This is a genomic window from Undibacterium sp. GW821-FHT11B02, assembly GCF_058808955.1.
The window spans coordinates 1-57,671 of sequence record NZ_JBXASD010000005.1; the positions used below are offsets into that span (position 1 = coordinate 1).

Below are 57,671 nucleotides of genomic sequence, written 5' to 3' on the forward strand. Positions count from 1 at the left end.
CTGGTGTATGACGTGACTTCTTCTTCGAATGCGACTGGCGGTGGTGTGAACAACATCACTACTTCCAATGCGATTGTTGTTTCGGGTGGCGCGGTGGTGACGGCAGGTACAGTAGGTACTTCTCCAACTAACGGTGGTGGCCAGGCATTGGCTCCTATCGCTCTGACAGCAGGCGGTGTATTCAACAGTGTCGCAGGTGTGAACGACAACTTCACAGGTGCAGCAGCAGCTTTTGTTGGTACTACCATCAACGGTAATAACGGTGATACAGACACCATTACCTTCACAGGCGGTGGCAGTATCGTTATCGGCGGCGGCAACACCATCACTAACATCAAGACACTGGCAACAGACAATACGTCGACTGATGTGTACTTTAACGTTGCGACATCAGGTGTCACTACTGTCAACGGTGGCACAGGTAACGACCGCGTCTTCCTGGCCAATTCCGGCAGTTCCATGCTGGCCGGCAATGTGAATCTGGGTACTGGTAATAATACCCTGACTATGGAAGGTAAAACTTACAGTGGTACATTTACAGCAGGTGCTGGCACTTCAGACATCTTGAGTCTGGTTGACTTGTCAAATATTGCTGCTGCGAATATCACTGGCTTCGAAAGCCTGGTCGTTGCAAGCAATGCGGGCATCACGCTGACTACCGCACAATATGCTGCTTTCACATCGATTACTGCAACAGGCACCAATAATTTCACTTTCTCAACTGCAGGTACTATCGCAGGTAACGCTACTGTAGAAAACTATACTCTGGCGAATGGTGCGAATACCTTCACAGCAGCGGCTGGTTTGATCTCTGTTACTGGTGGTACTGGTGCAGACACATTCAATGTTGGTGATGCCATCATCACAGCAACCGTTGCTGCCAATGGTATCAATGGCGGTGCTGGTGCTGACATCCTGAACGTTGGTGCTGTGACTGCCGCGCTGGATATGTCTGCCAAAGTAACTGGCGTTGAAACCGTGAACGTGACTGGTGGTACCAATGCTGCCTGGACTGTGACTAATGAAAACGGTGCTGGCGTGACCTTGAACTTCACCAAGTCTGCTGCAACTGCAATCAATAATGTCACCCTGGGTACTGGTGGTCAGACTCTGAATATCTTGGGTACAGGTACAGGCGCAGCTACTATCACAGGCGGTTCTGGCGCGGATACAATCAACCTGTCCACAACACAAACAGGTGCTGATACGATTGCAGTCGGTTCTGTGATTGGCTCCATGGACACCATCGGCAACTTCAAAGCTGCTGGCGCTGACGTGTTCAAAACAGGCACTGCAGCAACAACATTGAACGCGCTGAACATCGCTACAGCAGACGTATCTACTCTGGCAGCCGCCATCGCTACAGCAGCAACAGCAGCTGGCGCGACGCTGGCAGCTAATACCCAGGCTTACATCATCACTGTAGCCGCAGGTACAGCAGCTGGTACATACGCCTTCCAAAACATCGGTGGCACTGTTGGTACAGTTGATGCAACTGACTTTATCGTGAAATTGACTGGTACAACGGGTTCCATCGTTGCTGGCGACTTCATCGCTTAATGTTGGTTTAGTTCGTCATCATGGCAAGGGAGCGATCCCTTGCTACAAGAGCAAGCCCATCACTGCAAAGTGTTGGGCTTGTTTGTTTGTGGGGCCAGGTATTTGTGGCTCAGTATCCAGAATTCGAGAAAAAGTCAGGGAAAAGGTAAAATGCCGGTATTCTGTCAATACGAGCTAACATGACTGCCTCTACTTCTGCCAATACCCTCGAACAACTCACGATCACCCGTCCAGATGACTGGCATTTGCATGTACGCGATGGCGCTGCCCTGGCAAGCGTCTTGCCACATACTGCAGCGCAATTTGCCCGCGCCATCATCATGCCGAATCTGAAACCGCCAGTCACGACCACTGCGCAGGCCGCAGCCTATCGTGAGCGCATTTTGGCGGCGCTGCCTTCCGGCATGTCATTTGAGCCACTGATGACGCTGTATCTGACAAATAACACACCACCAGATGAAATACGGCGTGCCAAAGACAGTGGCCTTGTCCATGCAGTGAAGTTGTATCCGGCAGGTGCGACCACCAATTCTGATGCCGGTGTGACCGACCTGAAAAATTGCTACAAGACGCTGGAAACCATGCAGGAAGTCGGCATGCCCTTTCTGGTGCATGGCGAAGTCACTGATCCGGATATCGATTTGTTTGACCGTGAAGCCGTATTCATAGAGCGTGTCATGCAGCCACTGCGCAAAGACATGCCTGAACTGAAAGTGGTATTTGAACATATTACTACCAGTGATGCAGCTGCCTATGTGGCAGAAGCCAGTGGTCCGATTGCAGCGACCATTACTGCACATCACTTGTTATATAACCGCAATGAAATTTTCAAAGGCGGTATACGTCCGCATTATTATTGTTTGCCGGTGCTGAAGCGTGAAACCCACAGGCAAGCGTTGGTAAAAGCCGCTGTCTCTGGCAGCAAACGCTTCTTCCTGGGTACCGATTCTGCCCCACATGCCAAAGGCTTGAAAGAACATGCTTGCGGCTGTGCCGGTTGTTATACCGCGCTGCATGCAATGGAATTGTATGCCCAGGCTTTTGAACAGGCTGGCGCACTTGATCAATTGGAGGCTTTTGCCAGTTTTAATGGCCCTGATTTTTATCGGTTGCCGCGCAACAAAACGACAGTCACTTTGATACGTGAAGATTGGCAAATGCCAACTGAACTTCCATTTGCGGATACCAGTATTGTTCCTCTGAACAGTGGCGAAACCCTGCACTGGAAAATGCGTGCAGTCTGAGTAATGAATGCAATGAGTGCACGTTTTTTTGATGACATAGATTGGTCGCAAAGCTGGTACGCAGCAGTGTTACCTGCAGCACAAAAAGTGTTTGCTAACCCTGCTGACTGGCGTACACAGCTCAATCAATTGAGTGCCCAGTCCGGCTTACTCAATCACCGCGATCTGCCAATACAATTCATTGCGCAGGAAGAATTACCCGAGGGTGTTGCCTATGAAGCTTATATCAGCGCCAGTGGACAGGTCCCTACCAGGGAGAATTTGCATGACTTTTTCAACGCATTGGTGTGGCTGAGTTTTCCGCACATTAAGCGGCAACTGAATGCTTTGCAGGCTGCCCAGATTGCCGCCATGGGCATAGGCAAGTCACGCGGACCGGCGCGAGACGCTGCCACTATTTTCGATGAAAATGCTGCACTGCTGGTGGTGGAAGATAATGAGCCAGGTGCTGCATTGATTGCATCCTTGCGTGCGCATGCCTGGCAGGATGCGTTTGTAGAACAGGCACACAAATTCGAGGCACGCAAATTCGGCCAAATTGCCGAAGTCTGGTGTTTTGGCCATGCCTTGATGGAAAAATTAGTTAAGCCCTATAAAGCCATTACTGCGCATACCTGGGTGTTAATGGTTGATAAGACCTACTTTGAGCGGGATACACTTGCCAGATGTGCTTACGTGGATCAACTGGTGGCTGCGCAGCTGGCCAGCCACCCCTTGAGTACGGCAGATTACACCCCCTTGCCCGTACTGGGACTGCCTGGCTGGTGGCCACAGCAGGACCAGGCTTTTTACGCTGATCAGCAAGTGTTCAGGGCAAAACGCCTTAAATCTGACCAGACCGCAGGCTAGTCCCAATAAGCTTAAGCAGCCGCCTTGTTCTGCAGCATTTGGAATAACTGATCTTTCAAACTGATACGCAGTTTTTTCAAGTCTTCTAAGGTAGCGTCGCCCAGATGTTCTTTGCCGTTTTCTGCGCGATTGACGGCTTTATCGGTAGCGTCGTATTCGTCAAATAGTTTTGCGAAATGGGCATTACCAAGTTTCAGTTCATGAATGATTTCCTTAAATTGAGGAAATTCAGTAGACAGCGCGTGATGATCGACTTGCATGGAGACTCCTGAGTTTTGAATAAGGAACATTTTCCTTGTCACCATACTAAGCAATTTACGGTTGCCGCTAATGATCTGGATCAAGCCAGTAACAAATGCGTCAATAAGATCAAGTTGTTTCGTGAATGAAAAACGGGAGCCATGGGCCCCCGTTGATTTTCTTGCTACACACTGAGATAACTTATTGTTCACGTAACCAGGTCTGGGTACGGCCAAATATTGGCGCACCGATATAACCACGCACATTCAGTTTCTTGTTGTTTTCAATCACGCTAAGTTTGCTGCTGTAAAGCTTGCCATTACCTGGGTCAAGTATTTTGCCGCCCGTGTATTCATCGCCGTCTTTTTTCAAGCCGGTCAATATAGTCATGCCGACTATGGGCTGGTCTTTGTTCGCACCTTCACATTTGCCGCATTTGGGATTTTTTTCCGGCGCATCAGCCTCCAAAAACAGTTTCTCTATCTTGCCCTGTAATTCGCCACCGGTTTCTGTGATACGTATCAATGCCTTGGGCTTGCCAGATTTATCATCAATGCTCTTCCAAAGACCGACCGGGCTTTCTTCAGCCTGTCCCAGCATTGGCAAACCAGCTAAAGCAATGAATGCGGATAATACGAATGGAACTGTTTTTTTCATGCTGTCTCCAAAAGAAAAAACGTAGATCTCTGATTTATATGATTTTATTGTACGTGGCAAAGTTTTAACCACGTACAATATTTTTAGAGTCTCTACTTTAACTAAAGGTATTACACAGGTGGCAATTTGCCAAGTTGTTCACGCAGTTTTTGCAGTGTGGCAGAGAAATTCGCTACCCGTTCTTTCTCTTGTGCTATCACTTGTGCAGGCGCTCTGGCAACAAAACCTTCATTACCCAGTTTGGCTTCGGCCTTGGCGATTTCGCCTTCCAGACGGGCGACTTCCTTACTGATACGGGCACGTTCTGCTGCAACATCGATTTCTACCTTCAGCATCAGCTTCGATTCGCCGACGATGGATACCGGTGCCGGTGAATCTGGCAGCGCATCCACAACGGCTACTTCAGACAGTTTCGCCAGCGCTTGCAGGTAGGGGGCAAAAGATTGCAGGCGCGCTTTGTCATCGGCATTGGCAGCTTGCAACAGCAGTGGCACGCGCAGGGCAGGGGACAATTGCATTTCACCACGTAAATTGCGGCAAGCGTCAGTCATGGCTTTTAGTGCCTGCATCCAGGCTTCGGCTGCGGTGTCGACATTCTCTGCCACAAACAATGGATAAGGCTGAACCATGATGCTGTCGCCAGCCGGGTTCAAGATCTTGCCAGCCAGTGGTGCAACGGTTTGCCACAGGGCTTCGGTGACGAAAGGAATAATGGGATGAGCCAGACGCAAGATTGCTTCAAGTACGCGCAGCAAAGTGCGACGGGTGGCACGTTGTTGTGCTTCATTGCCCTGTTGCACCTGTACCTTGGCAACTTCCAGATACCAGTCGCAATATTCATCCCAGACAAATTTGTAGATGGCCGAAGCAATATTGTCGAAGCGGTAGTCGGCAAAGCCCTTTTCTATCTCTGCTTCTGCGCGTTGCAAGCTTGAGATGATCCATTTGTCAGCCTGTGAATAGTCGAGGTCTGCTGCACCAACATCTGCACCAAAGCCGCAATCCTTGCCTTCGGTATTCATCAGTACAAAGCGGGTTGCGTTCCACAATTTATTGCAGAAGTTGCGATAGCCTTCACAACGGCCCAGATCGAAATTGATATTACGGCCCAGCGATGCGTAGCTGGCCATGGTGAAGCGCAGTGCATCAGTACCATAGGCGGGGATGCCATCGGAAAATTCCTTGCGTGTGGCTTTTTCTATGCTGGCCGCTTGCTTGGGATTCATCAAGCCAACAGTGCGTTTGGCGACCAGGTCATCAACACTGATCCCATCAATCAGGTCAATCGGGTCCAGGGTATTGCCCTTGGATTTGGACATTTTCTGTCCGCTGGAATCACGTACCAGACCATGTACATACACGGTATTGAACGGGACCTTGCCAGTGAAGTGCGTAGTCATCATGACCATGCGCGCTACCCAGAAGAAAATGATGTCAAAACCAGTGACCAGTACCGAGGATGGCAGGAACTGTTTGATATCTGGTGTTTCTTCTGGCCAGCCCATGGTAGAGAATGGTACCAGCGCAGATGAGAACCAGGTATCGAGCACGTCATCATCACGCTTCAATGCGCCAGTGTAACCAGCGGCAGCAGCCTTGGCTTTGGCGCCAGCTTCGTCATGGGCAACGAAGATTTCGCCATTGTCACCATACCATGCCGGGATTTGATGCCCCCACCACAATTGGCGTGAAATGCACCAGTCCTGGATGTTGTTCAGCCACTGGTTGTAGGTTGTGGTCCAGTTTTCAGGGATGAATTTGATTTCACCATCAGCGACTTTTTCCAACGCCACTTCAGCAATGGATTTTCCAGGGAAATGTGTGCCTTCTGGTGCCGGCTTGCTCATGGCCATGAACCATTGATCTGTCAGCATGGGTTCGATGACTACATTGGTACGGTCGCCACGTGGCACCATCAGTTTGTGTGGTTTTACCGATTCCAGCAGACCTTGCGCATCCAGGTCAGCAACGATTTGTTTGCGGGCGACGAAACGGTCCATGCCCTGATACACAGCAGGGGCGTTTTCATTGATCTTTGCATCCAATGTCAAGACGCTGATTTGCGCCAGATGATGACGTTGACCGACGGCATAATCGTTGAAGTCATGGGCAGGCGTGATCTTCACGCAGCCGGTACCAAATTCTTTGTCAACATAGCTATCTGCAATTACCGGGATTTCGCGGTCTGTCAGTGGCAACTTGAGCATTTTGCCAACCAGATGGACATAGCGTTCGTCCGTAGGGTCAACCGCAACAGCAACGTCACCCAACAGAGTTTCAGGACGGGTAGTTGCTACCGTCAATTGGCCGGAGCCGTCAGCAAACGGATAATGGATATGCCACATTGAGCCATCTTCTTCTTCCGACACGACTTCCAGATCAGACACTGCCGTACCCAATACCGGGTCCCAGTTGACCAGGCGTTTGCCACGATAGATCAGGCCTTGTTCTACCAGTTTGACAAATACATCGGTCACAACTTTGGAACGCTCGGCATCCATGGTGAAATATTCACGATCCCAATCGGCTGATGCACCCATGCGACGCATCTGGCCGGTGATGGTGGAGCCGGATTTTTCTTTCCATTCCCAGACTTTTTCCAGGAATTTTTCGCGGCCCAGATCGTGGCGCGAAATTTTTTGCGCATCAAGTTGTCGTTCTACTACGATTTGTGTGGCTATACCGGCATGGTCCGTGCCTGGTACCCAGGCTGTATTGTGACCACGCATGCGGTAATAACGGGTCAGGCCATCCATGATGGTCTGGTTGAAGGCATGGCCCATGTGCAGGGTGCCTGTGACATTCGGTGGGGGCAATTGTATGCAGAACGAAGGTTTGCCTTCATCCATGGTGGCGGCAAAATATCCACGTTTTTCCCACTCGCCACGCCAGGATTGTTCGATTTCTGCGGGCTCAAAAGACTTGGCTAATTCCATAATATGATCTGCGGTGATTGCTAAACCTTTGATTATAAATGAGCCGGGTGCAGAAGTCGGGTTTTACTGCAAGTAAAATTATTTAAATAATAATTTTTTCGTGTCATACAAATGAAGCGACAGGCTTGTGTCACGCATAGTGAAATCTGTTGCTATCTTTCTTTTGTGTAATAGATTGTGTCATTGACTTTAAACTGCATATCAAAAACAGCTGGAAAGACGTATCCTTGTTGCCTGCTTCAGGTCTGTTTGACTGTTTTGTCAATTTTTCTTGTTTAAGTTACATACTTCATATCCATGAGGGCATGCATGTTCCAGCTCCGACACCAAAATCAGTGCTTGAAATGGTGCGTATGCTTAGCGAGTTTGCTGCTGGTTTTTCTGACCTGTCCCCACTTGGTCAGAGCCGACAACACTTCCGATTTTGCAGCGATCGAAGCAATGCATGATCTGGCAGACAAAGACAATACCGCTGCACTCAGACAGCTGCAGGCATATAATGCAAAAATTGGTGCCAATGCTGATTACGGTTTGCGTGCTGAATTGTTGAAAACCCTGATTACCATTCTGTACGACGCTGGCAAGAATAAAGAAGCAAACGCCACCAATGCCGAGTTGATGCAGTTGGCACGTGCGCATAATGATAGCGACATGATTGCCCTGGCCTTGATCGGGGAAGCGCTTCAATTGCTGGATCAGGGTAAATTTGCACTTGCCCTGGTCAAGCTGGGTGATACGCAGCAGTCCTTACGTGACAGTACCAATGCAGAAGTACTGATGCGTCTGAATATCGCATTTGGCACGGTGCATCTGGCAATAGGTAATTTTGACAAGTCGCTGGCTTATTGCCTGGAAGCCTTGCGGTTGACTGACCAGATACCACGGCGTCGTGCCCAAGCCAGGCTATACCGCATGGAAGCCATTTCCCGCCTTTATCTGAACATGCATAATGCAGAAAAAGCATTGGAAACGACGACCGAAGCATTGGCGATAACACCGAAAATTGATTCCCCTAAAACTATTTCATCCCTGATGATGGCGCGTGGCCTGGCATTAACAGATCTTGGCAGGCACGCCGAAGCGCTGGATGCTTACAACACTGTCTTGCAGATTGCCACAGACGACGGCATGCCCGTTGTTGCGGCGACTGCTCTGGGTAATATTTCAGACTATTATTTACGCGTCCACCAATACGATCAGGCTGAGCAAGCAGCCAGAACAGCGCTGAAAAAAGCCCAGGAGATTGATGATCCCTTTGCCGTGGCGATGGCCAAGGCCAATATAGGATTTGGACTGGCCGGTCAAAGAAAATTTGCGCAAGGCATCACGTATATCAATGAATCCAAAAAGTTTTTCATGGAGACCGGTTCCAAGTCGGATATGGAAAGCTTGTTGAGTGAAATAGGAACGATGTACGAAACCGCAGGCATGCATAAAGAGGCATTGGCAACAGTGCGTGAGCAACAAAAACTCAGTGATGAATTGTTTCGTTCAGACCGCGCGCGTGCAGTGGCGACATTGCAGGAACAGTTCAATGCACAACAGAGACAAAAACAGATTGAATTATTGGGCCGTGAAAATCAGCTTAAAGATGCGGACATTAAAAATCGCCAGTTGCAGCAAATAATTTTATTGCTGGCTGCGGTAGTGACAGTCATGATAGGCGTAGTGATTTTTTTCCTCTATCAACGGGTACGTAAAACTAATGAAAAATTAATAGAAGTTAATCAGCAACTGGAATTTCACGCAGTGCGTGATCCTCTGACGGGTTTGTACAATCGCCGTTCTTTCGTTGATCTGATGAAGGCCAGGGTAGTCTTGCCGGAAGGGGAGCGCCGTGAGGATAGTCTGGAAAATCCAGACTGTCTGATCTTGATGGATATCGATCATTTTAAAAACATCAATGACAATTATGGTCATGCGGCTGGCGACGCAGTGCTGATGGAAGTAGCGCAACGTTTGCGCAATACTGTACGTGATACAGATATGGTGTTGCGCTGGGGTGGTGAAGAGTTTTTAATTTATTCACCGCGTTCCAATCCGGCGCAACTGAAGAGCCTGGTAGACCGCATCCTGCGCGGTATAGGTGAACATAGAGTGGAAGTGGGTGGCGTCAAGATTGCCGTTACCCTGACGGCCGGTTTTATCAGTCTGCCGTTTTCAGGCATTCCAGAAACAGTGTGCAATTGGGAAAAAGCCTTGCAAATTGCCGACATGGCCCTGTATCTGGGCAAGGTAAATGGACGTAATCGCGCCTATGGCGTCAGCAAATTATTGATTGCCTATGAAGAAGCATTGCCAGTGCTGGATCATGATTTATCGGCAGCAATCAAGGCAGGCATGGTGGAATTGACCGAGGTACATGGACCAGTGCAAGTGCTCGCCGGCAATGTTGTCGGATATGTAGCGGAAACGGAGGCTACACTAGCCGATGAAGATAAATAAGCACTTCGTATAGAAAAAAGTCGTATAATCTGACGTCGTCGCGGCTTTGTTTTTAAGGCCCGAAGAAAAAATGCTAGGGGTCCTGCCATCACACTATGAATAGTGATGTCGGGTGAGAAATACCCTCGAACCTGATCTGGATAATGCCAGCGAAGGGAAGCTGCCGAAGACTTCTTGCCACCCTCAGCGTGTGCATCCCGACTTTGGAAACTCCTTTGCTGGCTCCATGCCAACAAAGCAAAGGAGCCAAAATGAACGCCAACCCGCAATTCCTGTCCGCTACTGCCACGGTAGACGAGGCAGCCATACAGCCACTGCCAAATTCCCGCAAAACCTATATACAGGGCAGCCGCCCTGATATCCGTGTACCGATGCGTGAAATCAGCCAGTCAGATACCCCAGCCATGTTCGGCTCGGAAAAAAATCCGCCTATCTATGTGTATGACACTTCCGGCCCGTACACCGATCCCGCAGTAAAAATCGATATTCGCTCTGGCCTGGCATCCGTACGCGGTGCATGGATAGCCGAGCGTAATGACACCGAAGAACTGGCTGGTCCGACATCCGAATATGGCATCGCCCGCCTGCATGACCCAAAGCTGGCCGAATTGCGTTTCAACCTCAAACGCTTGCCGCGTCGTGCGCTGACGGGCAAAAATGTCTCACAAATGCATTACGCGCGTCAGGGCATCATCACGCCAGAAATGGAATTTGTCGCCATCCGCGAAAACCTGCGCAGGAAAGAGTATCTGGAAAACCTGAAAGCCTCCGGTCCCATGGGCAACAAGCTGGCAGAAGTCATGGGACGCCAGCATCCGGGTCAATCTTTTGGTGCGGCGATACCGGAAGAAATCACGTCAGAATTCGTGCGTTCAGAAATCGCCCGTGGTCGCGCCATTATCCCTGCCAATATCAATCACCCGGAAATCGAGCCGATGATCATAGGCCGTAATTTCCTGGTCAAGATCAATGCCAATATTGGTAACTCTGCCGTGACTTCTTCCATTGGCGAAGAAGTCGAGAAAATGACCTGGGCGATACGCTGGGGTGGCGACAATGTGATGGATTTGTCGACCGGCAAACACATACACGAAACCCGCGAATGGATCATCCGCAATTCACCGGTACCTATCGGTACTGTGCCTATCTATCAGGCGCTGGAAAAAGTGAATGGCAAGGCAGAAGACCTGACCTGGGAAATCTTCCGCGACACACTCATTGAACAAGCAGAGCAAGGTGTCGATTATTTCACCATCCACGCCGGGGTACGTCTGCAATATGTACCGATGACAGCCAAGCGCCTCACAGGTATCGTGTCACGCGGCGGTTCCATCATGGCGAAATGGTGCCTGGCACATCATAAGGAAAGCTTCCTGTACGAGCATTTCGAAGATATCTGCGAAATCATGAAGGCATATGACGTGTCCTTCAGTCTGGGCGATGGCTTGCGCCCGGGTTCTATCTATGACGCCAATGATGAAGCGCAGTTAGGTGAATTGAAAACCCTGGGTGAGTTGACCCAGATCGCCTGGAAGCACGATGTACAAGTCATGATAGAAGGCCCCGGTCACGTGCCCATGCATTTGATCAAAGAAAACATGGACCTGCAACTTGAGCAATGCCATGAAGCACCTTTCTATACGCTGGGCCCATTGACTACCGACATCGCCCCTGGTTATGACCACATTACGTCCGGCATAGGTGCCGCACAAATCGGCTGGTATGGCACTGCCATGCTGTGCTATGTAACACCAAAAGAACATCTGGGTTTACCTAACAAGGTGGATGTCAAGGATGGCATCATTACCTACAAGATCGCTGCCCATGCAGCCGACTTGGCAAAAGGCCATCCGGGCGCGCAGATACGTGACAATGCCTTGTCCAAGGCACGCTTTGAATTCCGCTGGGAAGACCAGTTCAACATCGGCCTTGACCCTGACAAAGCGCGCGAATTCCATGATGAAACCCTGCCCAAGGATTCTGCCAAAGTTGCCCATTTCTGTTCCATGTGTGGCCCGCATTTCTGCTCGATGAAGATCACGCAGGAAGTGCGCGACTATGCCAATGCACAAGGTATCAGTGAGATCCAGGCGCTGAAGCAGGGTATGGAAGTCAAGGCTGTTGAATTCATCAAATCCGGCGCGGAAATCTACAAGAAGCAATAGCCATGATGGATATACAGCTCAATGGAGAAAAACGCCAACTGGTGAGCGCGCTGCTGGCAGATTTGATTGCAGAATTAAATCTGTCGCAGCAGGCGATTGCGGTCGCGGTTAACCGGCAGATTATTCCGAAGTCGCAGTGGGCACAATATCGGTTGCAAGTGGACGACAAGGTTGACGTTGTGCGCGCTATTGGTGGCGGTTGATTGTAGGTTGGGCTTCGTTTTTTGTAGGTTGGGCTACGCATTATCAGCCCAACGCTGTGCATGAAATATTGTATTTGTTCATTATGCGCCGAGCGTTGGGCTGGTAAACCGCAGCCCAACCTACAAGGCTGACGAAGCGTAGCCTGACGAGGCCCAACCCAACCTACGATGTATTGCTTGCATCTCACAAATTTGAAAGAATTTTATGAACGCAGAAAACAAGCCAGGCTTAACCATAGCTGGCAAAACCTACCGCTCGCGCCTGCTGGTTGGCAGCGGTAAATACAAAGATCTTGAACAAACCCGGCTGGCAACAGAAGCCAGCGGTGCTGAGATCATCACGGTGGCGATACGTCGTGTCAACATAGGACAAGACCCGAACGCACCTAGCTTGCTGGATGTGGTACCGCCCAGCAAATACACCATACTGCCCAACTCTGCCGGTTGCTATAACGCAGAAGATGCGGTCTATACCTTGCAATTGGGACGTGAATTGTTAGGCGGGCACAAGCTGTGCAAGCTGGAAGTGTTAGGCGATGAGAAAACCCTGTTTCCGAATATGCCGGAAACCCTGAAGGCCGCCAGGACATTGGTACAAGATGGTTTTGATGTCATGGTGTATTGCAGCGATGACCCGATACAGGCGCGCATGCTGGAAGACATAGGTTGCGTTGCCGTCATGCCGCTGGCGTCATTGATAGGTTCAGGCATGGGTATATTGAATCCCTGGAATCTGTCGCTGATCATCGATCAGGCCAAGGTGCCGGTGCTGGTCGATGCAGGTGTCGGTACCGCATCTGATGCTGCCATAGCGATGGAACTGGGTTGCGATGGGGTGTTGATGAATACGGCGATTGCCGGTGCCAAAGACCCGGTACGCATGGCACGTGCCATGGGGCTAGCGGTGGAAGCAGGGCGCGAGGCTTTTCTGGCTGGGCGTATGCCACGCAAGTTTGCGGCTTCACCATCATCCCCTATGGCTGGCCGTATTGTTTGATGGTCGTTTGATGAAAATCTCAACACGTCCCTGTGTGCTGGTGTTTGCCGGGCATGACCCCAGCGGTGGTGCTGGTATTCAGGCTGATATTGAGGCGATAGCCGCGCAGGGCGCACATGCCTTGCCGGTGATTACCGCATTGACGGTGCAAGACAATGACCACGCCTATGCCGTACATGCCGTTGACGTACAGATCATCTTGCAGCAGGCTATGACTCTGGCAGCCAAAATACCGTTTAAGGTAATCAAGCTGGGCATCGTCGCACACAAAAAAAATGCGACGGCGATTGCGAGTTTCATTCAAAAGATGAAGCAGCAATATCCGGATCTGCAAGTTATCGTCGACCCTGTCTTGGGTAGCGGTCACGGTGACAGTTTGTCACTGGATGATGCGGTAGAAGCGATTGAGCCACTATTGAAAGTCGCGACATTAATCACCCCAAATCTGCCCGAGCTAAAGCGTTTGTCACCTCAGGCAGGTGATCTTCAGGCACAGGTGCAAAACCTGATGGAATACGCGCATGCCGATGTCTTGCTGAAAGGTGGTCATGCGACAGAAGCACAGGTGAAAAATATCTGGTTCCAGCATGGGCAATGGCAGACTGCACAAGAATGGCAATGGCCGCGCCTGCCAGGTGAATTCCACGGTAGCGGCTGCACACTGGCGTCGGCAGTAGCCGGGCAACTGGCGAATGGAGCAACATTGGCAGATGCTTTGCAACGAGCACAAAGCTATACCCAATATAGCCTGCAACATGCTTATGCCATCGCTGCTGGCCAGCTTATTCCAGCGCGGCAGACAGCTTTCAAAATAGGGAAGAAATCATGAATCAGCGTAGTACTTATCAAATGCGTGGTTTGTACGTCGTCACACCTGATTGGGACGATACAGAAAAGTTAATCAGCATCACGCAGCAGGCGCTCGCAGGCGGCGCGAACATCGTACAATATCGCCACAAAACCGCCAGCCCGGAACTGCGAAAAACTCAGGCGCGGGCCTTACTGGAATTGTGCCGCAGCTTTAACAAACCCTTCATCATCAACGATCATCTGGAACTCTGCCTCGAAATTGATGCTGACGGCTTGCATGTAGGGGGCACTGATATGTCGGTCGCTGATGCCAGGGCAAAGTTGGGTGCAGATAAAATTCTGGGCGCATCCTGCTATGGTGATCTGGAACTGGCACGCACTGCAGTTGAAGGTGGTGCCAGTTATATCGCCTTTGGTGGCTTCTATCCTTCACGTATCAAGAAATATGCAGTGACCACCGCTGCCAGCATAGTGGCCGAGGCAGTAAAAAAATTTGATGTGCCGAATGTCGTCATCGGCGGCATGACACTGGAAAACTGCCAGCCCTTGCTTGTTCAGGGGGCTGACATGGTGGCGGTAATCAGCAGTGTGTATATGGCAGAACAGCCGCAACAGGCCGCGCTGGCATTTGCCAGCTTATTTGCTGACAAACCCGGGTAAGCTGTCGGTAGGTAAGTCTTACAGAGGATATGCTTGTACGACGACGTGCCTCGCCACCTCAGTTTGTTGACTCAATATCTTGTAGGCGTGTATACACCTGCAAAATCTTTTCCTGCATTGCGCTGCTGGCCATCAGCATTGGCGCACGTAAGCCAGATTGCATGGTATATATGGAGGCAAGCACGGCCTTCAGTGGCGCTGGGTTAGGTTCTTCAAACAGCGCCTGCATGACAGGCAGCAAGTGATAGAAAATTTCCCTGGCCCGCTCAAGTTCACCTGCATTGACATGTGCCTGCAAGCGCAGGAATAAATCGGGACGCAAATGTGCAGATGCCAGTATGCCACCGGCACCTCCCAGACACAGTGTAGAAAGCAACTGATGATCTTCCCCCGTCAGCACCTGAATATCTCCATCCATGATGAGTTGCATGGTGGCTTGCAGATTGCCACCACAATCCTTGATGGCGACGATGTTGGGATGTCGGGCCAATTGCTGCAAGGTGGGCAGTTCCATGTTGATGCCGGTGCGGTAGGGTATGTTATATAACAATACGGGCACAGCCGAGGCATCGGCAATTTCATGAAAGTAGTGCAAGATGCCTGCCTGTGATGGTCGTATGTAATATGGCGGTGTGACCAGCACTCCGGCGACCTGTCTTTGCCCTGTCAGCACCAGTCTGTGCAAGACTTGCCCCATATGATTACCACTTAAACCCATGATGACTTGATGGGCCGGAACAACAGCAAGTACAGCATCCAGCACCTGCAACTGTTCTTCTGCACTGAGTGCAGCCGCCTCTCCAGTCGAACCGCAGACAACCAGGCCCGCAACACCTTCAGCGATAAGCTTGCTGGACAATGCTTGCAAGGCAGGGAAATCCACTTCTGGTTCTGTGTTGGCACAAAATGGCGTGACCAGAGCGACCCAGATGCCGGAAAAATCCTTGCGCCTGGCCTGCTGAGTGTGCATTGCTTGAAACTGGGTATTGCTAGAGGTACTGATATTGCTGGACATGCCTGTTCTCCTGTGGACCGGTAAAAAGACCCGCAGGGAGATGACATATAGCGCAAAAGGGAGGAAACCGTTTTTGCCATCCTGTCAGCTCACCTGACGGGACAGCACGCCCCGGTCAGATGAGCGTCTGTTTCTTGGCTTTAGCAAAGACCATACACAAAGCAGTGCTGCTTTGTGTGTGTAATTGATCTTTGACTTGAGTTTGCATAATGAAAATGAGATAGCGATTAAGATGATTATCTGCGCACAGGACATCTCCTGTCAAGTTGGTAGAAACTATACCAGACAACAATTTTCAGCTTGTTCAGGGATGGCATAAAGCAGGTATTGCATAGTCCCGTATAATCCGCGTATGCAAAATTTACTTCATAACTTAAATCCCGAACAACTTGCTGCAGTGACACTGCCTGCACAGTCTGCCCTGATTTTAGCTGGTGCCGGTTCTGGCAAGACGCGTGTGTTGACGACCCGGATAGCCTGGCTGATACAGACCGGCCAGGTGTCGCCAGGAGGTATTTTGGCGGTGACCTTTACCAACAAGGCCGCCAAAGAAATGTTGACGCGTTTGTCGGCCATGTTGCCGATTAATACACGTGGCATGTGGATAGGCACTTTCCATGGGCTGTGTAACCGCCTCTTGCGTGCACACCACCGCGATGCCGGTTTACCATCGACTTTCCAGATACTCGATTCTGCGGACCAGTTATCCTTCATCAAGCGTTTGCTGAAGGCCAACAATATTGATGATGAAAAATTCCCGCCCAAGACGCTGATGTATTTCATCAACGGTGCCAAAGACCAGGGTTTGCGTGCTGCCCAGGTGGATGCCTATGATGATTTCAATCGCAAGCTGGTTGGCCTGTATGATTTGTATGACGCCCAATGCCAGCGTGAAGGCGTGGTCGATTTTGCCGAACTGCTGTTGCGCACCTATGAATTGTTAAGCCGTAACCAGCCTCTGCGTGAACATTATCAGGACAGGTTCCGTCACATCCTCGTCGACGAGTTTCAGGATACCAATGACCTGCAATACAAATGGCTGAAACTGATGGCGGGCGAAGGCACCAAGAAAGGCGGAGCCGTCTTTGCCGTTGGTGATGATGATCAGAGTATCTATGCCTTCCGTGGTGCCAATGTCGGTAATATGTCCTCCTTCGAGCGAGAATTCCAGGTACAAAATTTAATCAAGCTGGAACAAAATTACCGCTCGCACGGCCACATCCTGGATAGTGCAAACGTGTTGATCGAACACAATAGCAAGCGCCTTGGCAAGAACTTGCGGACCGATGCCGGTCACGGTGAACCAGTGCGTATCATGGAAGCCAGCAGCGATATACAAGAAGCCAACTGGATTATAGAAGAAGCCAAGAATTTGATACGCGAAGGTTCGTTGCGTAGCGAAATTGCGATTTTATATCGTTCGAATGCGCAGTCGCGCGTGATTGAACATGCACTGTTCACGGCTGGCATACCGTATCGTGTATATGGGGGTCAGCGTTTTTTTGAACGGGCCGAGATCAAGCATGCGATAGCCTATTTGCAGTTGATGGATAACCCGCATAATGATTCTGCTTTCCTGCGCGTGGTGAACTTCCCTACACGTGGCATTGGAGCACGCTCGCTGGAACAATTGCAGGATGTTGCCAGGCTGCAGAATATTTCCATGTATGCAGCCGTGCCGTATGTGGCTGGCAAGGCCGGTTCTTCGTTGGCATCTTTCGTCAAATTGATAGAAGGTGCGCGCTTCGAAACACAGAACCTGCCTTTACCCGAGATGGTGAAAATTGTGCTGGAAGTCAGCACCTTGCTGACACACTATCAGACCGAGAAGGAAGGCGCAGACCGCATAGAAAATCTGGAACAGCTGGTGAATGCTGCAACCCTGTTTGTGTCAGAAGAGGGCTTCAATAAAGAAGCGCCGGCCTTTGCCGGCCCGGCCAGCAGTACTGCTGTCTTGCTGGCGAATGAGAACGGTGATCAGATCATTGATGCCGATGCTGCCTTGCCTACGGTGATGTCACCTCTGTCAGCTTTCCTGTCGCATGCTTCGCTGGAAGCGGGGGATAACCAGGCACAGGCTGGGCAGGATGCCATGCAATTGATGACCGTGCATTCAGCCAAGGGTCTGGAATTTGATGCGGTCTTCATTACCGGCCTGGAAGAAGGCTTGTTCCCTCACGAGAATAGCGCGCAGGAAGAAAGTGGAGTCGAAGAAGAGCGTCGCCTCATGTATGTGGCGATTACCCGCGCGCGCAAACGCCTGTACCTGAGTTTCTCGCAAACACGCATGCTGCATGGTCAAACCCGTTATAACTTGCGTTCCCGTTTCCTGGAAGAATTACCCGAAGAGTCAGTCAAGTGGTTATCACCCAAAATACAGGCGAGCTGGTTTGGCAACAAAAAATCTGCATGGGACGAAGCCCCGGATGATGCCGCTAACCGTATTGCACAAAGCTTCACTGCACATAGCGACAAGATCAACTGGCGCATAGGCCAGACTGTTGCGCATGCCAAGTTTGGAGAAGGTGTGATCGTGAATATCAATGGCGGTGGCGGTAGTGGCAGCCCGCGAGCTCAAATTAATTTTGGAAAGTTCGGCATGAAGGAATTGGATTTGAGTATCGCCAAGCTGGAAAAAATATAAAGGTTGTCATCTGATAGGTGCAGAACAGGCCCTGCACTATATTGCAGCAGCTGCATTGCGTGCTTTTTCCAGAGAGTTTTTTTGATCGTGGTTGCTTTTTTTCAGGCAACCTTAGCTTATGGCTTTAACCATCAGTCTTATGCTGATGGCATATGCCTCAGTCGGGCTTATGTTGTAGTCGCCTTGCTGCAGCTATCGAGGTTGCAGCTTTGATCCTATTGGCAGGTCGCAACGTTGACGGCGTTAATGTGCCTGTACCTAGTTTGAATACGCTGACAGCCTGCTGTAAATGCATGGCTTGTTCTGCCAGGTTGGCCGCAGATGCTGCTGCCTGCTCAACCATGGCTGCATTTTGTTGGGTTAATTCATCCATTTGTGAAATAGCCTGATTCATCTGCTCCACACCATCACTCTGTTCACTGCTGGCATTGCTGATTTCATGAATAATACTGGTTACATTTTGTACGGACTTGACTAGTTGCGACATGGTTTTTGAGGTCTCTTCTACCAAGTGATTACCGGTATTCACCTTGCTCATAGAATCTTCTATTAGTACTTTGATTTCTTTGGCTGCACTGGCGGATTTTTGAGCCAGGTTGCGCACTTCGCTGGCAACAACGGCGAAACCGCGTCCCTGTTCTCCTGCACGTGCAGCTTCTACCGCAGCGTTCAGCGCCAGGATATTGGTCTGAAATGCGATGCCGTCGATCATACTGATGATGTTTTCTATACTTTTTGCAGAGTCGCTGATGTCACGCATGGTGTCGCCGACTTTATTCACCATGTCTCCACCTGCCGTGGCAACCTGGGAGGCAGTTTCTGCCAGTTGGTTCGCATGTGATGCATTGTCAGAATTTTGTTTGATCGTGGAAGCAAATTCTTCCATGCTGGCGGCAGTTTCTTCGAGGTTGGATGCTTGAGATTCGGTACGGTTCGACAAATCCATATTGCCGTCAGCAATTTCCTTGCTGCCGCGGTTGATGGAATCAACATTGCTTCTGACATCACCAATGATGGATACCAAGTTGATATTCATCTGACGCATTGCCTGTATGAGCTGGCCCATCTCGCCGCCATCTCCTTTCGTTATTATGGTTGCCAGATCACCTCCTGCCATGGTGCGGGCGGCATGTGTCACTTGTTGAAGCGGTTTGATATAGCCACGGTATGTGGCAAACCATTGATAGAGGATGATGGCTGCCGCCACACATAATGCAGCAAAGTCATTGATCTGAAAGCCGGAACTCAGCCAGCGTACGGTGCCGCCGCCCAGTATTACGGCAATGGCTGATAACATCCCTAACGCCAGTTTGGTGGTGCCGGACAACTGCAAGGCACTGTGTATTCTTCCTGGTAAATCCATTCTTACCAGATGCCCGCGACGCAGTTGCAAAATTCCCGCCTTGTCATCGCGCATGCGGCGATACAGTTGATCTGCCTCAGTCACTTCTGCGCGGCTCGGTTTAGTCCGCACGGACATATAGCCGACTATCTGATCATTTTCGATGACAGGAGTGACATTTGCCCTGACCCAGTAATGGTCTCCATTTTTGCAGCGATTTTTTACTATGCCATCCCATTGATGTCCTTCTTTGATGCTGGCCCATAAGTCAGCGAATGCTTGTATAGGCATGTCAGGATGGCGCACGATATTGTGTGGGGCACCAATCAATTCTGACTGGTCAAAACCGCTTATTTCGATAAAGGTGGGATTGCAGTATAGGATTTTGCCTTTGAGGTCAGTTTTGGATACGATGGATTGACCATCCCTGATCTCGACTTCTTTTCCGCTGACAGGTTGATTGTTACGCATTGCGCGCCACCTTTCTGGTTCTTCGGTACGAAGTTAAGTCGCTAAGAATGAAGTTAGCATATCTCCATGAAACCAAGTTAAAACTTTGTAAATTCGCTTACTGAATACGGGGAGTATATTTGCTTAAAAAATTTGATTTGTTATAGTTTGACCGATAACTTAGCGATAGAGAGTCTGGAAGCTGATCCCCCGTTTCTAAAACCTAAAACAGAAAAAGAACACACCTGACAAAAAGGGGGGGGCTATATATAGTACGCACTTGCAGTCATGACTTTGGCCGCCAGCTTCATTCCTATTTTTATTGGTGCTGGCAACTCGCTAGCGCCCAGCGACTGGGCGGCAGTACCGTGAGCAATTTCATCTATCCGCATTTGTTCAACGATGGCGCGCGACTTGGCATCCTGTGTTGGTAATTTATCCATATGACTTGCCAGGTGTGCTTCAACCTGACGTTCGGTTTCCACCACAAAACCCAGGCTGAGTTCGTCTCCACTTTTTGCGGCAAGCGCGCCGAGGGCATATGCACCTGCATACCACAAGGGATTGAGCAGGCTGGTATGCGAATTCAATTCTTTCAGCCGTCCTGCAGTCCAGGCCAGATGGTCTTCTTCTTCGATACCTGAATGTTGGAATTGCTGACGAATCTCTTCTTTTTTTGCAAAAGCTCCCTGTGCGTCATATAAAGCCTGAGCACAAATTTCACCCACGTGATTAATACGCATCAGCCCGGCACTATGGGCTTTTTCCTGATCTGACATGTTGACCTCTTCAATGCTCTGCGCAGGGTTGTTGCGTCTGGCGCGTGCCTGCCCGTTCACTGTGCGTAATGCGCGGTCAATTCCCAGAATAAGGCGGTCGATTGCTAAAGTACTCATAGATGTTGTGTCAGATAGGTGCGGTAATGCCGGGATTATAGGGTAGAAAGAGGCTCGCTTCAGATTGATTGATTCCGGGCATGATTTTCATCAATCCTTTCAGAAAAATTATATTTCTAATAATAAGAAAGAAGATGCTTGTTGCGATAACACCACATAAAATTTGCTTAAATACGATCGTTCGCAAATTCTCTTTGCCCTAAATCTTTTAATTTGTTCCAATGGAATCTAACTTCTTAATCAGCAGGTTTCGAAGTCTTGGCAAGGCTAAATATAAAAGCATGACCATGCGAAAAACGTCTGGTCGGTAAAAATACATATAATTTTGGAGACTGTTTAAATGAAAAAAACGATACTGGCTTTCGCAGTTCTGAGTGCATTTGCAGCGACAGCGTCTGCACAATCTTCCGTTACCGTCTACGGGATTGTTGATGCCGCAGTGGTAGCAACTACTAACCAAACCGCGACAGGTGGCTCTAAAATTTCTATGGATGCAGGCCAGTTGCTGACTTCCCGCTGGGGTATCAAAGGCTCTGAAGATTTGGGCGGTGGTTTGAAAGCCAACTTTAATCTGGAGGGTACGCTGGCAAATGATACTGGTGCAGCTGGTGCAGGTTTTGGTGGTAACGTATTTAACCAGACTGGTAACAACACGTCCTTGTTTGATCGTTTGTCATGGGTAGGTTTGTCTGGTGATTTCGGTGCTGTCACTTTGGGTCGTAACAATATTCTGGGTGTGGACTCCGTTGGTCTGGCTGATCCTATAAGTCTGGCACATGCTGGTTCGAATCCTAACGTGATGTTCAGTGCATTGAACTCAGGTGCGTTCTTCGGTGGTTTTGGTACTAACCAGGGTGGTACAGCACTGCGTCAAAATAACTCCATTAAATATGTTTCTCCATTGATGTCTGGTTTTGGCGGTGGGTTGATGTATGGTTTAGGTGAAAAAGCTGGCGATACATCGGCCAGCAGCTACGCTGGCTTGTCTGGTTTCTTTACTGACGGCACAAATGGTGCAGCTTTGTCTTATGCAAAAATGAAAGACAATGCCAATGCAGCCAGCCTGACGGGGTTTGCCGCTGGTGCCAAGTTTAAGATTACTCCCTCCGTCATGTTGCGCGGCACTTATGCTCAAACCAAGGTCGAAGGTGCTATCAAGATTGACGCTTTGCCAAGTGCAGATGGTCGCAAGATTGCTGTAATTGGTTTGGGTGCAGATTTCAGTTTGTCTGACCAGACAACACTGACAGCTGCGTATTACAACACCAAACGTTCTGGCGACATCGATGGCAAAGCAGATCAGTATATCGGTTTGGCTAAGTACGCATTTAGCAAACGCACAACAGCTTATGCTTCCCTGACGTATGCAAAAGCAGGTTCAGTTAATGCACAAGACGTTTCACTGGCACTGGGTATCATCGGTGCAGGCAATAGTTCAGCTGTACGTACAGCAGTAGGTGTTTTGCACGCATTCTGATCGTAAGCTGATCGCAGTATATGCAAAGGTCGCCTTGGGGCGGCCTTTGCAGTTTGGTTTTTTGATAATAGAAGCTAAATTTTTAAGCCATTTTTAGTCAAACTTGCGCATCAGAAATGTTAGATCTTTGATAATATAAATGTGGTTATTTAGGCAATTTTCGTTGTTTATTTGAGACAAATCCCCTCCATATCCTCCTCCAAAGCTGAATTAGCTTGGCTGTCCAAGGCCAATTTTGGTCAAATACGTTAACTTCTTTTTAGCAGTCTTGCAGGTTCTTAAGAATTAGCGCGTTTTGTGCGATCAATTTTGGCTCTGTTTTGCGCTAAATGTGCTCAATGTAGTTCATATCAATGTGAAATCCTTTGGAGAAATATCAATGAAAAAATCACTCATCGCTCTGTCCGTTTTGGCTGCTGTTGCAGGTACAGCACAAGCACAATCTTCCGTAACTATCTACGGTGTTCTGGACATGGCTTTGCAAAATGAAAGCAATGGCGCTGGTACAAAGGGCGCTGGCAATGTTACATCTCTGGATTCTGGCGTTCAATCCGGTTCCCGTTTGGGCTTCAAGGGTACTGAAGATCTGGGTGGCGGTCTGAAAGCCATCTTCAAGTTGGAAATGGGCGTTAACGCTGATACAGGCGCATCTGCTCAAGGTGGCCTGGCATTCGGTCGTGCAGCTTGGGTAGGTTTGGCTGGTGACTTTGGTTCCGTTAAAATGGGTCGTCAAAACAAGCCAATGTTTGATGCTGTTGACTCCATCGATCCATTCAGCACTGGTATCATCGGCGGCACAGCTGGCCAAAGTACAAGTGCAACTGGTTTCGGTAATCTGTTCTTCGCGACCAACCCACGTTCCACAAACACAATCAATTACTCCACAAATGATCTGAGTGGCTTCACTGGTTCTGTTGCTTACACATTTGGTGAAACCGCTGGTGACAACTCTAAAAACCGTGGTATTGGCGCATCTGGTCAATTTGCTGCCGGCCCATTCCTTGGTGTAGTTGCTTACCACACAGAAAACGATGCAAATGCACAAGCAATCAAGCATTTGTTCGCTGGTGCAACATATGACTTCACAGTAGTTAAAGCTGCTTTGGCATACGGTAAAGTTACTTCTGACAATAACTCTGTTGACCAAAAAATGTGGTTGTTGGGTGGAACAGTACCAGTAAGTGCTGCTGGCGCAATCGTCGGTACATATGCACGTGTAACAAACAACTTGGTATCAGCTGGTAATTCTAACCAAGTCGCTATTGGTTACACACATTCCCTGTCCAAGCGTACAAACATCTACACATCTTTCGAGCGTCTGTCGAATGATGCAAACACCAATGCAGGTGGTCTGGCTTCCGGTAACGGCGTGACAGAACGTCTGGTGAACGTAGGTATCCGTCACATGTTCTAATTTTGTGCTGACCTTAGGGTTAGTATGATAAAACTAAAAAAAGCACCTTCGGGTGCTTTTTTTTTTGCTCCTCGCTATGAGGGATATGTCTGCGTATTAAGTCAGGTCATATACCTGTCATTTTGTGGTTTGTCTTGTCAAAAACCGTCTTTATCAAAAACCTGTCAATTATTTAGCCAGTCCCTTTTTATGACTAATATGAAATATTTGGCCACTAGCTTGAGAGCAGGTGTTGTCATTTATGCGAAGCTGACACTGAGACCTGGTAGCGGCACACCAGAAAACGCAGTGCCCCAGGTTTGGCCGGGTAATACTGGGTAGGCGTCGGTCCAGGTACCAGTCGTGATAATCTCACCAGCTTGCAAAGGGGGAAACTGTGGCTGTTCCTGTAGCAGGCTGTGCAAATACCAGATCGCATGCAAAGGGCTGTCCAGTACGTCACTGCCATAGCCGGCGCTAAGAAGAAAACCGTCGCATGACAGCGAGACGCTGGCGTTGGCCAATACTTCAGCCAGATGCTGGCGGCTGGCACTGGACAAAATACGCGGTTCACCGATGAGTAAAGTACCATGCATACCCAGTGCGGCAATGGCGTCAGCTGCTTCAAATTTCCAGTCTGGGTAAGGGCTGACGACGATCTCTATGCCATGTGCCATCCATTCCAGGCAATCAGCTAGTTCTTCTATGGTGGCATCAGATGCAGGTGCACGACCCAGTTTGAAAACAACCTCAGGTTCTATGCGCGGTTGCAAGGCACCAGTCAGGCTTTGATAGACAAAGGCTTCTTCGACATAGCGCACGGTGCTGTCAAACAGACTGCTCCAGATGGGCGCGCGGATAGCTTCCTTTTCGCCATATTTGGACCATAACTTACGATTGGTGAATCCCAGTTTACGGCCTATACGTATTTCACCTTCAGCCATACGGATGGCATCCGACGCCTTGGCGATTTCATAGGCATCATGAATGCTTAAGTCAAATTGTGAAGTCAGCGGACTTAAAGGTTGGGTACGTGCTCTGGCTTCAAGGAAGGTATAGGCGTGTTGTTCGGCTTGTAAGGACATGGCATCAAGTTTGGTTGGTTTGAGCACAAAAAATCAGATGGGGCGTGTTAACCTCCACCCCATAATTCACCGTTATTGCCCGATCGGGGCATGGTCACGCCAAAATGTTCATAGGCGGACGGGGTTGCTATCCTGCCTCTGGGCGTGCGTTGCAAAAAACCCTGTTGTATCAGATAGGGTTCCAGTACATCCTCTATGGTGTCGCGCTCTTCACCTATGGCAGCGGCAACATTATCCAGACCAACCGGACCGCCACCGAATTTGAAGAGTATGGCCTCCAGTAGTTTTCTGTCCATCAGGTCAAAACCAACTGCATCGACATCCAGCATTTTTAAGGCTGCGTCAGCCATGGCACGAGTGATTTCACCGTTGCCTTTGACTTCGGCATAATCGCGCACGCGCCTTAACAGGCGATTGGCAATACGTGGTGTACCTCGCGCTCGTTTGGCAATTTCACCGGCACCATCAGCCTGTATCGGCGCGTTCAGCAATGATGCAGAGCGGGTGACGATCTTGGTTAATTCTTCAGGCGTATAAAATTCCAGTCTGGCGACAATGCCAAAACGGTCACGCAGAGGGTTGGTCAGCATACCGGCCCGGGTCGTTGCGCCGACCAGAGTGAAGGGCTGCAAATCCAGTTTGACTGAGCGAGCCGCCGGGCCTTCACCAATCATGATATCGATCTGGTAATCTTCCAGGGCCGGATACAAGATTTCTTCTACGACCGGCGACAACCTGTGAATTTCATCGATGAACAAGACATCATTGGCTTCCAGGTTGGTGAGCAGGGCAGCCAAATCACCGGCACGTTCCAGTACCGGGCCAGAAGTCTGGCGCAGGTTGACACCCATTTCGCGCGCAATAATATGGGCCAGGGTAGTCTTGCCCAGTCCCGGAGGGCCAAACAACAGCGTGTGATCAAGTGCTTCACTACGCTGTCTGGCGGCGGTGATAAAGATTTCTAACTGGCCACGTATTTTTTCCTGACCCACATATTCGTCCAGCTGCTTGGGGCGCAAAGCACGTTCTATTGCTTCTTCATTGGGTGATGCCGGCGTCGCGGAAATAATGCGCGTTTCGCTACCGTGATTCGAAGAGAGATTATCAGTCTGTATCGTCATCGCTTAGCCTTTGGACAGTGCTTTCAATGCCAGTTTGATACCGTCTGACACACCGCTACCAGCAGGAACGGACTTCATTGCCAGCAAAGCTTCTTTGTCTGAATAACCAAGTGCCTGCAAGGCATTCAGGATATCTGCACTATGGTCACCTGCCGCCAGTGCAGCAGTGGCAGTACCCAGGTCAGCTCCCAGCTTGCCTTTCAGTTCCAGTAACAGTCGCTCAGCAGTTTTTTTGCCTATGCCGGGGACACGGGTCAGGCGCCCAGCTTCCTGCAGGGTGATTGCCTGTGCCAGGTCTGCCACTGACATGCCGGACAAGATTGACAGGGCCGTGCGGGCGCCAACACCGCTGATCTTGATCAATTGCTTGAAGGTGCTGCGTTCTTCTGCTGTGCCAAAACCAAACAATATATGTGCATCTTCGCGTATTGCCAGATGGGTCAGCAAGACCACTTTTTCACCCAGGTGTGGAAGATTATAGAAGGTACTCATGGGTACATCGACTTCATAGCCAACGCCCTGGCAATCGACCAGCAATTGCGGAGGATTCTTTTCTATCAGAGTGCCAGCAATGCGACCTATCATGAGACTGCTTTCATACTGTATGAATAAACAGTGATAGTAAACGATTCTTGCGCGTTTGACGAGGCTAATACAGGTAATTTATAAGGGTATTACCTGTCTGTATTTTTTGCGTTGCCAGCGCGACGGGAAAATAGAAGTACATTCAACCCAGAGCAGCTTAGCCCACCAGGCGACCACCTTTAACACGTAAGCCTTTTTTAGCCAGACTGGGGGCCAGCGCGCCCAGAGTCGCCAGCGCATCGCCACTATGAGCATGGCAGATGGCAACACCCAGCGCGTCTGCTGCATCGGAACCGGGCGTGCCGGACAGGGCCAGCAGGCGCTGCACCATATCTTGTACCTGTTCTTTTTTTGCGCGCCCGTGGCCGACCACACCTTGCTTGACTTGCAACGCCGTATATTCTGCTACTGCCAGATCGGCTGACACCAGAGCGCAAATCGCAGCTCCCCGCGCCTGCCCCAACAGCAGCGTTGATTGCGGATTAACGTTGACGAAGACCTTCTCTATCGCTGCGCAATCTGGCTGGTAAGTGCGTACTATTTCGGAGACTCCCGATAGTATGGTCTTCAATCGTTCTGGCAACGTACCATCTACTGTCTTGATGGTACCCGAGGCAATATACGTCAGCTTGCTGCCCTGTTTATGAATGATACCAAAACCAGTGGTACGCAAGCCGGGGTCTATGCCTAGGATTTTCATGAGGGCTTCTGAGTATGTAATAGATGTGGTGCAGTTACAGGAATTATCGCTAACGAGTATAACGTATCGATCTTGGAGTTATGTTGATAGCTAGGTGAGTGGGTAATTACTTTTGTGGATGCCAGCCATTATTTCACTGGTTTCCAGGCTTTGACTTCGGCTTCGATTTTGCTTTTTCTCTCTGCTGACAATACTGCTTCCAGCGGGGTGAGGTGACCACGTGCAGCTTTATTGCCATTGGCAAGAGACAGCATGGTCCAGAAATAGGCTGACTGTTCATCCCTGGCTACACCTGCCACTTCACCAATCGTCACCACAAGGTCTTTTTGTGCCTTGTCCAAGGCCTGGCTAAGTGGACCGGCTAGGGTGATTGCTGCAACGCTGCTGCCTGCATTCAAGATTTTGCCGCTGGCATAGATCATACCCAGATCGAGTTGTGCATTTGCATCGCCGCGCTCTGCCGCCATGCGCAGCCAGTAAAGGGCTTGCTCTTCGTCATCGGGCGATTCTTTGCGAGAGAGATACAGCAACGCCAGCACGTGCTGCGTATTGGAATAGTTATGTTCTGCAGCGCGGCGCAGCCAGATCACCCCTTGCCGCCAGTCTTCTGGCACGCCTTTGCCAAGGATATACATCACTCCCAGGATGCACTCTGCATCTGCTACCCCTTGGTTGGCAGCCTGGCGAAACCAGAATACAGCTTGTGATAAATTTTCTGGTACACCCACGCCTACCAGGTACATGCCACCCAACATCGCTTGCGCCATGGACATCTCCTGCAAGGCAGCCTTCCGAAACCAGTGTACTGCCTGTTGTTCATCCTTGGTCACAAAAAAGCCAGCGTGATAGATCCAGCCCAGACCATATTGCGCCTTGGTATTTCCCTGATCGGCTGCTTTGCGGTACCAGTTCACAGCTTGCTGCTCATCTTTGGGGACCCCTTGGCCCGTGGCATACATTTCGCCCAGACTCAACTGTGCATCGGCACCCCCTTGATCGGCCGCTTTGCGATACCACTTTGCAGCTTCTTGTTCATCCTTTGCTACGCCCAGTCCATATTGATAAAGCCCGGCCAGATTATTTTGTGCGCCAGCATTTCCTTGCTGCGCGGCTTTCAGATACCAAAAGGCTGCTTGTTGCACATCTTTGGTCACGCCATCGCCAGTCTGGTACATCCAGCCCAGACTAGATTGCGCTCTGGCATTTCCCTGGTCTGCTGCTTTCTGATACCATTGGGCCGCCTGCTGGTGGTCTCTGGGTACACCACGGCCTTCGAAATACATAAAACCCATGCTGGTCTGTGCAGATGAATGCCCTTGGTCCGCCGCTTTGCGGTACCAGACCAGAGCTTGCTTCTCGTCTTTTTTTACTCCATCCAGACCATTTTGGTAGATGACACCTAGATTATTCTGCGCACTTGCATTTCCCTGCTGCGCCGCTTTCAGATACCACTCGACAGCCTGTTGCGTATCCTTGGGCAAGTCAATGGCAGTATGATAAATAAAGCCTAAGTTGTATTGTGCTATGACGTTTCCTTGATCGGCTGCTTTGCGGTACCAGCGCACTGCTTGCTGCTCATCCTTTTTCACTCCAGCCTGGCCATATTGGTAAATGATGCCCAAACTATTCTGCGCATTCGCATTTCCCTGCTGCGCGGCCTTCAGATACCAATTGGCAGCTTGTTGCACATCTTTAGGTAAACCCTTGCCATTCTCATACATCCAACCGAGGTTGTACTGTGCATTAATTTCTCCTTGCTCTGCTGCCTTGTGGTACCAGTTCAAGGCTTGCTGTTCATCTTTAGGCGCACCCTGACCAGTCAGGTAGAGTGTGCCCAAATTGTTTTGCGCATTCGCATTTCCCTGTTGTGCAGCCTGCAGATACCAATGGGCAGCTTGCTGCATATCTTTGGACACGCCTTTGCCAATCTCATACATCCAGCCCAAGTTGTGCATCGCCCTTGTGTTTCCCTGATCGGCGGCTTTCTGGTACCAGTCGGCTGCCTGCTGGTCGTCCTTGCCCACACCTTTGCCAGTTCGGTAAAGCATGCCCAGATTATTCTGGGCATTCGCATTTCCCTGCTGCGCGGCCTTCAGATACCATTCGGCAGCCTGTTGCACATCTTTGGGTAATCCACTGCCATTCTCATACATCCAGCCAAGGTTGTACTGTGCATTGGTATTTCCTTGATCTGCCGCTTTGCGGAACCAATGAGCGGCTTGCTGCAAGTCTTTCACCACGCGCCGTCCCTCAAAATAGATGCCAGCCAACTTGACTTGAGAAGTAGCATCACCTTCTTCAGCAAGTCTGGTCGTTTCTATCAAGTCAGAACTGGAATTCTGTTTGGTAACTGTAGTAGTGCCTGGCTCTGAGGCCGATGCATGCCCAACAGGCCACAGACTCAGGGCCATCAGCACAGCACAACTTATGGTGGTCAGTGTAGTCTTGCTCAGACAAATCATCGGTCATGCATCCTGTGGGAGATTTTCAACGTGGGAATATAGCGTTGCCTTGTAGCCGTGTTGAATGAGGCTGTATTATCGCATACGACTATTTCCGATAAGCTATGGAAAACATGCATTCGATGTCGCAAATAATAAGGAACTTGCAATGAAAAACGGCCCTGAATAATCAGGGCCGCACATACATCAACTAATGCGTAAATCCTATATCAATGACGGAAATGACGCGTACCGGTATACACCATAACGACACCACGTTCATCCGCAGCATCAATCACTTCCTGGTCACGCATGGAACCGCCCGGGTGGATGACGCAAGTGGCACCGGCATCCACTACGACATCCAGGCCGTCACGGAAGGGGAAGAAGGCATCAGACGCTACGGCAGAGCCGGCCAGTGTCAGGCCGGCATTCTGTGCCTTGATGGAGGCGATGCGAGCAGAATCAATACGACTCATCTGGCCAGCACCAACACCCAGGGTCATGCCATTGCCGCAGAAGACGATGGCATTGGATTTCACATACTTCGCCACACGCCAGGCGAACATCATGTCAGCCATTTGTTGTGGAGTAGGCTGCAATTTCGAGACGACGCGCAATTCTTCCTGCAAGACGTTTTTGGAGTCTGGTGCCTGTACCAGCAAACCACCACCGACACGTTTTACGTCGTATTGATTGATGCCCTTACCCAATGAAATTTCCAGCAGGCGGACATTTTGTCTGGCTGCGAAAATCTGCTTTGCTTCTTCTGTGAAAGAAGGAGCGATCAACACTTCGACGAACTGCTTGACGACTTCTGCAGCAGCCTTGCCATCAAGTTCACGATTGAAGGCGATGATGCCACCAAAGGCAGAAGTAGGGTCAGTCTGCAATGCCTTGCTATAGGCTTCAAGCGGTGTCGCACCAAGGGCTACGCCGCAAGGATTGGCATGCTTGACGATGACGCAGGCAGATTCAGCGAAAGACTTCACGCATTCCCATGCCGCATCAGCATCGGCGATATTGTTGTAAGACAGTTCCTTGCCCTGCAATTGCTTGTAGTTGGCCAGCGAACCTTCCAGGGATTTCAGGTCACGATAGAACGCCGCAGACTGATGTGGGTTTTCACCGTAGCGCATTTCCTGCACTTTTTCAAAATGCAGGTTCAGGGTTTGCGGATAAGCGCTGCGTGTTGCGTGCGCCTTATCTTCACCCAGGCTGGTCAGGTAGTTGGTGATGGCACCATCGTATTGCGCCGTGTGAGCAAATACTTTTTTCGCCAGTGTGAACTTGGTTTCATAGCTGACGACGTTTTGATTCGCCTTCATCTCCGCCAGCACGACTGCGTAATCAGCCGGGTCAACAATGACGGTCACGTCTTTGTGATTTTTGGCAGAAGAACGCAACATGGTTGGACCGCCGATGTCGATATTTTCTATCGCATCTTCCAGTGAGCATTCACCCTTGGCCACAGTTTGCTGGAATGGGTACAGATTCACCACCACCATGTCGATGGTTGGAATCCCATGTTGTTCCAGCGCAGCCATGTGTTCAGGAAAATCGCGGCGTGCCAAAATGCCGCCATGTACCTTAGGGTGCAGGGTCTTGACACGGCCATCGAGCATCTCAGGAAAGCCGGTGTAATCTGCCACTTCAGTAACAGGCAGGCCATTGTCTGCCAGCAGTTTGGCAGTACCGCCCGTAGACAGCAGCTTGACACCGAGCGCAGACAATTCACGTGCAAATTCGAGCACGCCGGTCTTGTCGGAGACAGAAATGAGGGCTTGTTTGATCATGATTTTTGATATGAGTAAGGAAATCGGTGTCAAGCCTTGCGGATGGATTAAAGCAAACCGTGTTGCTGCAATTTCTTGCGCAAAGTATTCCGGTTAATACCTAACATATCGGCGGCTTGGGACTGGTTGCTTGATGCCCGCGTCATGACCATTTCTAACATCGGTTTTTCAACGGCTAACACGACCATGTCGTAAATATTGGATGCGGGTTGCTCGCCCAGGTCACGGAAATATTTTTCCAGATTCTTGTGGACGGCGTCTTGAATGCTATCTTTGCTCATGCTGTTTTTATCACTGTTCGGTTATGCCAGGCTACGTGTTGTCCGTGGATGACGGACGAGAAGACAAAAGGATATTCGCCTTACGCTGCCAGTTTTTCTTCAAAGGGGCGGTATTGTAACCGCTCCCCAGCCATGTGATCAAAAAAACTGCTGACGGCGGCGAGTTGTTCATCACAGTCTGTCAGTAAGTTCATTTGCTGCCGGAATTCTTCCCCACCTACCAGGTCCTGCATATACCAGCCTATGTGTTTGCGTGCCGTTCGTACACCGAGATAGTCACCATAGAAGGCATAGTGTGCTTTCAAATGGGCATCCATGAGTTCACGAACTTCAGAAATCAGGGGCGCAGGTAAATACTGTCCGGTATTGAGAAAGTGGGCGATCTCGCGAAAGATCCACGGTCGGCCTTGCGCCGCCCGGCCTATCATGATGGCGTCGGCACCGGTGACCTGCAAAACATATTTGGCCTTTTCCGGTGTTGTGATGTCGCCATTGGCAACTACGGGAATATTGACTGCAGCCTTGACGGCAGCAATGGTGTCATATTCGGCATCACCTTTGTAGCCATCCGCACGGGTGCGTCCATGCAGGGTCAACATTTGTATGCCAGCCGATTCTGCCATGCGGGCAATGTTCAGGGCATTTTTATTTGCTCTGTCCCAGCCGGTACGAAACTTCAGCGTCACCGGTACATCCACTGCACCAACGACTGCATCCAGTATCTGTCCGACCAGGCTTTCATGTTGCAACAAGGCAGAACCACACCATGCATTGCAGACTTTTTTCACTGGGCAACCCATATTGATATCGATGATTTGCGCACCTTTATCAACATTATGTTTGGCGCATTCTGCCAGCATTTGCGGGTCCGCACCAGCGATCTGCACGGCCTTGGGTTCCATTTCGCCTTCATGGTTGGTACGGCGCGTGGATTTTTCTGTTTCCCACAACTTGGGATTGGATGCCGCCATTTCCGATACAGCATAACCAGCCCCCAGTTCCTTGCATAACTGACGGAAAGGTCTGTCAGTCACACCAGCCATGGGAGCAACAAAAATATTATTACGCAGCACGTAAGAGCCGATTTGCACGATCAGGGAAGGGGAAATTCGAAGAAGCGCTATTCTACCTGAATCCTGCCTAAATATTCGGCAAAATCGTCACCGTTCGTCGGGAATATTTTTATTTATATGGCCTGCTCACTTAATAGTATAAATCTAGCGAAATCGTCAGTCCTTTAGACTTACATTTCTAAATTACTATCGTATCCGGTATACCAACCTGTGCAGCGGCACTTATGTGTATACTCTAATCACTATTTGTCTTACAGGCTCCTGACAAAAGTGCATTCCCATGGCTTTGATTTAATGATCGTCGTCAAGGGAATACATTTTTTATATTAAGGGAGTTGTCGTGAACACGCAAAACAAGGAGGCAGTACATAGAATTACCATCGTTGGCGGTGGTGCAGGCGGTCTGGAACTGGCAGTCCGTCTGGGCAAGAAATTAGGCAAGTGCGGCAAGGCTGTTATTACGCTGGTAGATGCCAGCCGTACTCATTTGTGGAAACCTTTATTGCATCAGGTTGCCGCTGGCACCCTTGACAGCCATGCTGACGAACGCGAATATTTTGCCTTGGCAAGATCAAATCATTTTGAATTTCGACTGGGCCGTATGGATGGCCTGTCACGCGACAAGAAAGAAATTTACCTTGCGCCAACTCTGGATGAAAATGGCATGGAGTTATTGCCACGTCAGGCCATCCCTTATGACAATCTGGTGATCGCATTGGGTAGCCAGACCAATGACTTTGGTACGCCGGGTGCGCGCGAGAATAGCATCATGCTGGATTCTCTGGCCGCGGCAGAGCGCTTTCATCAAAAACTTATCAATTGCTGCCTGCGTGCACAAACCCAGGCTCAGGCTGCGGGGGAAGGGCGCTTTACCGTCACCATCATCGGTGGTGGTGCCACAGGCGTCGAGCTGGCAGCAGAATTGCATATGACTACCAAAATCCTGTCCAGTTATGGGCTGGTGAATTTCCATCCAGAAAAAGACTTGAAGATCGTCATCGTCGATGCTGCACCGCGTTTGCTGCAAATGCTGCCTGAACGTTTGTCGGAAGCCGTGGCGCGTGAATTGCGCAGTATTGCCGTCGAAATTCATACCAATGAAAAAGTGGTTGAAGTATCCAAAGCCGGTGTGCAAATGGCCGGTGGTAAATTCATCCCCAGTGGTATTGTCGTATGGGCAGCAGGTATCAAGGCACCAGAGTTTTTAAAAGATCTTGATGGCCTGGAATGCAATCGCATCAACCAGCTGGTCGTCAACCAGTCCTTGCAAACCACCCGTGATCCTTCCATCTTTGCGCTGGGTGATTGCTGTGCCTGCCCTCAGGGTGAGGGGTTACCGAATGTGCCACCACGCGCTCAATCTGCACATCAGCAAGCCAGCCTGCTGGCCAAGTCGCTGACACGTCAGTTACAAGGCAAGTCGCTGCTGGAATTTACCTACAAGGATCATGGCTCGCTGGTGTCGCTGGGCAATTACAGCACGGTCGGTAGCCTGATGGGGGCTATCGCCAGCGGCTCGGTCTTCATTGAAGGTACCCTGGCGAAATGGATGTACTGGTCACTGCACAAGCATCATCAGGTTGCAGTGAATGGTTTATTCCATACCTGGCTGTCGACCTGGGCAGAGACCATAGACAGGGTGCGTAATCCGCGTATCAAGTTGCATTGATTATTTGGTAGATGGAGTCTTGCCTTGCAAGGCAAGACTCTGCAAGATCGTGCATACAAACCTGGTGCACCATGTTAATGACTGTTCAATTCAAAATTAAATGTCCTGCACCTGAGAATGTCTGAAGCGATGTTGCTGACATTGTTTCTTCACGCCCTGGCGCATGCTGCCCGATATCTTAAGCTGCATTTTTACCATACCAAAACAGCATTGCCAGCACTGTAGCGACCAACACCAGTGGTAGTTTCAAATCGATCACGAAGTCCAGCAGTTCTTTTCCTGTACTGGCTTTGGTTTCATTTAATGCCCCCGCCCATTTGGCTTTTCGTATTTCAAGAAAAGGATCAAAGCCATTGAGCGTTTTTGTATCCCTGTTTTGAAATGCCGTGCGCGCAACGCCTTGTGATAAATTGAAATTGTTTAAAACAATTTCAGCTTTATTTTTATCTCTGATCGTCAGGATTTTTGCTGAACCGTCGTAGAAGTTGAATGTGAACAGGGTTTTTCTGTACCTGCCATTCACTACATTGTGGGTGACGTCCAGTTTGCGCAGTTGTGCGAGGTCATATACGCCAATTTTTCTGGATCTTGCATCAACAATTGCCAATGGAAAAAGATAGCACCCAGGAAGAAAGTAAAATTTTTTGTTGAGCTGTATGCGTTGCCAGACTTCGATGGCACCGTACAAAACACCAGTCAGTGACAACGTGTACCAGACAATTACCCTTTGGCCGTCCCATAGCAAGCTGACCGGATGCGTTAATTCAGAAAATGTCACCAGCCATAATAAAAAACTGCAAACAATGATAAATAATGCATTCAGGCCAAACAAAATCCTGTTTGATTTCGTATCGGCATACACCAGGTAATCAGGATTGGAAACAGACTTTAATAATTGTTTTTTGACGCCGCGAGACAGCGTATCAAAATCGAATTGATAAAAGACGCGCACGAATTCAGTCCTCAAATTTAAAATGCAGTAGTCAGTTGATGGTAGTCAGGGCCATGTAAAGCTTGCAATTATTCAACAATATCAGTATCACCAATTCTCTTGTGTTGGTCAATCAATGTGTCTGGAAATATTGTTTTGGGTATTTCAGTGCATCATAACCACATGCAGTCGGATCAGTTTTTTATGTACGCACATTTAAAGTGGTGTCTCTGGTGATGGATGCCTGTTTAAAGGACCTCCCGACCTTGGTAAGCAACTTCGCTGTCAGGCAGTCTAATCATCCTTCTCCACAAACCTCTTCAGTCTTCCCAGCGCCATTTCCCATTCACGGCCTATGGATTCCAGTGTGCGTTTGGCTTCGTCTATTTTGCCGGGTTCCAGTTGCCACAGGCGCTCGCGGCCGATTTTGATGTCGCGCACTACGCCTGCGTCTGCCAGGACGTTCAGGTGTTTGGTGACACCCTGGCGGCTGATTGCCGTGGTTTGGGTCAGGTGTGAAATTGAGAATGCGTCACCAGCGCAGAGTACTTCCACCAGCTTCAGACGCGTAGGATCTCCCAGCGCGGCGAAGACATGGGCCAGTGCGTCGTTGGATGCGACGCTTACTGCTATTGATTCACTGGCCATGTCATGCACCGCTGGCTTGCTGATGGGCTTACTTGCTGACATGGTTGAAAAGATTTTGCAATTGCATTTCCCAGCCGTTTGAATTCATCTCGAAGGCTTTGCGGCGGCGATGTGGCGGCACCTTGTCGAAGCCCGATTCAACGACAGTCAACAAGGTGGCTTTACCTGCAGCATTACGAAGACTAAAACTCACCAGTGTCGGCTGTTCATCTGCGTAATCTACGGTGGTATCCACAGCATAAGGGTGCCAATGAAAGGACATGGCATCTTGCGGCTGGATGTGCTGGATGACGGCATCGAAGTACAGGCCTTCGCAACCTGGGTGAGTAAACGGGCCGCGTGCCCGCACGCCTGGTTGGAACACCTGACCAGAGAGGTCGGTGCCAAACCATGCCCCAAACTCCTCCGCGTTGCTCAGGGCGCGCCATACGCGCTCGCGTGATGCATTGATGATGATGCTGCGTTCTATGCTGTCTGTGTCTGCTACGGTAGTCATGCTGACTTTCTCCTTTTCCTTGATGAGGTATGCCAGGCCTTACGAATTGGCTGCGAGTGTAAAAGGTGTGCCTGTACCGGTTTCCAGATATTGTTGCAGGCTGCCCAGGAAATGCTGCCAGCCATTTTGGCAGAGAGCATAACACTCCAAGGATGGCAACAGGCCAATATGCTCGAAGTCCAGACGCGTTTTGCCTTGCCCGGCATCGCTCAGACGAAATACGATCTGGGTGCCGACCCATTCGTCAGGCCGGCTGACTGATTCTGCCACGATGTGGGCGCGGGTGCATAACCAGCGTACGGTGCTACCTGGGTCCAATTGCTCTATACGCATGTCTTTGTAGCAGGCGCCAAAGCGGAAATACAGGGTCTTGCCAATTTCAGTGCCGCCTTCGCAATCCTTGGACCACCAGGCGCGCAGGCCCGGGATGGTTGTCAATGCTGCGTAGGTGGCTTCGGGGCTGGCTTTGATGATCAAGTTGCGTTGATAATTTTTCATGATGCACCTCCGTGGATAGTTTATATGCAACCAAATGGCTGCGTATTTATTATGGATGGTGTTCGTTTAAAATGCAACTAATTGGTTGCGTTAATTTGATTGAATGTCATTTGAGAATTTTAACGAGAGGCAACAATGGCGGGGATGAATCACTGGCAACAGCAAGTAAATTCCCACGTGATGCACCATTAACACGCATGGAGCATTAGCCAGGTTGCATCCGGGCCTTGCGGGAGAGGGCTCCGTAGAATTTATCTAGAACGCATTCCTATTGATGAAATGAGTTCCAGGCATTTAGTGTTTCTCAACCTTAGTCTGATTAATCTCATCCAGCCCATCCGCATCCAGATGCGCGACATCGCCCCATTGCACGAGCTTGATATCTTTACCTGTGACTTCAAAGCGATTGATGCTGGCGTTATAAATGGTCACTTCGCGAGGGGCATTCAGTGGCAAACCTTTGGCAGCACGGTAGGCGCATTCCAGTACGCCACCGTGGGCGACCAGGGCGATTTTTTTGCCTTCAAATTGCTTGGCGTAGTGCAGCACATGTTCCATCACGCGACGATGGAATTGCCTGATGGTTTCGCCCTGGTTTTCACCTGGCGGGAATTCCGCATCGGGCTCATGTGCTTGCCAGGCGTTATATTCTTTGCGGTACAGGCTGGGTAGTTCGCTATACAGTTTGCCTTCAAAACCGCCAAAGCAGCGCTCACGCAAGCCTTTGTCGATGCGGGTGCTGATGCCTTGCAGGCGGGCGATTTCACCGGCTGTCTGTACGGCACGCTGCAAGTCGCTGGAAACGATAGCATGTAGCTTTTCGTTTTGCAGTGCCCAGGCCAGCGCCTTGGCCTGACGAGTGCCTTCTGCATTCAAAGGGATATCGAGGTGACCTTGCAAACGGCGTTCTGCATTCCAGGCAGTTTCGCCGTGGCGTATCAATATAATTTCTGTGGCTTTCATTTGCTTATTTTGTTTTTAACCAGAAGGTTACGGGGCCGTCATTCGTCAGCGATACTTTCATGTCTGCACCAAAGCTGCCAGTTTCTACCTGTGCATGTTTGCTGCGTGCCTGGGTGACAAAATAATCAAACAATTGCTTGCCCAGTTCTGGTGGTGCAGCTGGTGTGAAAGAGGGGCGGGTGCCAGAATTGGTATCGGCCGCCAATGTGAATTGCGGCACCAGCAGCAAGCCACCTTGTACATCGGTGACGCTGCGGTTCATCTTGCCTGCATCGTCAGAAAAAACACGATAAGACAAAAGCTTGGTCAGTAAGGCATCGGCCTGTTTTTCGGTATCTTCGCGTTCGGCGCAGACCAGGACCATCAGGCCTGCATTGATGGAACCGATCGTGTTGCCATCGACGACGACTTTGGCTTCGGTGACTCTTTGTAGTAGGGCGATCATGGGGGGCTTTGGAATTGTTGCTTGGTGTGGGGTGAAGAGCGTGAAAACTCGCAGGCTGGGCCGGGCTTCGTAGGTTGGGCCGGGCCCCGCTGGGCTACGTCTCAACAGCCCAACACTGGGCCTCAAATAAACGTATACGTGATTGAAATGCCCAGTGTTGGGCTGGTAAACCGCAGCCCAGCGGGGCCCGGCCCAACCTACGATGCTCAGAACATCAAGCCGTCAACGTTACTTTTGCAAACTTGCGACGACCAACTTGTACCACAAATGTACCTGCTTCGACTTTCAAGCCCTTGTCGCTGATAACGACGGAATCTATACGCACGCCACCCTGCTCCACCATACGCATGCCTTCACCAGTTGATGCACACAAATTGGTTTGTTTCAGCAACTGACCTATGCTCAATGGTGCGCCGCTCAAACTGATTTCTTCTACGTCATCCGGGATGCCGCCTTTGGACCGATTGACGAAATCCGCCAGCGCATCTTCTGCTGCTTGCTTGTTGTGGAAACGGGTCACGATTTCCTGGGCGATGGCAACCTTGATGTCACGCGGGTTCTGACCTTCGGCCACGGCTTTTTTGTAAGCAGCGATCTGCTCCAGTGAACAGAAAGACAGCAGCTCGTAATAGCGCCACATCATGGTGTCCGAGATGCTCATGATCTTGGCGAACATGGTATTGGCTGGTTCCGTGATGGCGATGTAGTTGTTCTTGGACTTGGACATTTTTTCCACGCCGTCCAGACCTTCCAGCAGGGGCATGGTCAAAATACATTGCGGTTCCTGGCCATAATCTTTTTGTAATTCACGACCAACCAGCAAGTTGAATTTTTGATCAGTGCCACCCAGTTCCAGGTCGGATTTCAAGGCAACAGAGTCATAACCCTGCATCAGCGGGTACAAAAATTCATGCACCGAAATGGGCGTGCCAGCCTTGAAGCGTTTGGTGAAATCGTCGCGTTCCATCATACGGGCTACCGTGTACTTGGATGACAACTGAATCATGCCACGTGCACCCAGCGGGTCTGACCATTCCGAGTTGTAGCGGATCTCGGTCTTGCTGGCATCCAGCACCAGGGAAGCCTGCTTGAAGTAAGTCTGGGCGTTTTCTTCAATCTGCTCACGGGTCAGCGGTGGTCGGGTAACATTGCGACCAGATGGGTCGCCGATCATGGACGTAAAATCACCGATCAAAAAGATAACGGTATGGCCCAGATCTTGCAGCTGGCGCATCTTGTTGAGTACCACTGTGTGGCCCAGGTGCAAATCTGGTGCAGTCGGGTCCAAGCCCAACTTGATGCGCAGGGGCTTGCCGCTTTGTTCACTACGAGCCAGTTTTTGTGCGAACTCAGACTCGATTAAAAGTTCATCAACACCGCGTTTGGTCACTGCCAATGCGTGTTGCACCGCATCAGAAAGTGGCAGAATTTTGCTGGTCTGCGCAGCGTTATCAGTAGAGTTTGAATTTTGTACAGAAGTCATAATAAAATTGCATCAAATTTTTTGTAACACCGCTGGTCGAATTCAAAATCTGAATCCATAATCAGCCTTTGCCAAATTCTGGGTGTTGGTTAAAATGCCGGGATTATTAATCATAAGTCTCACAATCCACCGGATACTTGCAATTTTACTTGCTAAGTGATTTTCAGGCGGTTGTTGTGAATACTTTATAATCCCATCCTTGGCCTTGCAGTCTTGCTATGTTGTGCATCTTGTGTGCACCTTCAAGTCACTGCAACAAGCCTGAATTTTCGATAAAAACAGTCAATTTTAACTTATTGCATGCGTCCAACAGATAAATTACTTCGTTTAGCTTCTGGTAGCAGACTGTTATTCGGCACCACACGCGCATCGCGCATCATCTCTGTTTCCGCTCTTTTCTTTGCTGTCTGCGCATTTGGCGCAGTGGGCGTAGCACCGTTGGCACCTGATGCCTCGGACTTGCCGGTCAAGAGAATTACCGAAGAACTGTCCCTGCCAAAACTGGAAGACCAGGTTGCTGCACTCGAAACGAGTGAGCAACAATTCACCAGGGAAGCCACCTTCAAGAGCAGTGAACCATTGAGTACATTCTTGCAACGCATCGGTGTTGACGATGACGAAGCAAGCCAGTTTATCAAATCAGACAGTATTGCCCGTAGCATGTTGCAGTTCCGGGCAGACAAAACCGTTGCAGTCAAAACGGATGATGAAGGTGAACTGTTGTGGTTGCAGACAACCGTCTCAGATGGCCCTGACAAGCCCGTCAGAAATATCGTCATCAAGCGTGATGCCAATGGTAAATTGGCATCCTCCGACATCACGGCCAGCCTGGAGCGACGAGTGGAAATGGCAACAGCTTATATCCGCACGGCGTTTTACCCTGCTGCTGATGAAGCCTTGATTCCGTATAACGTCACCGAACAGATCAAGTCCATGTTCGAGACCAATGTTGATTATCAGCGCCTGCAAAAGGGTGATTATTTCAATATTGTGTATGAAAGCTTTTGGCAAAACGGCGAGCGCGTACGTACTGGTCGTGTGCTGGCAGGTGAATTCAGCAATTCAGGCAAGCTGTATCAGGCGGCCTGGTTTGAAGAAACTGGCGGCAAGGGTGGTTACTATACCTTTGACGGCAAATCCCTGAAAAAAGCTTTCCTCAAGTCGCCGATAGAATTTACCCGCGTGTCTTCTGGTTTCTCCATGCGCGTGCATCCCATTTCTGGTCAGTGGAAGCAACATAAGGGGGTCGACTTTGCGGCAGCGATTGGTACGCCTATCCGTGCTTCTGCTGATGGTGTGGTTGATTCAGCGGCTCCCAGCAACGGCTATGGCAACCTGGTTGTACTCAGGCACTGGAATAACTACAGCACAGCCTATGCCCATATGAGCCGCTTTGCTGCGGGCATACACAAGGGTAGCAAGGTTAGCCAGGGTGATGTCATTGGTTATGTCGGTACCACTGGTTGGTCCACTGGCCCGCATCTGCATTATGAGTTCCGCGTCAATAATGAGGCACGTGACCCCATGTCCATCAACATGACGGAAGCCGCTCCATTAGCTGCGAATGAAATGAACCGCTTCAAGGGTTTTGCTGGTGATATGAGCCACAGGTTCAATCTCTTGCATCCTGAGCGCGCGGCTGAAACCATGAAACTGGCGATGCGGTAAGCACTTGCACGTTTCGCATTTGCCCGCTTCGTTTTTGCCCGCTCGATCTGTCACATGCGTGCTGACAGCATGAGCGGGCATTTTTCATTTACAGTGCGTAAGGCGGAGGCAGCAGATGCGCCTGCGCTGACAGTCTTGATCATGCAGGTCTGGCTGGATACCTATGCCGTGCAAGGCATACGTCCGGCCATTGCTGATTATGTGCTGGAAGAACTGACGCTGGCCAGAACCAGTGCTTATCTGGCGCAAGCCAATACCCATATTTTGCTGGCCGAGCTTGATCAGCATCTGGTCGGCTATTGCCAGACCACGACAGGCAAGCCCTGCTCACAATCGTCGATGCCCGATGCTGCGCAGGCGGAAGTGGATCATCTGTATGTACATCCCCGGTTTTTCGGGCTGGGTATAGGACGCAGATTGCTGGCAGATGCGGAGCAGGCTCTGCATGCCCAAGGGATACAGCAAGCCTGGCTGTCGGTCTGGGTAGGTAACGCCCGCGCCTTGCAGTTTTACCCCAAGGCGGCTTATCAAGAGACTGCTGTCAGCATCTTCCAGATGGGGGAAGAGAAAATCGAGAACAGAATTTTTTCCAAAATGCTGTAATCTTTAGCAAATTCCCGTTTTACTATCAAAGCGAGTACAAACATGCCAGGCAATCCAGAAAACAGTGCACCCGTCTATCTGGGGCTGATGTCCGGTACCAGTCTGGATGGCGTTGACGGCGTGCTGGTTCGCTTTCCTGACGATGCTGGCACCGGTGATGCCATGCAGATTATCGCCAGCGCCTATGTGCCTTTTGACGATTCTCTGCGGCAGCAGGCCATGGTCTTGCAACAGCCAGGTGATAATGAAATTCATCAAGAAGCCTTGCTGGCCAACGCGCTGGCGCGTTGTTATGCGGCCTGCGTTCATGCCTTGCAGACCAAATCACCAGCCAGCCGCATACGCGCCATCGGCGCACACGGACAAACCATACGCCACCGGCCCGAACTGGGCTATACCCGCCAGACCAATAATCCTGCCTTGCTGGCCGAACTGACTGGCGTGGATGTGATTGCTGATTTTCGCAGCCGTGACGTAGCTGCCGGCGGGCAGGGGGCACCTCTGGTGCCGGCATTCCATCGTGCTGTCTTTGGCAAGCCAGGCAGTTGCCGCATGGTGGCCAATATTGGCGGCATCAGCAATATCAGCATCCTGGCGGAAGATGGCCATACTCTGGGTTTTGATACTGGCCCTGGTAATGTACTGATGGATGCCTGGATACAAAAACATCACGGCAAAAGTTACGATCAGGATGGTACCTGGGCTGCGCAGGGGCAAGTCATCCCCGCTTTGCTGCAACTATTGATGTCCGAAGCCTATCTGCAATTGCCTGCCCCGAAAAGTACCGGGCGTGATTTATTCCATATGGCTTGGTTGCAAGACAAACTGCGCAATTTTACCCAGGCGTCGGCAGTCGATGTACAAGCCAGCCTGTGTGAATTCACTGCCCAGACCTTGGCCGATGACATCGTGCGGCATGCAGCACAAGCCAGCCATGTGTATGTCTGCGGTGGCGGCGCCTTTAATCATAATCTGATGCAGCGCTTGCAGAGCTTGCTGGCGGCACAGGGTTGCCTGGCACTTGTTAGCAGCACGGCAGACCTGGGAGTCGCCCCGGAACAGGTAGAAGCACTGGCCTTTGCCTGGCTGGCCAGGCAATTCACCTTGCGCCTGCCGGGTAATTTGGCAGATGTGACCGGCGCTGCTGGCGCACGCATCCTGGGTGCACTGTACCCGGCCTGATACCCCCTGCCAATCTGTCTGCGCAACTTATTTGCTCCAGTGAGAACTGTAGGCAAAGAACATCTATTCCCATGTTGTGACTAACAGACAATACTTTGCTGTTGACGATGCAAGACTTCACTTTAGTGAATTTCATCTAAAACACTGTACGCCCGCTCTGGCTGCAAACTTTCTTAGAGTGGATAAAAATGATTTAACTCATTTTTATACCTTATCTATCGTCGGAATTTTCCAACAACCGGCTTTTCCCATCTCTTTTTATGTTGCATGGCAACTTGCTAATTCGGGCTACTGAACCTAGCCTGAGACTGCCATAACAAACAGGTATCAGCTCACAGAAGCTGAGCCATTGGCACCGCTGAGTTTCATTTCAACGATAACAAAGAAGGAGACAAAATGAAGAAAAGCATGATGAAGAAGTTGGTAATGTGTGTAGTCGCCCTGATGTTGCTACCGGCACCATCTTGGGCATCAGGTTATACGGAAACAAAATATTCGATTGTGCTGGTGCATGGCCTGTTTGGATTCGACAACATCGGTCCTGTCGATTATTGGTATGGGATTCCTTCTGCTTTGCGCAGCGACGGTGCCAAGGTATATGTCACCCAGGTCGCGGCGGCCAACAGCACAGAAGTCAGAGGTGAGCAATTGCTGACCCAGGTCAAACAGATACTGGCTGTGACTGGTGCCAGCAAGGTCAATCTGATTGGTCATAGTCATGGCGGACCTACCATCCGCTATGTGGCTTCCATCAGACCTGACCTGGTGGCCTCGGCGACATCGGTGGGCGGTGTGAATCGTGGTTCCAAAGTGGCGGATGTATTGCTGGGTGTTGCACCGGCAGGTTCATTATCCAATACCGTGCTGGTGTCCATCACCAACGGTCTGGCGCAGATCATCAGTTTCTTGTCCGGTCAACCAACCATGTCGCAAGATTCGCTGGCTGCTGCCAATTCACTGAGCACGGCCGGTTCACTGAAGTTCAATGCCAAGTATCCGGAAGGCGTCCCTACCACTGCTTGTGGTGAAGGCGCTTATACGGCCAAAGGCGTGGCATATTTTTCCTGGAGTGGTGCCAAACCTTATACCAATGTACTGGATATCATCGATCCGGCACTGGCCCTGACTTCACTGGCTTTTGGATCTGAAAAAAATGATGGACTGGTTGCCAGTTGTTCTGCTCATCTGGGCAAGGTGATTCGTGATGACTATGCGATGAACCATTTGGATGAAGTCAACCAGACTATTGGATTGGTCAACATTTTTGAAACCAATCCGGTTACGATATACAGGCAGCATGCAAATCGTTTGAAAAATCAGGGGCTGTAGTCGCAGGGCTTTGATGCTTAAGCATACCGGACAATGGTGTAGTGATACGGCGCCATTGCCTGGTACTGGCAAAAAATGACTAAATGATATGCATAGGAGCGGTGCTCAATGAGAACAAGTAATCTTGCATTTGCAGGCGCGACGACATTGTGCGTCGCTGCATTTTTTGTTTTTACTGCTTTAAAAAACGAGTCCAATCCAGAACCCATCAAACTGCGCAAGGCAGATCACAGTTTTGACTTTGTCCGCTCGATGGAAGGTACGACTGGTGATGGCAGAGTCAGTCAGGATGCTGCCGGTGATTTGCAGATCAATGCCGAACTAAGGCTGCTGTTTGATTATTACCTGGCCGCCATCGGCGAAAAAAAGCTGGATGAAATTCAGGTAGAAATTGAAAGGGTGCTGACCCAGAAACTGGGTAGCAAGGCGGCCCAGCAAGCGAAAGATTTACTGGCGCGCTATATTCAGTACAAGCAGGCATTGTTGACAGTGGAAAGCAATGTGCAAAATATCAGCCCGGGAAAAACCGGCATGGGTGCTGCCGCAAGACAGCGCTGGACCGCCATGCAGCAATTGCGCCAACGCTATTTCAGTGACCGCGAAAACCTGGCCATGTTTGGTTTTGATGATGCCTATGACCAGGATGCCCTGGCAAGAATGGACATCGCAGAAAATAGCAGCCTGTCTGCGGAGCAGAGAAAGGCCCAGCTGAAAGCATTGGATGATGCTTTGCCTGCCGCTTTGAAGGAAGAAAAGAATGCACCTTACCAGGTGGTGCGGCTGGAAGAGCAGGCGCAAAACCTGCGCGCCAGCGGTGCCAGCGATGAAGATGTTTTCCGTATGCGCGCAGCCGCCACTTCCCCCGAAGCGGCAACCAGACTGGCAGAGGTCGACAAGGAAGAAGCAGCCTGGAAATCACGCATACAACAATACCTGGACCAGAAAAATCGACTGAATACAGAAATGGCTTTTCACAGCGAATCAGAAAAGCAGGGCGCTCTGCAGCAGGTGCGCAATCAGTTTTTTAGCGCAGACGAGCAGCGGCGTTTGCCAGCTTATGAATGATGCGGGGTCGTTTTGCATCTGAGTGCTGAGATGAATACCAAATGGAGGGCAATTCTGTTCATCAATTGATACTTGAACGGTATGAGTGAGCAAGTGGAGAATTTGTATTTTGTAGGGGACTCTTGATTTGGTTGGTAATAAATATTTAAGTAATGTCTAATGATCGATTTTCGGCTATATCAGCGAGGCAACTTATCCAGCCCGTACAAGTTTTTGCGCACGTTAGTACCGTGTGCATATTTTCTTTTCTAAGTCGCAATTTTCCTGTAGCCATAGCAAGCAAAAATTCTCCAGCTGCAGCTCCAGCAGGGTCATTATGATATTTTAGCCATTTCAAAAGTAATCGTTCCATATCATGGCTCATTTCTGGACTAACACTGTAGTTCAATTCTGTTGGATATGCGGCACGTAGTATTGCCGCTTGTATGACGGGATCATTATATCGGGTGAATGTTTCGGGGCAAATCAGCGCATGTTGAAATAAGCCAGTTTGTAGACTCGTTTCATCTGCTTTTGATGCCGCTGTTCGGGAGGCTTGAAGCAAAGCTGCAATTGAAAGTAGGACGGAACCCCCAAAATTGTTTCCTTCGATTTCGTTACTACCAGTCCAGAGAAAAAAACCTGTTGACAAGGGCAATGGTTTTTCTTGAGCAGATGGTAAAAAAACGGACTCTTCATCGAGAGTTTTGCAGTCCTCTAGTAAGCGAGTTCGGTTAGCTATCGCTGTCACGTTTATACATCTTTCCTGCATTACGATATCTAACTCATGAAGGATATCAAGTTCGGTTGACCATTGCATGGTCGTGTCCAGTCTGCCAATGGGTAAGGCAAATTGAAACTTGAACTCGTAGCGGCTATCAGCTGTTGCAACCGACGCTATGTCGCTTTTCAATTGGGTCAAATGCGCCTGAGATTCAGGTAGTACAGCAAGTGCTAGAAATAGACGTGGACCTTTGGGTTGCTTATGCCGTAAAAGTGCACTGATCTGTTTTAGGATAAATCCATTGCCGATAATTGGCGCTATAACAATAATGCTGCATTGCTTTAAGTCTTGCTGGATTGGTTGGCTTGACCTAGCTAAAGCGTCACTGCTTAATACAATTACTTCCGCGCTTGGAGTAATTTCTTTTAGTATATCTAATGTACGTTCCGCGAGATATTTTGCTGCCTGAGTAGTTTCTATCGCCGAAGGGCCGTCTGGAGACGGGTAAATGACAGCGATAGGTGACGGGGAGCTATAATTTTTTAGCCAGCTCTTCAATAGCGAGTCTGTGTTCGACTCTTCTGGAATACACGCCATGTCGATTAACTTTTGAAAATCAAACGAAATTGACCATCGTGAGCGAGCATCAAATCTACCTCGTGCGATCTTTACAACGTGTTTTTTTGCAATTCTAGTTAACGTCTTCTTTGCCGTTTCATCTAATGTTTTGTGAGCTAATCGAACACGTTTGGGTTTTGCAGGTTGGCTTAAAAAACGCTCTCCCACGATGCTAATTGTTTCCGTACCTGGTGGAATTGACGAAATATCAGTTTGAAATTGGTCGCGTAGACCGTTAAGCGCGGGACGCCCTTTTAACTGACGCGGCACCAATGAAACGCTCTTCGAGTTGTTAAATTGTGTAGCCGCCTCCTTATCGGAGGGCGTTAGTTTTAGTAACGTCCAAATTTCAGTTTTTGGTGTACCGATTTTCTTTATTATTTTTTCTGCTAACCCTCCAGAGGTTGAAGCTGAGATTATTACAAATGCCGGACGTCTGGGCGGATTCCATTGTTTAAGTCCGTCGTAAGACTTGAAACTCTCGATTCTATACAGGATTGAGTTGTTGTTATTTATCGAATGAAGTTGACGTAATTTTTCTGCTATCGGCCAAACACTCATCGTATCCAGGTAAATAGTTACTGCACCCGATTCGAGTATTGTCGAACTCTCACACCAATCGTGAAATGGTTTTAGCAAACGTAAAGCAAGCATTTCGATGCAAGTCGTTGACTGAAGAAGTGCTTCGGCTCTTATGAAATGACTCGAGAATCGAGTGGATAGTTTATCGAAGTATGTGCCAGGTGGCGCAGGAATAATGACATCGCTTTCTTCAATTTGAAATTCTATATAAGCTTGTACTGCACTGTAGAAAAATTCGGTTAGGTCAACTACTTCTGTATTTTTATTATTTATCTTGACTATGCGGCCGGTAAGATCGAAGCCTGCTAATATAACTTCACCTTGCCCACCAGGGCCATATAGTCTGTCTAACTTCGATATGTACCCATCGTTGACAGTAGTCAAGGTATCATAAAATTCTTTCATGGCATCAGCGTGCCCAACAATTAAAGTAGTGGGCGGGGGAACATTGGATTCCATCCAGCTCACATATGCGTCATCTATTGAGCTAGCATCAGGTGTGTCTAGACCAAGAAATATAACAACACAATCCGTATTTAGGACGGTTTGTAAGGGGTGATTTTCGAAAGAAAATACGTGCATATTTTTGTTAGACTGGCAGGAGAATTGAGTAGGATGTTCCTTCAACTGCGCTAAGCGGTTCTTTGCTCCAAGGACGAAGGAAAAATGCAACATCGCTGTCTTCAGTAAAAACATGGGTGCCATCATCAAGCGTATGTTGCATTGCTTTACCCGTTTTCCCCAAGCCTTTCGATTTCTGTTCAACATCCCTGATTGCCGACTGAGTCCCAAATAGATAGGCGAGACGACCAGTTCTCAGTCTCATAAATCCATTTTTTTCTTTCAGCATGCGAGCGACTGAAAAAAGGCCAATGCCTCGAATAGTACTATGTGAAGACGTTGCCCATTTTTTAAAACAGTCGACGATGGCATCCTCTTCTTCTTTCAATGTAATTTGATCTAGCTTGCTGATGAATTTTCTTTCTTGTTCACTAGAAGCTAGCCAGCGCCTTGCTAGGCCGGGGCCAGCATCGACAACTGAAAGTTCAATAAAGGTATTTCGCTTAATTGAACGTTTGCGTGAACTTGAGGCCCCGCCATCGGATTCACCATGCTCAAGTAAAGTGGTCTGTAAGTAATTTTGCAGATGATGATTTGATCCACCAAAATTTGCTGCATTGTCATCGTCTATGTCTACTAAACGAAAACTCAAAACGCGAAAACTTTTTCCTCGACGGTATTGCGTTCCTCTTTCGTCTGTTCTAGCCCACCAATCTGCATTTTCCATAAGTTCTTTTACGAGTTGGGCAAGAGGTGCAGAGATTTCTCGTAGGCGTTTCCCTGTCCATTTGGGCGCTAATTGAGACAAGATGTCTTGCACGAATAAACGTACATCCGGATAAGGCCGGACCACCATTTTTCCTTTGACTTCATGATAGAGCGGTTGAATGAACTCACGCTTGGCACCTTGCACGCAAACTAAATTTGCTCTCATTTGTGGAGAAGCGTGTGTTTGCAAAAACTCATAAGAGTCCATAGCGTCCAAATACCGAGAAAAAACAAAGCTCTCAGATTTAGGAATTACTACCCCTTTTGTATCTAATACGTGAGCGGCCATAATCCAGCCGCATAAGATGTGCATATTTCCGAGCGTATTCAGCAGAGAAAATTCGTAACCGTCACTATCTTTAGCAAGGCCTTCTAAGCATACAGAAAATGTTTCCCCTGCAATACGAGAGGCAGACGCAATAAGTTGCAGTAAGGTTGCCTCAACGCAAAATGGAAGGAGGGTAGGCAGGGTAGTTGGCAATTGCAACAGTGGATCGCTTACAGGATCCCAATCTGCATACGCGGTTTCTAAACTATCTACGGTTAGTGGATCAGGCAACTTCATGCGTTTCCTTGGTTATTAATAAAATAATAATCGGAATTTGAAAATAACGCGAGTTAAATGAATTGGTGCAGATCGCTAATTACAACGAAAATATATGGAGAATATTTGGGTGCGGGCATGCTAATTCGCAACGTGATATTAATTTGAAGTCGAAATGCGTTATTAATGAATATCTTTGTAAGAATTGTTATTTGAATTACGTCTATCCGGTGCTACTGTAAGAAATGCAGTTATTGCAATTGGTCTTCTTCGCTTATTAATTTGCTTAAATGTGTTGGTTATTGTGTATAACTGGTCATATTTTGTATGCTTCGAACGAAGGCAGTAAACCTACAGGCGAACGCCGTAGGTTCAAGTGAGTGCAAATTTGTGTCTGGGATTGAAGAGGTAAGTAAAACTAAAAATCAAGCCAGGCTGAGTTCTTCAGCTTGTTCTTCTTCGGGCACGTTTTCCAGTGCTTCCATCAGGGCGCGGTCAACAACCTTGTCGAGTACCAAAATCTTGGCACGTTTTTCGCGGAAGGTTTGCTCAAGCTCTTCAGCAGAAACCTGGAAAGTCTTGTCCTTGTCACCCGTGGTGAAGATGTACAGGCTGCGCATGGGGCTGACCCATGCCAGTTTGACTTTGTTGGTACCGCCGGATTTTTTTGTAAATTCCAGCCACACACCGCGTTCCAGTTCGGTGACAGTGTCCACATGTTCGTCAGCAGGTGGTGGTGGCTCTTGTTCGACCTTGCTTTCAGCTTCGGCGCGTTTTGCCAGGCGACGTTCGGCAGCTTGTTGCGCAACTTCGACGGCGATTTCAAGCTGACGCTCTGGTGACAGATCCAGCGGTGCACGTACGATGGAGGCGTGGCATTCGGCCAGTTCGGCAAAGAATTGCACACGGTCGACATCTTCCCACTTGATCAGGCTCAGCCATTTGTTCAGGCGTGCCAGGATGGCGGGCAGGCGGTTCAACAATTCCTGGCGCTGTTGCAGAGTGATCTTGGGTTTGACGCTCCAGATCAAGTCATCCATGGTTTTAATGGCGTCTTCAACGGCATAAGGTTTTTCTTCCTTGACGCTGTAGGCCAGGGTCAACACCTTGGTCCAGCGGCTTTCCAAAAAGGTTTCCACAAAGGCGACCACTTCTCCGGTACCAACGCGCAACGCCACTTCATGGGTGGCCGCTATATTGGCCTGTTTAACCTTTTCTTTTTTCAGCGCCGTGTTGATCGGTGCCTGTAAAGCCTGGGATGCTTCTTCTTCCTCTTTCTTGATGAAAGATTCGAGGTCGTTGACAACTTCATCGAAGAGCGCGATTTCCTGGTCAAACTCTTGCTGTACGCGATGTACATTACGCTGCATGGTCTGGAACAGCGGATCTTGCTGACCCTTCTTCTGATCCCATGCCAAGCTGTAACGCGACAATAATTCAATCAAGCGACGCGCAGGATGGTCTTCCTGGAAAAAGAATTCCTTGTCCAGCAGCGCTGCTTTCAGTACAGGTATCTGTAAAACAGAAATCAGTTCCTTGATCTGCGTCGGGATGGCCTGATTGCGGAAGACGCTATCAAACACCTGCGACAACAAATCAAGGGTATTTTTTTCTACACCGGTATTGGCCAGTTCGGGCATTTGCTCGCGCATTTGCGACAGGCGCAATACATCTTGCGCACCAGCCATCAATTGCTGCAGCTTGACGCTCTTTTGCAAATCAGCCAGTTTCTGGAACATCTGGGCACGCGCTGCCACCTGTTGTTCGCCACCAGTTGCAAAACCAGAATAGGGTGTTGCTCCGTGATCACCGGCAGACATGCCTGCACCGTCGCCAGCCATGCCACCTTGGCCACTACCCATGCCACCAGAGCCACTCATGCCACCACCAGCACCTGAGCCGCCACCTCCGTTACCACCGCCCTGGTTAAATTGAGCACTACCATCATTGGCAGCGCCTTGGTTACCACCAGACAAGAAGCTACGCAGCTTTTGTGCAACATCACCAGGGGTTGCTGCTACGGGAGATACTTCTTTGCGTCGTTCAACATTGCTGCGACTGCGGCGTATGCGGAAAGACTCGTGCAAGTCCGGCAAGATACCCTTGGCGACCAACGCTTCATTCACCATGTTTAATATAGGTTCAAGATCAAACAGAATTTCGGCGCGAAGCAATGGCAATACCAGTTCGTGGGTATTAATTTCTGGATCAAATTCACACCAGGCTGCATAAATGGTGTGCAGGAAAACTTCAGGACGGAAAGGGTTTTGTGCAATGCTTAGCGCTTCATTGTCCATCAAATGGGCAAAGCGCATGTTTAGTGCAGCATATTGCTCGGCGCTGTCCAGTTCCAGTGTGCGGCTAGCGCGGCTCAAGGCCAGCTTCTTATCCATTTCTTCATACGTCACCAGGCTCAGGGCGATATCAACGGGTGATGCAACAGCGCGCACACCCTGTAGCAGGGCATCGATTTCTTTGCGGAAGCTTTTCTCAAAGCTGCAAGAAGTCAGGTAATAAAAGGCGTAGGAATTCTTCTTTAGTAATTGACCAGCATTGAAGCTCAAATTGGCTTCACGCGGATCCATACTGTGTTCAGACAGGGCCAGAAAGGCGTTTGACAAGCGTGCTGAAAAGGCATCCAGTTGCGACACGACCAAATGCGTAGCCAGTGGAATTAAACCGCGCAAGACCTCGTCCCGGGACTGCAGGGCAGGTCCGGTAGATACAGGCTTGTTGACGGAATTCGACATGGTAGCGATAAAATCAAGGTTGTTTTGCTAATACTTGAATTAAAAAACAGCAAAAGCCAGGAAAAATCTGCAGTCAGCAGGATTCCTAGCAAAGTCTGCAGGCCCAGGAAACGAATATGGCAAGCTTACAGGCTTCAAACAGATGCACAAAAACTAAGCAGTTCAACGGAAACACTTTATTACCACCTGATTAAGATTTCAGGCTCATAATTCAGACAGGCATTTTTGGTAATGTAGTTCCACTATATACCGTTAATTTCCACATGGAAATGTTTGAAACGCAATTTCTGCGACATTTTTAATGTATATCTTGTGGCGCACTGCTAAAAAAGAATCCTGTTTGAGAATACTCCCTAAAATTGCTTGTCAGAAATATACTAAACACATACTTTTCTCAAGTTTGCTCTAAAATAGCAGGCTTAGCCGGGTTTACCCTATTTCAAACGCCGTTTTTTACTTTTGGTTTCACTTTATTTCCTTAACGGCGCATGCAAAACATTTCTTTATGACAAAAAAACAAGCAACTGCAAATCATTTGGAAGCATCTGTACCAGCTGGCATGACATTTGAAGCTGCGATGACCGAATTGACGGCACTGGTTGCCAGTATGGAAGCGGGTGAATTACCCCTCGAGGCTTCTGTAAGTGCTTACCAACGCGGCTCTGAATTGATTAAATACTGTGCAGCCCAACTTGACAAGGTAGAACAGCAAGTCAAGGTGCTGGAAGCTGGAATGCTCAAGCCTTTGAGCATTGATGGCACAGAGGATGTGGCATGAGTGAGGATTTTCGCAACTGGATGCGACAAACCCAGGCCGAATGTGAAACCAGTCTGGCGCGTTTTCTGCCTGACGAAAACACTGTCCCGCAACAATTGCATGCAGCCATGCGCTACGCCACACTGGATGGTGGCAAGCGCGTGCGCCCATTGCTGGTCCATGCCGCCGGGCAGTTGTTTGACGGGCCTGCAGATCTGTTGAGCCGGGCCGCTGCTGCGGTCGAAATGATCCATGCCTATTCGCTAGTGCATGACGACATGCCTTGCATGGATGACGATGCCCTGCGCCGTGGCAAGCCCACCGTACACGTCAAATATGACGAAGCAACCGCGCTGCTGGTAGGCGACGCCCTGCAAGCACAGGCGTTTTTGGTTTTGTCCGAAGGTGTTGACGGTGATGCCACCAACCGGCTGGCCATGATGCGCTTGCTGGCAACAGCTGCTGGCTCTATCGGCATGTGCGGCGGTCAGGCGATTGATCTGGCCAGCGTAGGTATTGCCCTGAACCGTGAACAGCTGGAGCAAATGCACAGGTTAAAAACCGGTGCCTTGCTGCGAGCCTCTGTGTTGCTTGGCGCGATGAGTGGTAAAGCCCTGTCGCCACAAGAAAATCAGGCACTGGATCAGTACGCTGCTGCCATAGGTCTGGCCTTTCAGGTGGTGGATGATGTACTGGATGCGACTGCTGATTCAGTTACTCTGGGCAAGACTGCAGGCAAGGATGCAGCAGACAACAAGCCCACCTTTGTCAGCCTCATGGGCTTGGATGCCTCACGCGCACTTGCAACGCAACTGTGCCATGATGCGCATGCTGCACTGGCCGATTTTGGTGAAAAAGCAAGGCTCTTGCATGAACTGGCAGACCTGATCGTACAGCGCCAGGCTTGAAGACAACTTATCACATCGAACGGTGCGCGTGGCGCACTCTACGGGTCTGGCAAGAGTTTTAATGTAAGCCGGTGAAAATTGGCACTGTCCTGAAATGTGAGTAATTTGCAGTAGTGTAGGGTGCGCCATGCGCACCGGGTCAATCGATTGAATAAAGCAAGCGGTGTGGACAGCACACCCTACGGGTAGTACATGAGGCGGTTTTGTGTAAGTCCTGAATAGAAGAATGCGATAACTGTTCTGACCATCGTTAAGTTTTTGACATAATGAATGATCAGACTTGTTTAGCCAAGTAACGAAAATAACAATGACGACTTTATTGAACACCATTAATTCCCCTGCTGACCTGCGTGGTCTGTCACGTCAGCAACTCAAGCCGCTGGCTGATGAATTGCGCCAGTATGTGCTCGATTCCGTTTCCAAGACGGGCGGCCATTTATCGTCCAACCTTGGGACGGTGGAGTTAACCATTGCCCTGCACTATGTTTTCAACACGCCTGAAGACCGGTTGGTGTGGGATGTTGGTCATCAAACCTATCCGCACAAAATACTCACCGGTCGTCGCGACCAGATGCACAGCCTGCGCCAGTTGAATGGCATATCCGGCTTCCCGCGTCGCGTCGAAAGCGAATACGACACCTTTGGTACCGCCCATTCATCGACTTCCATTTCCGCCGCGCTGGGCATGGCCGTGGCCGCCCGCACCAAGGGTGAAGACCGTCATGCGGTGGCCATCATCGGCGATGGTTCGATGACTGCAGGCATGGCCTTTGAAGCCATGAACAATGCCGGTGTGAATGATGACATCAACCTGCTGGTCGTGCTGAATGACAATGACATGTCCATCTCGCCGCCGGTAGGCGCATTGAACCGTTATCTGGCCCGTCTGATGTCCGGCAAGTTTTATGCGACTGCGCGCAATGTCGGCAAATCCGTCCTGCCATCTCCGGTGCTGGAACTGGCCAAGCGTTTTGAAGAACATGCCAAGGGCATGATCGTGCCGGCCACCATGTTTGAAGAATTCGGTTTCAATTACATCGGCCCTATCGATGGTCATGATCTTGATTCCTTAATACCGACGCTGCAAAACATCAAGAACCTCAAAGGCCCGCAGTTTTTGCATGTGGTCACCAAAAAAGGCCAGGGCTATAAACTGGCAGAAGCTGATCCGGTTTTGTACCACGGCCCGGGCAAGTTCAATCCGGCAGAAGGCATCAAGCCTGCTGCTGCGCCAGCCAAGCAAAGCTACACCCAGGTGTTTGGGCAATGGCTGTGCGATATGGCTGCGGCTGACGACAAACTGGTTGGCATTACGCCTGCCATGCGTGAAGGTTCAGGCATGGTGGAATTTGAAAAACAATTTCCCAAGCGCTATTACGATGTTGGCATTGCCGAACAGCATTCGGTCACATTTGCCGGTGGCCTGGCTTGTGAAGGTTTGAAGCCCGTCGTCGCCATTTATTCTACTTTCTTGCAGCGTGCTTATGATCAACTGATCCACGATGTCGCCCTGCAAAATCTGGATGTTACCTTTGCACTGGACCGTGCTGGCCTGGTAGGTGCCGACGGTGCCACCCATGCCGGTAACTATGACATGGCCTACCTGCGCTGCATCCCCAATATGGTGGTCATGGCCGCCTCAGATGAAAACGAATGCCGCCAGATGCTCAGCACGGCCTATCAATACCCTGGCCCTGCCGCCGTGCGTTATCCGCGTGGTGCGGGCATAGGTGTGCCGACTGATAAAGATTTGAACACCATCCCCTTGGGCAAAGGCGAAATCAAACGCCAGGGCAAACGCATTGCCATCCTGGCGTTTGGCTCCATGGTTCACCCGGCATTAAAAGCGGCAGAACAACTCGACGCCACGCTGGCGAATATGCGTTTCATCAAGCCGCTGGATGTGGAACTGGTTACATCCCTGGCTGCCAGCCATGACATACTGGTGACCGTAGAAGAGGGCTGTACCATGGGCGGCGCAGGTTCTGCCGTGGCAGAAGCACTGGCCGAAGCTGGCATCACCAAACCCTTGCAGATACTGGGTTTGCCCGACAAATTTGTTGACCATGGCGACCCGGGTTTGCTGCTGGCGCAATGCGGGCTGGATGCAGCGGGTATAGAGCGGTCAGTGCGGGCACGGTTTGGTGATTAATGTTTGCTTAGGACCAAAAGGCTCACCACAGAGACACTGAGGCACAGAGAACGGCAGAGTTTGTTTGTGGCTGCACTGGTGCATGGCAATGTGTCCTGGTGGCTGCCCTGATTATTTCCGGCAATGTTTGCTTATAAACGCAAACACATCTTCAAACCAGATATCACTGCCCCGATATGAAAAGCTATGGCCGTCCTTTTCTGATTTGCCAAAGGCGGGGTAGATTTTCATTTCAGCAGTTTTACCCGCCTGCTGCATTTCTGCGTACAGCACTTTGCTGGGGGCAAGATCATAGTCGTTCTCTGCCTGAAAAAAGAATAGGGGGGCCTGGGCTGATTTGACTGCGGTCTTCATGACATCTTGCAAGGCAGTCGCCTTGCTCCAGCTTTCTGCCCCACCAGCGGCATCAACTGCCGCACAATACGGGTAAGCTGCGACACCAAGCACCGTCTGTATTCCGCCAAAGGATTGGCCAGCTACTGCAATCTGATTCACTTGCACAAAGGATTGCGCTTTTAGCCACTGCAAGGCGGCCAACTGGTCTTGCAAATGATCCGTTGTTTGCAGACGCATCATGGTTGCTACAGCTTCACTCATACCGCCTCGGCGTTGTGCTGCGGCGATTTCATCGCTGATGTAGGGGCCTGCTTTGGCGCTCAAACCCTGGCCCCGGCGATACGGCATGAAAAAGACCCAGCCACGGCTGACAAACAAGGGACCAAGTATCTTGCTGGCTTCGCTGCTCCACATGCCGGATGCGCTGCCGTGGTTATACAGAACAGCAGGGAAGGGACCGTTGCCAGCAGGCTTGTACAATTCTCCACCCAGCACCAGTCCCTGGTTTTCAAAGTGAACAATTTCGGGGGGCGTTATATTGCTACCCGCATCACTGGCATGTACAGCATTGATAAAAAGCAGAGCAACAATAGCGGCGATGCAAAGTTTGATGTTCATGAACGCTTGACGTATAGGGCTGGTTGGTCTGTAAGTCTTATAAAAGGCAATATACAAGCCAAGTTGACGATAAAAATGTCTCGGCCAATGGATACAATTTATTAGAATGCTTTGAATGCCATTTTCATTTGCCAGCAATGAGGGCTGAACCAAAAGAAATCAGCCGGGTAACAATTTGTGGCGGTTCTGGCCAGCACTCACTGCCAGTCATCAGTATTAATCGCCTGCTCCAGGTGACATAGATTCCTTTGTCAAGAATATCTAAACGAGATAATCAGTAAAATCATCCCTGAAAAAGCAAAGCCGGAAAGTGTTAAAAATACGGCCTG

47 protein-coding genes and 1 riboswitch (1 of these 48 running past the window's edge) are annotated in these 57,671 nt (G+C 49.7%); of the genes, 21 read left to right on the top strand and 26 right to left on the bottom strand.

Annotated features, from left to right (window positions below; genetic code table 11):
- The 3 genes from AC1RVX_RS11210 to AC1RVX_RS11220 all read left to right on the top strand — a co-directional run.
- Positions 1-1,560, top strand: a 1,560-nt coding sequence (locus tag AC1RVX_RS11210; RefSeq protein WP_493216682.1) for a beta strand repeat-containing protein, incomplete at its 5' end; no start/stop codon positions are given.
- Between the two features lie 179 nt (positions 1,561-1,739).
- Positions 1,740-2,804 carry a dihydroorotase gene (gene pyrC / locus AC1RVX_RS11215; RefSeq protein ID WP_493216683.1) on the top strand — a complete coding sequence of 355 codons (1,065 nt, stop codon included), beginning with the start codon at positions 1,740-1,742 and terminating at the stop codon, positions 2,802-2,804.
- Positions 2,805-2,816: 12 nt separating this feature from the next.
- A complete protein-coding gene (locus tag AC1RVX_RS11220) occupies positions 2,817-3,653 on the top strand; it encodes a DUF3025 domain-containing protein (RefSeq protein WP_493217103.1) in 837 nt (278 codons plus the stop codon).
- A gap of 11 nt (positions 3,654-3,664) precedes the next feature.
- On the opposite strand, the gene AC1RVX_RS11225 is transcribed toward AC1RVX_RS11220, so the two are convergent.
- From AC1RVX_RS11225 to AC1RVX_RS11235, 3 genes are all read right to left on the bottom strand, one after another.
- Entirely contained in the window at positions 3,665-4,105 is a 441-nt protein-coding gene (locus tag AC1RVX_RS11225; RefSeq protein ID WP_493216684.1) for an HP1242/YdcH family protein, read from the bottom strand.
- Positions 4,095-4,493: a DUF2147 domain-containing protein gene (locus tag AC1RVX_RS11230; protein WP_493217104.1), complete on the bottom strand. Its 399-nt coding sequence runs from the start codon at positions 4,491-4,493 to the stop codon at positions 4,095-4,097. Before AC1RVX_RS11230 ends, AC1RVX_RS11225 begins: the two co-directional genes overlap by 11 nt.
- 167 nt (positions 4,494-4,660) lie before the next feature.
- Positions 4,661-7,486: a valine--tRNA ligase gene (locus AC1RVX_RS11235; protein WP_493216685.1), complete on the bottom strand. Its 2,826-nt coding sequence runs from the start codon at positions 7,484-7,486 to the stop codon at positions 4,661-4,663.
- Between the two features lie 441 nt (positions 7,487-7,927).
- On the opposite strand from AC1RVX_RS11235, the gene AC1RVX_RS11240 reads away from it, so the two are divergent.
- The 6 genes from AC1RVX_RS11240 (at position 7,928) to thiE (ending at position 14,766) form a co-directional block, all read left to right on the top strand.
- Entirely contained in the window at positions 7,928-9,931 is a 2,004-nt protein-coding gene (locus tag AC1RVX_RS11240; protein WP_493216686.1) for a GGDEF domain-containing protein, read from the top strand.
- A 65-nt stretch (positions 9,932-9,996) separates the two neighbouring features.
- A riboswitch (TPP riboswitch) is annotated at positions 9,997-10,106 on the top strand.
- 76 nt (positions 10,107-10,182) lie between these two features.
- A complete protein-coding gene (gene thiC, locus AC1RVX_RS11245; protein WP_493216687.1) occupies positions 10,183-12,096 on the top strand; it encodes a phosphomethylpyrimidine synthase ThiC in 1,914 nt (637 codons plus the stop codon).
- 2 nt (positions 12,097-12,098) lie between these two features.
- Positions 12,099-12,299, top strand: coding sequence for a sulfur carrier protein ThiS (gene thiS, locus AC1RVX_RS11250; RefSeq protein WP_493216688.1), 201 nt, complete (start codon positions 12,099-12,101; stop codon positions 12,297-12,299).
- Between the two features lie 205 nt (positions 12,300-12,504).
- Complete coding sequence (locus AC1RVX_RS11255; RefSeq protein ID WP_493216689.1) at positions 12,505-13,296, top strand: thiazole synthase; 792 nt, start codon at positions 12,505-12,507, stop codon at positions 13,294-13,296.
- Positions 13,297-13,306: 10 nt separating this feature from the next.
- Positions 13,307-14,125 (top strand): bifunctional hydroxymethylpyrimidine kinase/phosphomethylpyrimidine kinase, encoded by an 819-nt coding sequence (thiD, locus tag AC1RVX_RS11260; protein ID WP_493216690.1) that lies wholly within the window; start codon positions 13,307-13,309, stop codon positions 14,123-14,125.
- A complete protein-coding gene (gene thiE / locus AC1RVX_RS11265; RefSeq protein ID WP_493216691.1) occupies positions 14,122-14,766 on the top strand; it encodes a thiamine phosphate synthase in 645 nt (214 codons plus the stop codon). Before thiD ends, thiE begins: the two co-directional genes overlap by 4 nt.
- A gap of 58 nt (positions 14,767-14,824) precedes the next feature.
- Here thiE and dapA read toward each other — a convergent pair whose 3' ends face one another.
- Positions 14,825-15,781 (bottom strand): 4-hydroxy-tetrahydrodipicolinate synthase, encoded by a 957-nt coding sequence (dapA, locus tag AC1RVX_RS11270; protein WP_493216692.1) that lies wholly within the window; start codon positions 15,779-15,781, stop codon positions 14,825-14,827.
- A gap of 352 nt (positions 15,782-16,133) precedes the next feature.
- Between dapA and AC1RVX_RS11275 the strand changes: the two genes are divergently transcribed.
- Positions 16,134-18,425, top strand: a complete 2,292-nt coding sequence (locus AC1RVX_RS11275; RefSeq protein WP_493216693.1) for a UvrD-helicase domain-containing protein — start codon at positions 16,134-16,136, stop codon at positions 18,423-18,425.
- Between the two features lie 157 nt (positions 18,426-18,582).
- Here the strand turns inward: AC1RVX_RS11275 and AC1RVX_RS11280 are convergent, their stop codons facing one another.
- Together AC1RVX_RS11280 and coq7 are read right to left on the bottom strand one after the other, a co-directional pair.
- Entirely contained in the window at positions 18,583-20,238 is a 1,656-nt protein-coding gene (locus tag AC1RVX_RS11280) for a methyl-accepting chemotaxis protein (RefSeq protein ID WP_493216694.1), read from the bottom strand.
- A 242-nt stretch (positions 20,239-20,480) separates the two neighbouring features.
- On the bottom strand, positions 20,481-21,113 hold the full coding sequence (gene coq7, locus AC1RVX_RS11285) for a 2-polyprenyl-3-methyl-6-methoxy-1,4-benzoquinone monooxygenase (RefSeq protein WP_493216695.1): 633 nt from the start codon (positions 21,111-21,113) through the stop codon (positions 20,481-20,483).
- A gap of 340 nt (positions 21,114-21,453) precedes the next feature.
- On the opposite strand from coq7, the gene AC1RVX_RS11290 reads away from it, so the two are divergent.
- Both AC1RVX_RS11290 and AC1RVX_RS11295 read left to right on the top strand, forming a co-directional pair.
- Entirely contained in the window at positions 21,454-22,590 is a 1,137-nt protein-coding gene (locus AC1RVX_RS11290) for a porin (protein WP_493216696.1), read from the top strand.
- A gap of 379 nt (positions 22,591-22,969) precedes the next feature.
- The gene (locus tag AC1RVX_RS11295) at positions 22,970-24,004 is read left to right on the top strand and encodes a porin (RefSeq protein ID WP_493216697.1); all 1,035 of its coding nucleotides are present in this window, start codon (positions 22,970-22,972) and stop codon (positions 24,002-24,004) included.
- A 239-nt stretch (positions 24,005-24,243) separates the two neighbouring features.
- On the opposite strand, the gene AC1RVX_RS11300 is transcribed toward AC1RVX_RS11295, so the two are convergent.
- From AC1RVX_RS11300 to dusB, 8 genes are all read right to left on the bottom strand, one after another.
- Positions 24,244-25,068 (bottom strand): 2-keto-4-pentenoate hydratase, encoded by an 825-nt coding sequence (locus AC1RVX_RS11300; protein ID WP_493217105.1) that lies wholly within the window; start codon positions 25,066-25,068, stop codon positions 24,244-24,246.
- 47 nt (positions 25,069-25,115) lie between these two features.
- Positions 25,116-26,189, bottom strand: coding sequence for a Holliday junction branch migration DNA helicase RuvB (gene ruvB / locus AC1RVX_RS11305; protein ID WP_493216698.1), 1,074 nt, complete (start codon positions 26,187-26,189; stop codon positions 25,116-25,118).
- Between the two features lie 3 nt (positions 26,190-26,192).
- On the bottom strand, positions 26,193-26,774 hold the full coding sequence (gene ruvA / locus AC1RVX_RS11310) for a Holliday junction branch migration protein RuvA (protein ID WP_493216699.1): 582 nt from the start codon (positions 26,772-26,774) through the stop codon (positions 26,193-26,195).
- Between the two features lie 157 nt (positions 26,775-26,931).
- A complete protein-coding gene (gene ruvC / locus AC1RVX_RS11315) occupies positions 26,932-27,474 on the bottom strand; it encodes a crossover junction endodeoxyribonuclease RuvC (protein WP_493216700.1) in 543 nt (180 codons plus the stop codon).
- Positions 27,475-27,602: 128 nt separating this feature from the next.
- Complete coding sequence (locus AC1RVX_RS11320; RefSeq protein ID WP_493216701.1) at positions 27,603-29,885, bottom strand: SEL1-like repeat protein; 2,283 nt, start codon at positions 29,883-29,885, stop codon at positions 27,603-27,605.
- 260 nt (positions 29,886-30,145) lie between these two features.
- Positions 30,146-31,711 (bottom strand): bifunctional phosphoribosylaminoimidazolecarboxamide formyltransferase/IMP cyclohydrolase, encoded by a 1,566-nt coding sequence (gene purH / locus AC1RVX_RS11325; RefSeq protein WP_493216702.1) that lies wholly within the window; start codon positions 31,709-31,711, stop codon positions 30,146-30,148.
- Between the two features lie 47 nt (positions 31,712-31,758).
- A complete protein-coding gene (locus tag AC1RVX_RS11330) occupies positions 31,759-31,992 on the bottom strand; it encodes a helix-turn-helix domain-containing protein (RefSeq protein WP_110258221.1) in 234 nt (77 codons plus the stop codon).
- An 80-nt stretch (positions 31,993-32,072) separates the two neighbouring features.
- Positions 32,073-33,083: a tRNA dihydrouridine synthase DusB gene (gene dusB / locus AC1RVX_RS11335; protein WP_493216703.1), complete on the bottom strand. Its 1,011-nt coding sequence runs from the start codon at positions 33,081-33,083 to the stop codon at positions 32,073-32,075.
- A 322-nt stretch (positions 33,084-33,405) separates the two neighbouring features.
- Between dusB and AC1RVX_RS11340 the strand changes: the two genes are divergently transcribed.
- Positions 33,406-34,734 (top strand): NAD(P)/FAD-dependent oxidoreductase, encoded by a 1,329-nt coding sequence (locus AC1RVX_RS11340; RefSeq protein ID WP_493216704.1) that lies wholly within the window; start codon positions 33,406-33,408, stop codon positions 34,732-34,734.
- A 178-nt stretch (positions 34,735-34,912) separates the two neighbouring features.
- On the opposite strand, the gene AC1RVX_RS11345 is transcribed toward AC1RVX_RS11340, so the two are convergent.
- The 7 genes from AC1RVX_RS11345 to tyrS form a co-directional block, all read right to left on the bottom strand.
- Positions 34,913-35,686, bottom strand: a complete 774-nt coding sequence (locus AC1RVX_RS11345; RefSeq protein WP_493216705.1) for a hypothetical protein — start codon at positions 35,684-35,686, stop codon at positions 34,913-34,915.
- A gap of 273 nt (positions 35,687-35,959) precedes the next feature.
- On the bottom strand, positions 35,960-36,355 hold the full coding sequence (locus tag AC1RVX_RS11350) for an ArsR/SmtB family transcription factor (RefSeq protein WP_493216706.1): 396 nt from the start codon (positions 36,353-36,355) through the stop codon (positions 35,960-35,962).
- A complete protein-coding gene (locus AC1RVX_RS11355) occupies positions 36,342-36,809 on the bottom strand; it encodes an SRPBCC family protein (RefSeq protein ID WP_493216707.1) in 468 nt (155 codons plus the stop codon). The genes AC1RVX_RS11350 and AC1RVX_RS11355 overlap by 14 nt, the downstream gene beginning before the upstream one ends.
- 39 nt (positions 36,810-36,848) lie before the next feature.
- The gene (locus AC1RVX_RS11360; protein ID WP_493216708.1) at positions 36,849-37,307 is read right to left on the bottom strand and encodes an SRPBCC family protein; all 459 of its coding nucleotides are present in this window, start codon (positions 37,305-37,307) and stop codon (positions 36,849-36,851) included.
- Between the two features lie 294 nt (positions 37,308-37,601).
- On the bottom strand, positions 37,602-38,270 hold the full coding sequence (locus AC1RVX_RS11365; RefSeq protein WP_493216709.1) for a histidine phosphatase family protein: 669 nt from the start codon (positions 38,268-38,270) through the stop codon (positions 37,602-37,604).
- Between the two features lie 4 nt (positions 38,271-38,274).
- The gene (gene dtd / locus AC1RVX_RS11370; RefSeq protein WP_493216710.1) at positions 38,275-38,715 is read right to left on the bottom strand and encodes a D-aminoacyl-tRNA deacylase; all 441 of its coding nucleotides are present in this window, start codon (positions 38,713-38,715) and stop codon (positions 38,275-38,277) included.
- A gap of 214 nt (positions 38,716-38,929) precedes the next feature.
- Entirely contained in the window at positions 38,930-40,198 is a 1,269-nt protein-coding gene (tyrS, locus tag AC1RVX_RS11375; RefSeq protein WP_493216711.1) for a tyrosine--tRNA ligase, read from the bottom strand.
- 300 nt (positions 40,199-40,498) lie between these two features.
- On the opposite strand from tyrS, the gene AC1RVX_RS11380 reads away from it, so the two are divergent.
- The 5 genes from AC1RVX_RS11380 (at position 40,499) to AC1RVX_RS11400 (ending at position 46,045) form a co-directional block, all read left to right on the top strand.
- Positions 40,499-41,866 carry a M23 family metallopeptidase gene (locus AC1RVX_RS11380; protein WP_493216712.1) on the top strand — a complete coding sequence of 456 codons (1,368 nt, stop codon included), beginning with the start codon at positions 40,499-40,501 and terminating at the stop codon, positions 41,864-41,866.
- A gap of 54 nt (positions 41,867-41,920) precedes the next feature.
- Positions 41,921-42,469 (top strand): GNAT family N-acetyltransferase, encoded by a 549-nt coding sequence (locus tag AC1RVX_RS11385; RefSeq protein ID WP_493216713.1) that lies wholly within the window; start codon positions 41,921-41,923, stop codon positions 42,467-42,469.
- Positions 42,470-42,511: 42 nt separating this feature from the next.
- Positions 42,512-43,651: an anhydro-N-acetylmuramic acid kinase gene (locus AC1RVX_RS11390; protein WP_493216714.1), complete on the top strand. Its 1,140-nt coding sequence runs from the start codon at positions 42,512-42,514 to the stop codon at positions 43,649-43,651.
- A 396-nt stretch (positions 43,652-44,047) separates the two neighbouring features.
- The gene (locus AC1RVX_RS11395) at positions 44,048-44,980 is read left to right on the top strand and encodes a lipase family alpha/beta hydrolase (protein WP_493216715.1); all 933 of its coding nucleotides are present in this window, start codon (positions 44,048-44,050) and stop codon (positions 44,978-44,980) included.
- Between the two features lie 108 nt (positions 44,981-45,088).
- On the top strand, positions 45,089-46,045 hold the full coding sequence (locus tag AC1RVX_RS11400; RefSeq protein ID WP_493216716.1) for a lipase secretion chaperone: 957 nt from the start codon (positions 45,089-45,091) through the stop codon (positions 46,043-46,045).
- Positions 46,046-46,190: 145 nt separating this feature from the next.
- Here AC1RVX_RS11400 and AC1RVX_RS11405 read toward each other — a convergent pair whose 3' ends face one another.
- From AC1RVX_RS11405 to AC1RVX_RS11415, 3 genes are all read right to left on the bottom strand, one after another.
- Complete coding sequence (locus AC1RVX_RS11405) at positions 46,191-48,644, bottom strand: hypothetical protein (RefSeq protein WP_493216717.1); 2,454 nt, start codon at positions 48,642-48,644, stop codon at positions 46,191-46,193.
- Positions 48,538-49,842, bottom strand: coding sequence for a hypothetical protein (locus AC1RVX_RS11410; RefSeq protein WP_493216718.1), 1,305 nt, complete (start codon positions 49,840-49,842; stop codon positions 48,538-48,540). The genes AC1RVX_RS11405 and AC1RVX_RS11410 overlap by 107 nt, the downstream gene beginning before the upstream one ends.
- Before the next feature lie 404 nt (positions 49,843-50,246).
- The gene (locus AC1RVX_RS11415; RefSeq protein WP_493216719.1) at positions 50,247-52,571 is read right to left on the bottom strand and encodes a DUF1631 family protein; all 2,325 of its coding nucleotides are present in this window, start codon (positions 52,569-52,571) and stop codon (positions 50,247-50,249) included.
- Positions 52,572-53,076: 505 nt separating this feature from the next.
- Here AC1RVX_RS11415 and AC1RVX_RS11420 point away from each other — a divergent pair.
- From AC1RVX_RS11420 to dxs, 3 genes are all read left to right on the top strand, one after another.
- A complete protein-coding gene (locus AC1RVX_RS11420) occupies positions 53,077-53,349 on the top strand; it encodes an exodeoxyribonuclease VII small subunit (RefSeq protein WP_493216720.1) in 273 nt (90 codons plus the stop codon).
- Positions 53,346-54,236 carry a polyprenyl synthetase family protein gene (locus tag AC1RVX_RS11425; RefSeq protein ID WP_493216721.1) on the top strand — a complete coding sequence of 297 codons (891 nt, stop codon included), beginning with the start codon at positions 53,346-53,348 and terminating at the stop codon, positions 54,234-54,236. The genes AC1RVX_RS11420 and AC1RVX_RS11425 overlap by 4 nt, the downstream gene beginning before the upstream one ends.
- A gap of 307 nt (positions 54,237-54,543) precedes the next feature.
- The gene (dxs, locus tag AC1RVX_RS11430) at positions 54,544-56,388 is read left to right on the top strand and encodes a 1-deoxy-D-xylulose-5-phosphate synthase (RefSeq protein ID WP_493216722.1); all 1,845 of its coding nucleotides are present in this window, start codon (positions 54,544-54,546) and stop codon (positions 56,386-56,388) included.
- 111 nt (positions 56,389-56,499) lie between these two features.
- On the opposite strand, the gene AC1RVX_RS11435 is transcribed toward dxs, so the two are convergent.
- Together AC1RVX_RS11435 and AC1RVX_RS11440 are read right to left on the bottom strand one after the other, a co-directional pair.
- Positions 56,500-57,342, bottom strand: a complete 843-nt coding sequence (locus AC1RVX_RS11435) for an alpha/beta hydrolase family protein (RefSeq protein WP_493216723.1) — start codon at positions 57,340-57,342, stop codon at positions 56,500-56,502.
- Between the two features lie 251 nt (positions 57,343-57,593).
- Positions 57,594-57,671, bottom strand: the 3' end of a protein-coding gene (locus AC1RVX_RS11440; protein ID WP_493216724.1) for an MFS transporter. Its footprint extends 1,068 nt past the window's final position; the window shows 78 of its 1,146 coding nt (coding positions 1,069-1,146); its start codon lies beyond the right edge, outside the window; the stop codon is at positions 57,594-57,596.

Excerpts from the sequence above, each read along its gene's own strand:
- pyrC (WP_493216683.1), top strand. The coding sequence starts at position 1,740 with ATGACTGCCTCTACTTCTGCCAATACCCTCGAACAACTCACGATCACC.
- AC1RVX_RS11220 (WP_493217103.1), top strand. The coding sequence starts at position 2,817 with ATGAGTGCACGTTTTTTTGATGACATAGATTGGTCGCAAAGCTGGTAC.
- AC1RVX_RS11230 (WP_493217104.1), bottom strand. The coding sequence starts at position 4,493 with ATGCTGGGACAGGCTGAAGAAAGCCCGGTCGGTCTTTGGAAGAGCATT.
- AC1RVX_RS11235 (WP_493216685.1), bottom strand. The coding sequence starts at position 7,486 with ATGGAATTAGCCAAGTCTTTTGAGCCCGCAGAAATCGAACAATCCTGG.
- AC1RVX_RS11240 (WP_493216686.1), top strand. The coding sequence starts at position 7,928 with ATGCATGATCTGGCAGACAAAGACAATACCGCTGCACTCAGACAGCTG.
- thiC (WP_493216687.1), top strand. The coding sequence starts at position 10,183 with ATGAACGCCAACCCGCAATTCCTGTCCGCTACTGCCACGGTAGACGAG.
- thiS (WP_493216688.1), top strand. The coding sequence starts at position 12,099 with ATGATGGATATACAGCTCAATGGAGAAAAACGCCAACTGGTGAGCGCG.
- AC1RVX_RS11255 (WP_493216689.1), top strand. The coding sequence starts at position 12,505 with ATGAACGCAGAAAACAAGCCAGGCTTAACCATAGCTGGCAAAACCTAC.
- thiD (WP_493216690.1), top strand. The coding sequence starts at position 13,307 with ATGAAAATCTCAACACGTCCCTGTGTGCTGGTGTTTGCCGGGCATGAC.
- thiE (WP_493216691.1), top strand. The coding sequence starts at position 14,122 with ATGAATCAGCGTAGTACTTATCAAATGCGTGGTTTGTACGTCGTCACA.
- dapA (WP_493216692.1), bottom strand. The coding sequence starts at position 15,781 with ATGTCCAGCAATATCAGTACCTCTAGCAATACCCAGTTTCAAGCAATG.
- AC1RVX_RS11275 (WP_493216693.1), top strand. The coding sequence starts at position 16,134 with ATGCAAAATTTACTTCATAACTTAAATCCCGAACAACTTGCTGCAGTG.
- AC1RVX_RS11280 (WP_493216694.1), bottom strand. The coding sequence starts at position 20,238 with ATGCGTAACAATCAACCTGTCAGCGGAAAAGAAGTCGAGATCAGGGAT.
- coq7 (WP_493216695.1), bottom strand. The coding sequence starts at position 21,113 with ATGAGTACTTTAGCAATCGACCGCCTTATTCTGGGAATTGACCGCGCA.
- AC1RVX_RS11290 (WP_493216696.1), top strand. The coding sequence starts at position 21,454 with ATGAAAAAAACGATACTGGCTTTCGCAGTTCTGAGTGCATTTGCAGCG.
- AC1RVX_RS11295 (WP_493216697.1), top strand. The coding sequence starts at position 22,970 with ATGAAAAAATCACTCATCGCTCTGTCCGTTTTGGCTGCTGTTGCAGGT.
- AC1RVX_RS11300 (WP_493217105.1), bottom strand. The coding sequence starts at position 25,068 with ATGTCCTTACAAGCCGAACAACACGCCTATACCTTCCTTGAAGCCAGA.
- ruvB (WP_493216698.1), bottom strand. The coding sequence starts at position 26,189 with ATGACGATACAGACTGATAATCTCTCTTCGAATCACGGTAGCGAAACG.
- ruvA (WP_493216699.1), bottom strand. The coding sequence starts at position 26,774 with ATGATAGGTCGCATTGCTGGCACTCTGATAGAAAAGAATCCTCCGCAA.
- ruvC (WP_493216700.1), bottom strand. The coding sequence starts at position 27,474 with ATGAAAATCCTAGGCATAGACCCCGGCTTGCGTACCACTGGTTTTGGT.
- AC1RVX_RS11320 (WP_493216701.1), bottom strand. The coding sequence starts at position 29,885 with ATGGCCCTGAGTCTGTGGCCTGTTGGGCATGCATCGGCCTCAGAGCCA.
- purH (WP_493216702.1), bottom strand. The coding sequence starts at position 31,711 with ATGATCAAACAAGCCCTCATTTCTGTCTCCGACAAGACCGGCGTGCTC.
- AC1RVX_RS11330 (WP_110258221.1), bottom strand. The coding sequence starts at position 31,992 with ATGAGCAAAGATAGCATTCAAGACGCCGTCCACAAGAATCTGGAAAAA.
- AC1RVX_RS11350 (WP_493216706.1), bottom strand. The coding sequence starts at position 36,355 with ATGTCAGCAAGTAAGCCCATCAGCAAGCCAGCGGTGCATGACATGGCC.
- AC1RVX_RS11355 (WP_493216707.1), bottom strand. The coding sequence starts at position 36,809 with ATGACTACCGTAGCAGACACAGACAGCATAGAACGCAGCATCATCATC.
- AC1RVX_RS11360 (WP_493216708.1), bottom strand. The coding sequence starts at position 37,307 with ATGAAAAATTATCAACGCAACTTGATCATCAAAGCCAGCCCCGAAGCC.
- AC1RVX_RS11365 (WP_493216709.1), bottom strand. The coding sequence starts at position 38,270 with ATGAAAGCCACAGAAATTATATTGATACGCCACGGCGAAACTGCCTGG.
- dtd (WP_493216710.1), bottom strand. The coding sequence starts at position 38,715 with ATGATCGCCCTACTACAAAGAGTCACCGAAGCCAAAGTCGTCGTCGAT.
- tyrS (WP_493216711.1), bottom strand. The coding sequence starts at position 40,198 with ATGACTTCTGTACAAAATTCAAACTCTACTGATAACGCTGCGCAGACC.
- AC1RVX_RS11380 (WP_493216712.1), top strand. The coding sequence starts at position 40,499 with ATGCGTCCAACAGATAAATTACTTCGTTTAGCTTCTGGTAGCAGACTG.
- AC1RVX_RS11385 (WP_493216713.1), top strand. The coding sequence starts at position 41,921 with ATGCGTGCTGACAGCATGAGCGGGCATTTTTCATTTACAGTGCGTAAG.
- AC1RVX_RS11390 (WP_493216714.1), top strand. The coding sequence starts at position 42,512 with ATGCCAGGCAATCCAGAAAACAGTGCACCCGTCTATCTGGGGCTGATG.
- AC1RVX_RS11395 (WP_493216715.1), top strand. The coding sequence starts at position 44,048 with ATGAAGAAAAGCATGATGAAGAAGTTGGTAATGTGTGTAGTCGCCCTG.
- AC1RVX_RS11400 (WP_493216716.1), top strand. The coding sequence starts at position 45,089 with ATGAGAACAAGTAATCTTGCATTTGCAGGCGCGACGACATTGTGCGTC.
- AC1RVX_RS11405 (WP_493216717.1), bottom strand. The coding sequence starts at position 48,644 with ATGTTTTTACTGAAGACAGCGATGTTGCATTTTTCCTTCGTCCTTGGA.
- AC1RVX_RS11410 (WP_493216718.1), bottom strand. The coding sequence starts at position 49,842 with ATGAAGTTGCCTGATCCACTAACCGTAGATAGTTTAGAAACCGCGTAT.
- AC1RVX_RS11415 (WP_493216719.1), bottom strand. The coding sequence starts at position 52,571 with ATGTCGAATTCCGTCAACAAGCCTGTATCTACCGGACCTGCCCTGCAG.
- AC1RVX_RS11420 (WP_493216720.1), top strand. The coding sequence starts at position 53,077 with ATGACAAAAAAACAAGCAACTGCAAATCATTTGGAAGCATCTGTACCA.
- AC1RVX_RS11425 (WP_493216721.1), top strand. The coding sequence starts at position 53,346 with ATGAGTGAGGATTTTCGCAACTGGATGCGACAAACCCAGGCCGAATGT.
- dxs (WP_493216722.1), top strand. The coding sequence starts at position 54,544 with ATGACGACTTTATTGAACACCATTAATTCCCCTGCTGACCTGCGTGGT.
- AC1RVX_RS11435 (WP_493216723.1), bottom strand. The coding sequence starts at position 57,342 with ATGAACATCAAACTTTGCATCGCCGCTATTGTTGCTCTGCTTTTTATC.